Genomic DNA, 57,671 nt, shown 5'->3' on the forward strand with positions numbered 1-57,671 from the left:
CGCCCCGGGGGGGCCGGGGGCCAGGACCCGACCGGTCCGGCCCCGGGCCCGCCGGCCCCGAGGAACCGGGCGCGGGCGCCCCTGACCCGAGCCACCCGCGTACCCGGTCCCGATGGAGAAGAGAGAAGCGCCCGGAACCGATCGGTTCCGGGCGCTTCGGTGTTCTGCGGGTGCGTGGCTACGAGGCCGCGCCCACGACGTCGCGCTCCTCGGCGAAGTGGCAGGCCGACTCGTGCGCCGCGGGGGTGTCGGAGCCCTTGAAGCGCTCGGGAACGGCCAGCAGCGGCAGTTCCGTGGAGCACTTGTCCTGGGCCTTCCAGCACCGGGTGCGGAAGCGGCAGCCGGACGGCGGGTTCGCCGGCGAGGGGACGTCACCGGTGAGGATGATCCGCTCGCCGCGCTCACGGGCCTCGGGGTCCGGGACCGGGACCGCCGACAGCAGCGCCTGGGTGTAGGGGTGCGTCGGGTGGTCGTAGATCTCGGTGTCCGTGCCGATCTCGGCCATCTTGCCGAGGTACATCACGCCGACCCGGTCGGAGATGTGCCGGACGATCGACAGGTCGTGCGCGATGAAGACGTAGGACAGGTTGAACTCGTCCTGGAGCTTCTCCATCAGGTTGATGACCTGCGCCTGCACCGATACGTCGAGCGCGGAGACCGGCTCGTCGCAGATGATGATCTCCGGGTTGAGCGCGAGGCCGCGGGCGATGCCGATGCGCTGGCGCTGGCCGCCGGAGAACTGGTGCGGATAGCGGTTGATGTACTCCGGGTTGAGGCCGACGACGTCCAGCAGCTCCTGGACCCTGGCCCGCCGGTCGCCCTTGGGGGCCACCTCGGGGTGGATGTCGAAGGGCTCGCCGATGATGTCGCCGACCGTCATGCGCGGGTTCAGCGAGGTGTACGGGTCCTGGAACACCATCTGGATGTTCCGGCGGACCGCCTTCAGGGCGCGGCCGGACAGCTTGGTGATGTCCTGGCCCTTGTAGAAGACCTCGCCCGCGGTGGCGGTCTCCAGCGTCATCAGCAGCTTGGCGACGGTGGACTTGCCACAGCCGGACTCGCCGACGATGCCGAGGGTCTCGCCCTGGTAGAGGTCGAAGGAGACCCCGTCCACGGCCTTGACCGCACCGACCTGGCGCTTGAACAGGATGCCCTGGCTCAGCGGGAAGTGCTTGACCAGATTGCGCACCTGGAGGATCGGCTCGCCGCGCTCCACCGGGGCCTCGATGGCGGCGACCGCCGCCGTGTCGTCGGCGGCGTCCACCGCGACGACCTCGGTGACGTTCGGGGTGGCGTCCATGGAACCGTCCGTCTTGTCGTTCTCAGCCATGGATCGTCTCCTTCCAGAAGTGGCACGCGCTGCCGCGGCCGGGCAGCTCGGAGCCGTCCTGCTCGGTCACCGTGACCAGCTTGGGGATCTCCGTGCGGCAGATGTCCTCCGCCTTGGGGCAGCGCGGGTTGAAGGCGCAGCCCGAGGGGATCTTGAGCAGGTTGGGCGGCAGGCCCTTGATCGCGTAGAGCTCCTGGCCCTTCTGGTCCAGCCGCGGGATCGAGTCGAGCAGGCCGCGGGTGTACGGGTGCGCGGGGCGCTTGTACAGCTCGTGCACCGGCGCGGTCTCGACGATCCGGCCCGCGTACATGACCGCGATCTTGTCCGCGACGTCGGCGACGACGCCGAGGTCGTGGGTGATCAGGATCAGGCCCATGTTGAACTCCGTCTGGAGCTCCTTGAGCAGGTCCATGACCTGGGCCTGGACCGTCACGTCGAGCGCGGTGGTCGGCTCGTCCGCGATGATCAGGTCCGGCTCCAGCGCCAGGGCCATGGCGATCATGATGCGCTGGCGCATACCGCCGGAGAACTGGTGCGGGTAGTCGTTCACCCGCTGCTTGGCGGCGGGGATCTTGACCCGGTCCATCAGCTCGATGGCCTTGGCCTTGGCCTCCTTGCGGGAGAGCCCCTGGTGGACCCGGAACATCTCGCCGAGCTGGTAGCCGACCGAGAGCACGGGGTTCAGCGAGGAGAGCGCGTCCTGGAAGATCATGGCGATCTTCCGGCCGCGGATCTTCCGCCGCTCCTCGTTGCTCATGGTCAGCATGTCCTGACCGCGGTAGAGGATCTGGCCCTGCGGGATCTTCCCGGGCGGCATGTCGAGGATGCCCATGATCGCCTGGGCGGTCACGGACTTGCCGGAGCCGGACTCGCCGAGCACGGCGAGGGTCTCACCCGAGTCCACGCTGTAGTTCACACCGTTGACGGCCTTGGCGACGCCGTCACGGGTGTGGAACTCCACGTGGAGGTCACGCACTTCGAGGAGCGGTGCGCTCTCCGACGCCCCGGAGCGGGGCGCCGGGCTGTCTGCTGTCTTGTCCATGGTGGTCACGTCGTACGCCCTCCTCAGCGCAGCTTCGGGTCGAGGGCGTCGCGGACCGCGTCGCCGAGCATGATGAACGCGAAGACCGTGAGGCTGAGCATTCCGGCGGGGAACAGCAGCGCGTGCGGGTTGTCGCGGATGGCCTGGCTGCCCTCGGCGATGTCGATGCCCCACGAGATCGTCGGGTCGGCGAGGCCGAGCCCGAGGAACGAGAGCGTCGCCTCGGCCGAGATGTAGCCGCCGAGCGCGATGGTGGCCACGACGATGGTCGGGGCGAGCGCGTTCGGCAGGACGTGGCGGAAGAGGATGCGCGGGGTGCCGGCGCCGAGTGCCCGGGCCGCCGTCACGTAGTCCGCCTGCTTGGCGGTGATGACGGAGGAGCGCATCACTCGGCAGATCGAGGTCCAGCCCAGGAAGGCGAGGGCCAGGATCACCACGTAGACCTTGCGCTCGGTGAAGGCGTTCAGGACGACCATCGCGCCGAGCAGGAACGGGATGCCGAAGAAGATGTCGGTGACCCGGGAGATGATCGAGTCGAGCCAGCCGCCGAAGTAGCCGGCGAGCATGCCGAGCAGACCGCCGACCAGGGTGACGGCGGCGGTGACGCCGACGCCGACCAGGATCGAGGCGCGGGTGCCGTAGATGACGCGCGCGTAGATCGAGCGGCCCTGGCCGTCGTAGCCGAACCAGTCGGGCTTGAAGAAGTGCCCGAGCTCCGGCTTGGTCAGGAAGTGGTTGGTCAGGTCGCCGTCGCGCGGGTCCGCACCGGTGAACAGACCGGGGAACGCCGCGATGACCAGCAGCACGACCAGCAGGATCGAGGATATCCAGAACATCGGGCGGTGACGCAGGTCGAACCAGGCGTCACCCCAGAGACTGCGCGGCTTGTCCTGCTTCTTGGCGTCGGCCGCGGGCGCCGCGGTGGCCTCGGCCACCGCTTCGGTCTGGGTCTTGGTCGCGTCAGGCATACCGGATCCTCGGGTCCAGGACCGCGTACAGCAGGTCGACAAGCAGGTTGATCACAAGGATGACGAGGACGAAGACCGTGACGACACCGACGATCGTGGAGCCCTCGCGCTGCTGCAGCGCCTTGAAGAGCAGGTTTCCGACACCCTGGACGTTGAAGATGCCCTCGGTGACGACCGCGCCGCCGATGAAGCCGCCGACGTCGGTACCCAGGAAGGTGACGACGGGGATCAGCGAGTTGCGCAGCAGGTGGACACCGACGATGCGGCGCCGCGGCAGGCCCTTGGCCATGGCGGTGCGCATGTAGTCGGCGCGCAGGTTCTCCGCGAAGGTGGTGCGGGTCAGCCGTGCCACGTACGCCATGGAGAGCATGGCGAGCACGAAGCCCGGCAGGAACAACTGCGCGTAGTCCGTCGAGTCCTGGACGTTCGGTGCCACCCAGCCGAGCTGGTCCGCGAGGACGAAGCGGGCGAGGAAGCCGAGCACGAACACCGGGATCGAGATGACGATCAGGGTGAAGATCAGCACGCCGGTGTCGGCGGCCTTGCCGGCCCGCAGACCGGCCCAGGCACCGAGCCCGATGCCGACGATGATCTCGATGATCATGGCTACGGCGGTCAGCCGCAGGGTCACCGGGAAGGACTCGGACATCTCGTCGATGACCTGGCGACCACCGAAGGTCTTGCCGAAGTCGCCCTGGAAGAGATTGCCCATGTAGTCGACGTACTGCTTCCACAGGGGCTGGTCGAGTCCGAACTCATGGCGGAGCGACGCGACCTGTGCGGGGTCTGCCGCCTTGTCTCCCCACATCGCCCGGATGGGGTCACCGGGAAGGATGTGGACCATGAGGAAAATAATCAGAGTGGTCCCGATGAAAACCGGGATCATCTGGAGCAGTCGCCTTGCGACGTAACGCCCCATCATGCCTCCATGCCGTGAGGGGTCGGCGATGGCCTACTCAGAGTTGTCTCCGCCGCGGGGGTGTGGGGGAGAAGCCCCGGGGCCGACGCCTACGGGCCGGCCCGTCGCTCCTCCGATGAGGAGCGACGGAACCGGCCGTCGGATCCCGATAGTTACTTCTTGGCCTTCACCTGGACGTCGGTGAAGATGGGGTCGCCGTCCTGGCCGTAAACGATCTTGCCGAAGACGTTGGTCGACTGGCCCGAGTTGACCTTGTAGAACCACAGCGGGATGGCCGGCATGTCGTTCTTCAGGAGCTGCTCGGCCTCCTGGTACATCTTCACGGTCTCGTCGAGCGTCTTGGCCTTGTCGGCGTCCGAGGCGAGCTTGTCGAACTCCTTGTTGGAGTAGCCCGACGTGTTGCCCGCGGCGGTGGTGCCGTACAGGTCACGCATGAAGTTCGAGTTGACCGGGTAGTCGAGCACCCAGCCACCGCGGTACATGGACTTGACCTGCTTGTTGTCACGCGCGTTCAGGTCGGCCTGGAAGTCCGGCTTGGAGTCGCCGACGCACTCGACACCGGTGGCCTTGCGGATGCTGTTGCAGACCGCGTCGACCCACGGCTTGTGGGACTGGTCGGCGTTGAACTGGATCGAGATCTTGTTGCCCGGGACGCCGCCGCCCTCTTCGATCATCTTCTTGGCCTTGGCCGGGTCGTACTTCACGACGTCGCCGAGGGCGCCGGCCTTGTAGCCGAGCACGCCGCGGGCGACGAAGGAGTCGGCCGGGGTGCGGGTGCCGTGGAGGACGGTCTTGGTGATCGTGTCACGGTCGATCGCCATCGACAGACCCTGGATGACCTTGGGGTCGATGTTCTTGAACTGCTTGGTGTAGAACGCCGGGACGATCGACTGCACCGCGGAGTACTCGGCGTCGATGGCACGGTCGCCGAGGTCCTGCTTGTAGCTGGTCAGCGCGGTCGTCGGGACCTGCTCGATCCAGTCGAGGTTGTTCGACCGGAGGTCCGAGTAGGCGGCGTCGGCCGTGGTGTAGTTCTTGAAGTCGATGCCACCGTTCTTGGCCTTGTTCGGGCCCTGGTAGTCGTCGAACTTGCGAACCTTGATCAGCTTCTTGTGGTCCCACGAGACGAACTTGTAGGGGCCGTTGCCGATCGGGTGCTGGCCGGCGGCGGCCGGGTCCTTGAAGAAGGACTCGGGCAGCGGGGCCCACACGTCGTAACCGAGCTTGTACGCGAAGTACGAGACCGGGCCGGTCAGCGTGATGGTGAAGGTGTTGTCGTCGACGACCTTCAGACCGGACATCTTGTCCGACTTCGGGGAGCCCTTCTCCGGGTGGACATCGGCGTAGCCCTTGATGTCCTGGAACCAGCTGGAGTTGGTCTGGTTGTTCTTGACGTTGGCCGACCAGTTCCAGGAGTCCACGTAGGACTTCGAGGTCACGGTGGTGCCGTCGTGGAACTTCCAGCCCGGCTTGAGCTTCACGGTCCAGACCGACGAGTCGGCGTTGGGCGTCACGGACTCGGCGTTGACGTTCACGAGCTTGCCGGTGCCGGGCTCGTAGTCGACCAGGCCGGAGAAGATGGTGCGCAGGACACGGCTGCCCTGGCTCTCCTTGGCGTTGGCCGGCTGGAGCGGGTTCTGCGGCTCGCCGAGCTGGGCGGTCAGGATCCCGTTCGGGTCCGCCTTGCCCGAGTTCATGGCCTTGTCGCCACCGTCGTCGTTACCACCACAGGCAGTCGCGGCCAGGGCGATGATGGCCGCACCCGCGACCCACTTGGCGCTCTTGGCACCACGCATGGGTTTCCTCCTCATGAGTCCACTTTTGACTACAAGAAGGGCACTGGAGTGATACACCGACACCCCTGACGGTGATCGTTCAGTGCCCCTAGTGTGCTCGTGAGTCGGCACTCCCCACAGTGCGTGACCCATTGACCCGAGCTCAATGGAGCCAACTATTAAGTACGACCGGGCCGTAAACCACACTTAAAGGGTCTCGTTTTAACAACATCACAGAAGTGCGATTGCCCGAAATCCGGACAAAGCGATCCCAGACAGACACGCTCGAAACGGACCGTTAACGCAGCTTTCGGAGAGCGACGATCGATATGCGGACGGATCGCCGGGGAAAACAACTGGACAGGGGCCTGTTCCGCCTGGTTGACAGCGCACCGCCAAGAGTGCGCGGTTGCGGTCGCACATCCTTCTCCCCCGGTCCCCGCCCGACCATGCGCGCTACGGCATACGAAGGGGCCCGGCCTCCGTCAACCGACGGCGGGCCGGGCCCCGTTGTCCGTGCGGGCGCTCCCGGCGCCCGCGACGGATCAGCGCTTGGCGCGCGACGCGGTGCGGCCGCGCTCCTTCTGGTCCAGGACGACCTTGCGGATACGCACGGCCTCCGGGGTCACCTCGACGCACTCGTCGTCGCGGCAGAACTCCAGGGACTGCTCCAGGGAGAGCTTGCGCGGCGGCACGATCGCCTCGAAGGAGTCGGCGGAGGAGGAGCGCATGTTGGTGAGCTTCTTCTCCTTGGTGATGTTCACGTCCATGTCGTCGGCGCGCGAGTTCTCACCGACGATCATGCCCTCGTAGACCTCGGTGCCCGGGTCGGTGAAGAGCACACCGCGCTCCTGGAGGTTGGTCATCGCGAAGGCGGTGACCGCACCGGAGCGGTCGGCGACCAGCGAACCGTTGTTGCGGGTCGTCAGCGTGCCGAACCACGGCTCGTGGCCCTCGTGGATCGAGTGGGCGATGCCCGTGCCGCGGGTCTGCGTCAGGAACTCGGTACGGAAGCCGATCAGGCCGCGGGAGGGCACGACGAACTCCATGCGGACCCAGCCGGAGCCGTGGTTCGACATGTTGTCCATCCGGCCCTTGCGGACGCCCATGAGCTGCGTGACGGCGCCCATGTGCTCCTCGGGCACGTCGACGGTCATGCGCTCGACCGGCTCGTACGTCTTGCCCTCGACCTCCTTGGTGACCACCTGCGGCTTGCCGATGGTCAGCTCGAAGCCCTCACGGCGCATCTGCTCGACCAGGATGGCCAGCGCCAGCTCGCCGCGGCCCTGCACCTCCCAGGCGTCGGGGCGTTCGGTGTCCAGGACGCGGAGCGAGACGTTGCCGATCAGCTCGCGGTCCAGGCGGTCCTTGACCTGGCGGGCGGTGACCTTGCGGTCCTTGACGACGGCCTTGGCGTCGGCGCCCTTGCCGGTGGCACCGCGGCCGACCAGCGGCGAGGTGTTGGTACCGATGGTCATGGAGATCGCGGGCTCGTCGACCGTGATCAGCGGCAGCGCCACCGGGTTCTCCGGGTCGGCCAGCGTCTCGCCGATCATGATGTCCGGGATACCGGCCACGGCGCAGATGTCACCGGGGCCCGCCACCTCGGCCGGCTTGCGGGTGAGCGCCTCGGTCATCATCAGCTCGGAGATGCGGACGTTGGACACCGTGCCGTCGCGCTTGATCCAGGCGACCGTCTGGCCCTTGCGCAGCTCGCCCTGCTCGACGCGGAGCAGCGCGATACGGCCGAGGAAGTTGTCGGCGTCGAGGTTGGTGACGTGGGCCTGGAGCGACGCGTCGTCCTCGTACGTCGGGGCCGGGACGTGCTCCAGGATGGTGGAGAAGAACGGCTCCAGGTTGGTGGAGTCGGCCGGGACGGTGCCGTCCTCGGGCTTGGTGAGAGAGGCGATGCCGTCACGGCCGCAGGCGTAGACGATCGGGAACTCGATCTGGTCCTCGTCGGCGTCCAGGTCGAGGAAGAGGTCGTAGGTCTCGTTGACGACCTCGTCGATCCGGGAGTCCGGGCGGTCCGTCTTGTTGATGCAGAGGATCACCGGCAGCCGCTGCTGAAGCGCCTTGCGCAGCACGAAGCGGGTCTGCGGAAGCGGGCCCTCGGAGGCGTCCACGAGCAGCACGACCGCGTCGACCATCGACAGACCGCGCTCGACCTCGCCGCCGAAGTCGGCGTGGCCCGGCGTGTCGATGATGTTGATCGTGATGGGCGCCCCGCCATCCTTGGGGTGGTACTTCACCGCCGTGTTCTTGGCGAGGATCGTGATGCCCTTCTCACGCTCCAGGTCGTTCGAGTCCATGACGCGGTCGTCGACGGACTCCAGCTGGTGGGCGGCGAACGCGCCGGCCTGCTTGAGCATGGCGTCGACGATGGTCGTCTTGCCGTGGTCGACGTGGGCGACGATGGCTACGTTACGGATGTCGTGGCGCGTGGGCATGGGTGGCTTGCGCTTCTCTCGGATCGTGGGATCAGGCGTCTAAGTCGGTCTCAAGTCCTCGTACGCCCACCGGGCGGACGCGCCACGGCTCGTCCAATGGTACGGGCCCGACGCCGCAGCGGCTTCCCGGGCAAGGGCCGGGGGCTCCCCCGGGCCCGGGAACGGCCGCCCCGACCGGCGCGGACGCGGTGGCGGAGCGCCTCGTCGGCCGCACGTTCGCGCCCCCGTGGCCGGGTCTTCCGGCGGATTTCACCGGGGACGCGGCACGGGGGCGCGATGGGGGACGTGGACCCGTCCTGCGACGGGCCCGGATTCTGCGCGGCTTCGGAGGTGGGGCTCCGGAGCGGATGTCTCCGGGAGACCGGGGTTTGGGGCCCCGGCGCGGTTCCTGGAGGTGGGGGGAGCGAGCGGCCGCCCGGGTCAACGGGCAAGGGACCCTGTCCGTCGGGTAAGGGCCCCGGGCCGACCTTGCCCGCGGGGCAAGGCGGCGGGCAAGGGATTTGAGCCTTTTCTGAGGTTGCGGACGGCCGACGTCCACCCGGCTGACCTGGTGGTTCTTCTACTTGCTCCCGGCCTTGGCGGCCTGGGGCCGTTCATAGCCGATGTCCTGGTAGCGGGGGGCGGCGAAGCCGAAGGCGCCGACGTTCACCAGCTTCCGGTCGACCGCGACCAGCTGCGGGCGCCGGTAGAGCGGGATCGACCCGGCGGCGGCCCAGATCCGGGCATCGGCCTGCTTCATCAGCTCCCGGGCGGCGGACTCGTCGAGCTCGCCGACCGCCCGGTCGAAGAGCTGGTCGATGTGGTCGGTGCCGACGCGGGTGTAGTTCTGCTCGACCTGGAGCGAGCCGTCGGCGGCGGGCACCGGCTTCGCGAAGATCGGCCGGTCGTCGGTGGCCGGGTAGGCGGTCGCCGGCCAGGAGTACAGCGCGAGGTCGTAGTCGCCGGCGGCGACGTGGTCCCGGAAGTAGCTCTCGTCGGGCACCTTGACGATCTCCGTACGGATGCCGATCTCCTCCAGCATCGCCGAGATCCGGTCGCCGACCCCGCGCAGCTGCTCCGAGCCGGGGCCGGACGGCAGGACGAAGCGCAGGCTCAGCGGCTTGCCGTCCTTGCCGAGCGGGCCGGGCCGGGGTCCCGTCGCCCGCGCCGGGGCGGCGGTGCCCGGCGGGGCGTACGCGCCGACCGCGCCGCCGGGCCGGTGGTCCTGGGCGGGGGCGCCCCCGGCGGACGCGGTGAGGGCGCCGGCCTGGCGCAGCAGGACGGCGCTGTGGAACGCGGCGGCGGGGGCGGTGGCCAGGACGTGGCCGACGCCGCCGGCCGGGTCGCCCTCGCCGGGCTTGCCGTCGTCGGCCCCGTCCGTGCCGTCGTCCTCGGCCTCGTCGCCGTCCGGTTCCGCCTCGGGGCCCTGCCGCCCGGCCTCGCTGCCCGCCTTGGTGCCGGTGTCCGGGCGGGCCGCGCCCTCCCGGGTCCAGCCCGCCTCGGCCAGCAGCGCCTGGGCCTGCCCGGTGTCCTGGCCGCCGAGCGCGGTGCTGCCGTCCTGGTAGCCGGGCTGGCCGGCCAGCGCCAGGTGGCTGCCGACCGGGCGGGCGGGCAGGCCGAGCGGGCGCAGTACGGTCTCCGCCAGCTCCTGGCGGTCCAGGGCGCGGGCGACCGCCCGGCGCACCCGGTCGTCCGCCAGCGGTCCGGACTCTCCGTTCAGCGCGAGCTGGGTGTAGGCGGGCTCCAGCGACTTGCGCACCACGTAGCCGGTCAGCGCCTTCTGCTCGGCGGCGTACGCCTCGGCGTCGGCCCGCGCCTTCTCCCGGGCGGTCCGTTCGGCGGCGGCCGCCTCGGGGTCCGAGCCGTGGGCCACCGCCCAGGAACGGAGGGCCGAGGCCGGGTCCGTCGCGGCGCCGGGGCCCATCGCGAGGGGCGGGCGGCCCTTCGCCCGGTCACGGACGGCCCGGGTGATCCGGCGGTCCGCGGCGGCGTCGATGTCGGCCACGTCGACCCGGCCCTCGGCGAGCGCGGCGGCCCGGTCCCGGGGTGCGACGGCCCGGAAGACCAGCGAGTCCAGCTTGGGCCGGCTCCCCCACCAGCGGAGGTTGCGCACGAGGGAGACCTCGCCCGCCTTCCTGTCGATGCCGCCCAGCCGGAAGGGCCCGGCGGTCTTCGGGAGCGTGGTGCGCGATCCGTCGTTGAAGGCGTCCGGGGAGCCGGTCACCTCCTTCGGGTACAGCGGGGAGAAGAGGGAGCGCCAGTCCGCGTACGGCCGGTTGAAGGTGACCCGCACCTCCAGGTCGTCGGCGCCGCGCTCGATCCTGTCGATGCGGTCGTAGCCGGCGTTGCGGGCGGTCCAGAACGCACTGTCGCGGCCGCTGAGCGCCCGCCACTGGGCGAGGAAGTCGGGGGCCCCGATCTGCCGGCCGTCGCTCCACACCGCCTGCTGGTTGAGGCGGTAGAGCACCACCTGGCGGGGCTCGCGCTCGATCACCTTCGCGGACTCCAGGTAGTCCGGGTCGAGCTGCGGCTCGCCCCGGGCGTCCAGCGGGAAGAGCGTCGGCAGCAGGGCGCCGGTGATCCGGGCGGTGGTGGCGTCGGCGTCCGCCTGGAAGGCGTTGAGGGTGGTGGGCAGCGCGTCGACCGCCCAGTCGACCGTGCCGCCGTCGGCGACCTGGTTCCGGTCCACGACGGCGATGTCGGGGCCGGCGGTGGAGCCGTCGCCGGAGCCGCAGCCGGCCAGCAGGGGGAAGGCCAGCACACCGGTGGTGAGAAGCGCGAGGGAGCGGCGCGTGCGGGCCGTCCCCCACGGGACGCCGAGGTGGGACATGGCTGGTTACCTCCGGGGCCGGCCCGGTCCGGCCCGCCCGTCAGCGGGTGGGCCGGATGGGGCGCTCTTGGTGGCATTTGCAGTTGATCACACTGATTGGTCCTTCTACTGAATGCGCCCGTGCGCGGGCGGCGGCGCAGACACGGCGCCGCCGCCCGCGAAGCTCACCCGTGCGGCGCAGCCGGGGCGGCCCCGGCCGCGGCACCGCGCGGCCCGCCGCCCGTAGGATGCGGCGATCATGGCGGGACCCCGCCGGACGACCTTGCTCGCCGAGCGGCCCTGGACCTAGGGTGAATGCGCTTTCAGAAAAGGGTCGGTTCATGCAACAACTGGTGCTTCGGTACAGCACGAACAGCGGGCGGTCGGTCGAGTGAGCGCGCCCACGGTGTACGACGTCGCCGAACGGGCGGGCGTCTCCATCGCCACGGTCTCCCGGGTCTACCGCACCCCGGACTCGGTGCGCGCGCAGACCCGGGAGCGGGTCCTGGAGGCCGCCCGCGCGCTGGGCTACGTCCCCAGCGGCAACGCCCGGGGCCTGGCCAGCCGGACCACCGGGGTGCTCGGCCTCTGCTTCCCGGACTACGCCGACCCCGAGGCGGAGGCCGAGGCGGAGGACAGCGACGCCGACGACGCGGTGATGCTCTACTCCGACCAGATCATCCGCGGCATGGAGCGCGCGGCCCGGCGGCACGGCTACGCGCTGCTGATCGCCGCCCTGCTGGACGGCGGTACGGAGGACCTCGTCGCGAAGGTCGCCGGACGGGTCGACGGCTTCGCCGTCATGGCGCGGACCGTGCCGACCGAGGACCTGGACGTGCTGTCGCGCCGGCTCCCGGTGGTGATGCTGGCCGGTCCCCGCGAGATAGACCACCTCGACCACATCGTCGTGGCCAACACGGACGGCGAGCGCGAGCTGGCCCGCCACCTGATCGAGGACCACGGGCTGAGCCGGCTCGCCTTCGTCGGCGGCGAGACGGACTCCCCGGACGCCGAGGCACGGTTCCTGGGCTTCCGGCAGGCGTGCGCCGACGCCGGGCTGCCGGTGCCGGAGGCACCCGATCTGCGGATCGCGATGATGACGCAGGCGGAGGGCGCGCGGGCCGCGGAGGCGCTGCTCGACCGGCCCGGCGAGCGGCCGCAGGGCATGCTCTTCGCCAACGACCAGATGGCGGTGGGCGCGCTGCGCGCGCTGGCCCGGCGCGGGGTGCGGGTGCCCGAGGACGTCGCGGTCACCGGCTTCGACGGGATTCCGCTGAGCCGGATCGTGACGCCGTCGCTGACGACGGTGCGCCAGCCGATCCGCCGGCTCGGCGAGCAGGCGGTGGAGCTGCTGGTGCAGCGGCTGGCCGAACGGGACCGGGAGCCGGTCTCGCTGATGCTCCCGGTCTCCCAGGTCCGCCGCGCCAGCTGCGGCTGCGCCTGACGAAGGGCCCCGCACCGCCCCGCGCGGGGCGGTGCGGCCGACGACCGGACGGGCAGGGCCAGCAAGGGCCCTGCCCGCTGCGAGCGCGCCCCTAAGCGGTCAGCCACCTCCCGAAGAACCGCCCGCGGGCGGCCTGGAGCTCCGCCACGTCGGCGGCCGTGCCCTCGTACTCGAAGTGGCCCGCGTCCATCACCTGGAGCTCGCGCTCCCCGGCCAGCGCGTTGTACACGGCGAACTGCCCCGGCGGCGGCACCGAGGGGTCGAAGAGCGCCGCGGCCACCAGCACGGGCAGCTCCAGCCGGGTCGCGGCGGTGGCGGCGTCGAAGTACGGCAGCACCTCGGTGACCTCGGGGTGCTCGACGCGGTGGCCGCGCACCGCCTCGCCGCTGCCGATGCAGGGCAGGGTGAGCCGGAGCGGGTGGTTGCCGAAGGTCGGCACCGTGAGCTGTCCGGCCCGGAACCGGTCGTCCCAGGGCAGCGCCAGCGCGCCGAGGCCGCCGCCGAAGCTCTCCCCGTAGTAGCCGAGGCCGGGGCCGCCCTCCTGCGGGGTGAGGCCCGGCACCAGCTCGGCCAGCGCCGAGGCCGCGCACCAGAGGTCCGCGACGCAGTCGCCGATGACGTAGGTGTCGCGGGAGGCTATCCCGTGCAGCACGTGCCCGCTGGAGACGTCCGGGATGCCCGGCACCAGGCCGCGGTCCTTCATGCCCCGTACGCACGGCAGGATCGCCGCGGACCGGGGCAGCGGCAGCGGCACCTCGGGGCCGGCCGCCTCACGGCCGCCGTAGCCGTGCCCGATGACGAAGCCGTGCCCGGCGGGCCCGTCGACGGGCAGCGCCAGCCATCCGCCGATCCGCACGCCGCCGACCGAGGTGAAGGTCACACCGTGGATGCGCACCCCGTCGCGCTCCTCCTCCAGCGGGCCGATCTCCGGCTCCGTGGCGACCTCGCGGGCCTCGGCGTGACGATCCCGCCAAAAGGCGTCGAAATCGTCCGGACCTGCGGGAGCGGGCACCTCCAGCAGCTCCTGGAGCGTGTGGTCGTACCGCGGATCGAAGGGGAAGTCATGCACGAAATCAGCCATGGTCACGACCGTATAGCTCCCTCCGGGGCGCCCCGACCGGCGCCCGCCGCCGCACAGCGAGCGAAATAGGTCACACCGCTCCCAAGCACACAAATGACACACTTGCCGCGTCCCGGTCGGCACCGATGAGACGTCCAGGTGTCCGGCACGTTGCACGAGTGTGACCCAGCACCCTCTTGCGGATTCCCGAATCTCTGTCGCAGAGTGATGTATGCGCTTACAGGCAGCGCATACATTCGGATTGCTCAAGGAGGAGCCCTCCATGTCCCGCACCGCCAGAAACGCCACGATCGGCATCGCAGCCACGGCCGCGCTCGCTCTCGGTCTCACCGCGTGCGGCAGCTCCGGCGGCGACGACGTCGCGGCGGACAAGAAGCAGACGATCACCGTCTGGGCCATGGGGGCCGAGGGCGAGAAGCTCGCGGATGTGGCCAAGGAGTACACGAAGGCCAACCCGAACATCACCGTGAAGGTGACCCCGGTCGGCTGGGACGTCGCCCACCAGAAGCTGGTCTCCGCGGCCGCCGCCGGCACCCTGCCGGACGTGGCGCAGATGGGCGGCAGCTACATGGGCGAGTTCGCCGAGCTGGGTGTTCTGGAGCCGGTCGACACCAAGACCTTCCACGAGAAGGACTACTTCGCCTCCGGCTGGAAGCAGGGCGAGGTGGACGGCCAGGCGTACGGCGTGCCGTGGTACGTCGACACCCGCGTCCTCTACTACCGCACCGACCTGGCCGAGAAGGCCGGGATCACCAAGGCTCCGAGCAACTGGAAGGAGATGCAGGACCTCGCCACGGCCTACCAGAAGAAGGCCGGGACCAAGTGGGGCCTGTCCATCCAGCCCAGCGGCCTGGACACGGTGCAGAACTTCTACTCCTTCCTGTACTCGGCCGGCGGCGAGATCCTCGACGACCAGGGCAAGGCCGTCATCGACAGCCCCGAGGCCGTCAAGGCGCTCAAGGAGTACGGCTCGTACTTCGACAAGGGCCTGTCCAACAAGTCCGTGCAGCCCGGCTACGACGTGGTCAAGGACTTCGGCAACGGCCGCGTCCCGATGTTCTTCGGCGGCCCCTGGCACGTCACCCTGCTGAACGAGGGCCAGCCGCAGCTCAAGGGCAAGTGGGCGGTGGCCAACGTGCCCGCCGACAAGTCCTCGGTCTCCATGGCCGGCGGTTCCTCCCTGGTGATCTCCAAGGACAGCGGTCACAAGGCCGCCGCCAAGGAGTTCATCAAGTACCTGACCGACACCAAGGGCCAGGCCGACTGGTACAAGCGCACCAAGGACCTTCCGGCCAACACCGCCGCCTGGACCTCCGGCGACCTCGCCGGTGACGCCGCCCTCCAGGTCTTCAAGAAGCAGATGGACACCGCCAAGTCCTCCCCGTCGCTCCCCAACTGGACGGAGATCACGGACAAGGTCGACCTGGCCATCGCCAAGGTCACCCAGGGCAAGGCGTCCGCCGAGGACGCGCTGAAGACCGCCCAGTCCGAGATCGAAGGCCTCGTGAAGTAGGAGTCATGCGCACCATGACCGCAAAGGCCGCACGGGCGGCCGAGGCGCAGGCCGGGCCGGGGGCACCCACCACGCCCCCGGCCGCCGGGCCCAAGGGCCGCCGACGCAAGTCGATGGGCGTGCAGAACCTGGCCGGATGGCTGTTCTCCACCCCGTTCCTCGTGCTCTTCCTCGTCTTCATGGCGTTCCCGATCATCGCCACGCTGGTGATGAGCTTCACCGACTTCGGGCTGCGCAACGTAACGCACCCGATGGACGCGAACTTCATCGGCCTCGACAACTACACCAAGCTGTTCGGCGACGAGAGGTTCCTCAAGTCGCTGTTCAACACGGCGTACTTCGTGGTGATCGGCGTTCCGCTGACGATCTTCCTCGGGCTGGTCGTCGCCGTGCTGCTGAACAACGGCATCGACCGGGCGCGGACCTTCTTCCGCGTCGGGTTCTACACCCCGGTGGTCACGACCATCGTCGCGGTCGCCGTGGTCTGGCGGTTCGTGCTCGACCCGAGCGACGGGCTGGTCGCGGGGCTCTTCTCGGAGATGGGGCTCACCGCGCCCGACTTCCTGGGCTCCGAGACGCTCGCCATGCCGTCGATGATCGCGATGGCGGTCTGGCGGAACCTCGGCACGGTCATGGTGCTCTTCATCGCCGGCCTCCAGGCCATCCCCACCGAGGTGCGGGAGGCCGCCCGGCTGGACGGGGCCGGCGCCTGGCAGGAGTTCAAGGGGATCACGGTGCCGCTGCTGCGGCCCACCCTGCTCTACGCCACGGTGATCACGACCATCGGCTACCTCAACGTCTTCGAGGAGCCGTTCGTGATGACCCAGGGCGGTCCCTCGGACTCCACCCTCACCGTCTCGCTGAACATGTACCGCGAGGGCTTCAACTTCTTCCACATGGGCTACGCGAGCGCCATGGCGTACGTCCTCTTCGTGGTGATCATGGGCATCACGGTGCTCCAGCTCCGACTGCTGAAGGACAACACGAAATGAGCGCCACCAGTGCACCGGGCGCCGCCCCCGCTCCGCCCGTGAAGAAGTCCGAAGGCCGTACGGGGCGGGTCCGCCCCAAGCGCGTCCTGGTCTACGTCCTGCTCTCGGCCGGCCTGCTGGCCATGGCGGCACCCTTCCTGTGGATGGCGCTGTCCGCGTTCAAGACGCAGACGGAGCTGACCGCCAGCCCGCCGGTGTGGATCCCGACCGAATGGACCCTGGAGAACTTCCGGGAGCTGTTCGACAAGCTGGACCTGCCGCTGTACTTCATGAACTCGGTGATCGTGGCGGTGCTGGTCACCGTCTCGAACCTGGTGTTCTGCTCGATGCTCGGCTACGCCCTGGCCAAGCTGAACTTCGCCGGACGGAACAAGATCTTCGGCCTGGTGCTCGGTGCCCTGATGGTGCCCGGCAACCTGATGCTGCTGCCGCTGTTCGTGCTGATGAGCAAGTTGCATCTGATCGACTCGTACGCCGGTCTGGTGCTGCCGTTCGCCGCCGGGGCCTTCGGGGTCTTCCTGATGCGCCAGTTCATGCAGTCGATCCCGGACGAGCTGCTGGAAGCGGCCCGGATGGACGGCGCCGGTGAGTGGTACATCTTCTGGCGCATCGTGATGCCGCTGGTGAAGCCCGCGCTGGCGACGCTCTCGATCTTCACCTTCCTCGGCTCCTGGAACAACTTCGTCTGGCCGCTCATCGCGACCAACGACCCCGACAAGTACACCCTGCCGGTCGCCCTGGCCACCTTCGCCACCGACCCCAACAAGGCGGGCGGCTCCAACGGCATGCTGATGGCCGGCTCCCTGCTGGTCGTCCTGCCCGTGGTGGTCCTGTTCATCGCGCTCCAGCGGCACTTCACCCAGGGCATCGCCACCGCGGGCATGAAGTAGCCCGGCCGCCGACGAGCACGGCGCCCCACCGAAACGTACGAGGCCGCGGCCCGCACCCGCGGTCACACCCCTTCCTCACCAGAAAGACAGTCCGCGATGACGCACACCCAGGTCCCGTTCCCCGACCACTTCCTGTGGGGCGCCTCCACGGCCGCCCACCAGATCGAGGGCAACAACACCAACTGCGACTGGTGGGTCAAGGAGCACGCCGAGGGCACCCACATCGCCGAGCCCAGCCTGGACGCCGCCGACAGCTACCACCGCTGGGACGAGGACATGGACATCCTCGCCTCGCTGGGCTTCACGGACTACCGGTTCTCCATCGAGTGGGCCCGCATCGAGCCGGTCGAGGGCACCTTCTCCCGCGCCGAGCTCGCCCACTACCGCCGCATGGTGGACGGCGCGATCGCGCGCGGCCTGCGCCCCATGGTCACCCTGCACCACTTCACCGTGCCGCAGTGGTTCGAGGCGCGCGGCGGCTGGACCGCCGAGGGCGCCGTCGAGCTCTTCGCCCGGTACGTGGCGGCCTGCGCGCCGGTGATCGCCGAGGGCGTCGAATACGTCTGCACCATCAACGAGCCGAACATGATCGCCGTCATGGCCGGACAGGCCAAGCGCGGTGACAACAGCTTCCCGCCCGCCGGTCTGCCCACCCCGGACGACGAGACCACCGGGGCCGTCATCGCCGCGCACGTCGCCGCCGTCGCCGCCGTCCGGGCGATCAACCCGGACATCAAGGCCGGCTGGACCATCGCCAACCAGGTCTACCAGGCCCTGCCCGGCGCCGAGGAGGTCACCGCCGCCTACCGCCACCCGCGCGAGGACGTCTTCATCGAGGCCGCGCGCGGCGACGACTGGATCGGCGTGCAGTCCTACACCCGGACCAAGATCGGCCCCGAGGGCCCGATACCGGCCCCCGCCGACGCCGAGCGCACCCTCACCACGTGGGAGTACTACCCCACCGCGGTCGGCCACGCGCTGCGCCACACCGCCGAGGTCCTCGGCAACGACGTACCGCTGATCGTCACCGAGAACGGCATCGCCACCGACGACGACCAGCGCCGGATCGACTACTACACCGGCGCCCTGAACGAGGTCGCCTCGGCGATCGAGGACGGTCTGAACGTGCAGGGCTACCTCGCCTGGAGCGCCCTGGACAACTACGAGTGGGGCACCTACAAGGCCACCTTCGGCCTGGTCGGCTGGGACCCGGAGACCTTCGAGCGGCTGCCCAAGCCGTCCGCCTCCTGGCTGGGCGGGATGGGCCGCACCCGCACCCTGCCGCGCACCACCGCCTGACGCCCCGAACGACCCCCGGACCGGGAGCGACCTGACCGCTCCCACCCGTACGGGAACCGGCTGCACCTGACGGACACCGGTTCCCGTACGCCCGCGCGGCCGCCGTCCGTGTCCGGCCCTGCTCACGGACGGCGGCCCGCCCGGGTGCCGCACCCGGCACCGCGCCCCGGCGCCCGCACCTCACGACCGACGCACGAAATCCGCCCACCGCCCACAGTCGGTGGGTCCTCCCAGTTGCCTTCCCGAGGGGATCTGATGGACCGTCGTACGTTTCTCACCGCAGCGGGAACGGGGGCCGCGGCCCTCTCCCTGGGCACGCTCGCCGCCGCCCCGGCGGGCGCCGCCCAGCCCGCGCGCGGCCCGCACGCCCCGCTGCTGCTGCGCTGGTTCCGCGACACGTACCGCTCGATCGAGGCCATGACCACCGACTTCGGTCTGGCCGTCGACAAGATCGACGTCAGCGGGCCCGGCGCCCCCGTCCAGTCCCGCCAGACCTCCCCCACCAACATCGGCTGCGGCCTCTGGTCGACCGTGGCCGCCGCCGGTCTCGGGGTGATCGGCCAGGACACCATGCGGCGGCGCCTGGAGAGGACCGTGCGGGCCGTCGAGAAGCTGGAGCGCCACCACGGCTTCTGGCTCAACTGGTACGACGCACACGACGGTTCGGTCCTCACCGAGTGGCCCGGCGCCGGCGACCCGGTCCGCCCCTTCCTGTCCTCCGTGGACAACGCCTGGCTGATCACCGGACTGCGCATCGCCGCCGACGCGGCCCCCGCCCTCGGCCCCCGCATCGCCCGCATCCTGGCCACCGCCGACTGGTCGTACTACTACACGCCGTACGACCCGGCCGACCCGGTCGCCGGCCCCGGCCAGCTGCGCGGCGGCTTCTGGCCCGACACCGAGGAGCCCACCGGCCACCACTACGGAGCCCTCAACACCGAGCCCCGCATGGCCAGTTACCTCGGCATCGCCGACGGCTCGCTCCCCGCCGACCACTACTGGCATCTGCTGCGCACCATGCTCCCCGAGCACGAGCAGGAGCAGCACCCGGACGGCTCCTACGTCGCGATGAACGGCGTACGCGTCTGGCAGGGGCACTACACCCACCGGGGCCGGAAGCTGGTGCCGTCCTGGGGCGGGTCGATGTTCGAGGCCCTGATGGTGCCGCTCTTCGTGCCGGAGGCCGAGTGGTCGCCGCACTCCTGGGGCCTGACGCACCAGCGCTACGTCCGCAGCCACATCGAGCACGGCCTGGCGGAGGCCGGGTACGGCTACTGGGGCTTCTCCCCCGCCAACATCCCCGAGGGCGGCTACCAGGAGTACGGCGTCGACGCGATCGGCATGCAGGTCGACGGCTACGCCTCCAACACCGACCGCACGTACACCACCGACGGCGCGCCGCTGCCGCCCGCCTCGGCGTTCACCAACGGGGTGGTCACCCCGCACGCCTCCTTCCTCGCGCTGCCCCACGCGCCCGCGGAGGCGGTCGCCAACCTCCGCGCCCTCGACCGCGACTTCGGCGCGTACCACCCCGGGTACGGGTTCCGGGACTCGGTCAACGTCTCCACCGGCCGGGTCAGCGACTACCTGCTCGCCCTCGACCAGGGCATGATCGCCGCGGCCCTCGCCCAGGCGCTCCGCCCCGGTCTGCTCCAGCGGCCGTTCCGGACCGGCGGCTTCCGTTCGAAGGTGCGGCCGCTGCTGGCCATGGAGCGGTTCTCCATCTGAGCCGCCCGGCCGGAGTCCGCCGTCCGTACCGGTCCGGTGCGGGCGCCGGACTCCGGTCGCGGGTCACGGAGGGTGGACATAGCCTCACAAACGTGACGCCGCTCGTGAGCCGTACCCGGATATCCCTGCCGGGCCGGGCGCTGCTCGCCGTGTTGCTGGCGGTGGGCTGGCCGGCCCTCTCCACCGTGCGTCCGGCCCACGCCGACGGTCCCGTCACCCTGTCCCGGGACGGGCAGGTCACCGACCGGGTGGACGCGCTGGGCGACCGCGCGGGCCAGGTCCGGGCCGCGCTCGACCGGCTCTACGCCGACCGCCGCCTCCAGCTCTTCGTGGTGTACGTACGGGACTTCTCCGGCCGGCCGGCGCAGGACTGGGCCGATGCGACGGCCGACCTCAACGGGCTCGGCCAGGACGACGTACTGCTCGCCGTCGCCACCCACGACCGGCGGTACGCCTACACCGTCGACCAGGGCTCCCGGCTCACCGACGCCCAGCTGCGGGACGTGGCGTCCACCGCGATCGAGCCCGCGCTGCGGGTGCACGACTGGGCGGGGGCCGCGATCGGCGCGGCGAAGGGCTACTCGGCGGTGCTGGCGGGGAAGCCGGTGCCCGTCCCGTCCCTCACCCCCGGCCCCGCCGACCCCGGCGCGGCCGGCACCGGCTCGGGCGGTTCGGACACCGCCGGCCTGGTCCTCCCGGTGGTGGTCGTGGGCGGGGCGGCGGCGCTGGCCGGTTTCGCGTACGTCCGGCGCAGGAAGCGCGGCACGACCCGCACCACGCCCGCCGCGAAGGGCTGGGGACCGGCCGCCGGGCCGGGCGGGCCGCCCGTGCCGCTGCCGGAGCTGGACGCCCGGGCGAAGGAGGCACTGGTGGCGGCCGACGACGCGGTCCGCACCAGCGAGGAGGAACTCGGCTTCGCCACCGCCCAGTTCGGCGAGGAGGCGGCGGCCCCGTTCACCTCGGCCGTCGACTTCGCGAAGGGCGAGCTGACCACCGCGTTCCGGGTGCGCCAGCGGCTGGACGACGCCGTCCCCGAGAGCGACGAGGACCGGCGCCTGATGCTGGACGAGATCCTCGCCCGGTGCGCGGAGGCCAGTGCCCGCCTCGACGCCGTGGCCGGGGACTTCGACCGGCTGCGCGCCCTGGAGCGCGAGGCCCCGCAGGCCCTGGCCGCGGCCGAGACCGCGTTCCGGACCCTGGCCGGCCGGGTCGCCGGCGCCGAGACGGCGCTGATCGCGATGCGCGAGCGGTACGCGCCCGCCGCCTCGGCGGCCGCCGCCGAGGACCTGGAACTGGCCAAGGACCGGCTGCTGTTCGCCACCTCCAACCTGAACCGGGCCCGGCAGTCGCTGGACGCGGCCGACCGGTCGGCGGCCGCGGTGTACCTCCGGGCCGGTGAGGGCGGGGTGGACCAGGCGGCCACGCTGGTCGACGCGGTGGACCGGCGGGCGCGGGAGCTGGCGGAGGCGGCGGAGCGGCTGCCCGGGGCGCTGGCCGAGACCGAGACCGATCTGGCCGACGCGGGCGGGCTGCTCGAAGGCACCGCGGCCGGGGTGCCGACCGCCGACCTGCGGGGCCGGATCGCCCGCGCACGGGCGGTGGTGGAGGCGGTGCGCGAGGAGCTGCGCACCGGCCCGTACGACCCGATCGACGCGCTGCGCCGGGTCGAGGAGGCGGACACGGCGCTGGACACCGCGCTGGCCGGGGTCCGGGAGCGGGAGGAGGGTGACCGGCGGGCCCTCGCCCTGCTGGACGGGGCGACGCTCACCGCCCGTTCCTCGATCGCCGCCGCGGCCGACCTGATCACCACCAGCCGGGGCGCGGTGGGCAGCCAGGCCCGTACCCGGCTGGCGGAGGCCCAGCGGCGGCTGGAGCGGTCCCGGGAGCTGGCCGGTGCGGGAGCCGACCCGCAGACGGCGCTGGCCGAGGCGCAGCAGGCGGACGCGCTGGCCGGGCAGGCCCGGCGGCTGGCGGAGCACGACGTGCGGTCGTACGGCGGTCCGGGCGGTTCGGGCGGTGGCCCGTCGAGCGGCGGCGGGGTCGGGGGCGCGGTGCTCGGCGGGATCATCCTGGGCGGTCTGCCGGGCGGGGGCGGCGGCCGCGGGGGGTTCGGCGGCGGGGGCCACGGCGGCTCCGGCGGGGGCGGCGGGCCGGGCAGTTTCGGCGGCGGGGGCACCCGGGGCCGGCGCGGGGGCGGCGGCCGGTTCTGAACAACCCGTACGCACCACCCACTCCCCTTCACGACCAGGAGACGTCGATGTCCAAGCAGACCGTTCTCGGCCGGGTCACCCAGTTGGCGAAGGCCAACATCAACGCCCTGCTCGACCAGGCCGAGGATCCGCAGAAGATGCTGGACCAGCTGATCCGCGACTACACCGCCAACATCGCGGAGGCGGAGCAGGCGGTCGCCGCGACCATCGGGAACCTGCGCCTCATGGAGCAGGACCACCGGGAGGACGTGGCGGCGGCCGGGGAGTGGGGCGGCAAGGCGCTGGCCGCGAGCCGGAAGGCCGACGAGCTGCGGGCGGCGGGCTCGGCGGCGGAGGCCGACCGGTTCGACACCCTGGCCAAGGTGGCGCTCGGCCGCCAGCTCCGCTCGGAGCGGGAGGCGAAGGCCGCGGAGCCGGTCATCGCCGCGCAGACCGAGGTGGTGGACCGGCTGAAGTCCGGGCTGGACCGGATGAAGGAGAAGCTGGCGGAGCTGCGGGCCAAGCGGGACGAGCTGGTGGCCCGCGCCAAGTCCGCCGAGGCGCAGAACCGCATGATGGACGCGGTGAAGAGCGTCGACGTCCTCGACCCGACCAGTGAGATCGGCCGGTTCGAGGACAAGGTGCGGCGCGAGGAGGCGCGGGCGATGGGCAAGCAGGAGCTGGCCGCCTCGTCGTTGGACGCCCAGTTCGAGCAGTTGGACAGCCTGGGCGACAGCGCGGAGGTCGAGGCCCGGCTGGCCGCGCTGAAGACCTCCTCGTGACCCGGGCCGCCCCGTCCCCCGCGCGGGCCGCTCAGTACATGCTCAGCAGCTGGTCGACCGAGAGCTCGACGGCCGGTTCCCCGTCGGGCAGGGCCAGTTCGAACCAGACGGTCTTGCCGCGCGGGGTCCGCCGAGATCCCCAGGCCACGCTGAGCAGTCCGACCAGCTGGAGCCCGCGCCCGCCCTCGTCGGTGTCGCGGGCCCGGCGGCGCCGGGGCTGGACGAGCCCGGCGTCCCACACCTCGCAGACCAGGGTGCGGTCGCGCAGCAGCCGGAGCCTGGTCTCGCCCTCCCCGTACCGCAGGGCGTTGGTGACCAACTCACTGACCAGCAGTTCGGTGGTGTCCACCAGGTCGTCCAGGCCCCAGGCGAGCAGCCGGTCGCGGGCCAGTTCGCGGGCCCGGCCCACCGAGCGGGGCTCACGGGGCAGCCGCCAGTCGCCGACCGCCTCTGCGGGCAGGCCCTGGATACGGGCCATCAGCAGGGCGATGTCGTCCTCGCCGTGCCGGGTGTCGAGCGTGGTCAGTACGTGGTCGCAGAGCTCCTCGACCGGCCGTTCCGCCTCGACCAGCGCGCCGCGCAGGGCGTCGAGCCCCTCGTCGAGCGGGTGGTCGCGGGATTCGACGAGCCCGTCCGTGTAGAGGGCGAGCAGCGAGCCCTCCTTCAGGTCGACCTCGACCTCCTCGAAGGGTTCGCCGCCGACGCCGAGCGGCATCCCGGGCGGTACGTCGAGCAGCCGGGCCCGGCTGCCGGGTTCGACCACGGCGGGCGGCAGGTGGCCCGCGTTGGCGAAGGTGCACCGCCGGGTGACCGGGTCGTAGACCGCGTAGACGCAGGTCGCCAGGTAGACCTCGGAGAGGTCGGCCTCGCGGGACTTGTGGGCGGCCCGGGAGGGCCACTGGGAGCCGCCGCCGGACGCGGTCCCGCCGGGGGTGCCGAGCCCCCGGGCCACCTCGTCGAGCGCGGCGAGCACTTCGGCGGGCTCCAGGTCCAGCAGGGCCAGGGTCCGTACGGCGGTGCGCAGTTCGCCCATGGCGACGGCGGCGCGCAGCCCGCGGCCCATCACGTCGCCGACGACGAGCGCGGTGCGGTGGCCGGGCAGCTCGATCACGTCGAACCAGTCGCCGCCCACCTCGGTGGCGGTGTTGCCGGGGAGGTAGCGGCAGGCGATGTCGAGGCCCGCGGCGACCGGGTCGCCGGGCGGCAGCAGGCTGCGCTGGAGGATCAGGGCCCGCTCGTGCTCGCGCCGGTAGAGGCGGGCGTTGTCGATACAGACGGCGGCGCGGGCCGCCAGCTCGGTGGCGAGCCCCCGGTCCCGCTCGCCGAAGGGCTCGCTCCCCTTCGTCCGGGAGAACTGGACGAGGCCGACGACGGTGTCGTGGGCGACCATCGGGACGGCGAGGGTGGACTGGACGAAGCCCCGGTCGTCGCCGGGCACGTCCTCGACCCGGCCGGTCCGCAGGGCCACGGCGCACGGCGAGTTGAACGCGAAGCGGTGCACCGATCCCAGCTCGGGGCTTCCGGTGTCCGCGTCGTCCTCGGGCAGCACGTCCGCGACCGCGCTGGCCAGGGCGACCCGGCGCAGTTCGGCGGAGCCGCCGACGGACTCCTGGCGGAGCGAGTCCCAGCTGCCCGGCGGGGCGTCGTCACCGGTCAGCAGCCCCTGGTAGAGGTCGACCGAGGCGAGGTCGCAGAAGCCGGGCACGGCCACGTCGAGGAGTTCGCGGGCGGTGGTCTCCAGATCGAGGGAGTTGCCGATGCGGGCGCTGGCCTCGTTGAGCAGGGCGAGGTTGCGGCGGGCGCTGGCGGCCTCGCGGGCGGCGATGTGGCGGCGGGTCACGTCGGTGGCGAGCCCGGCGACGCCGGTGGGGCGGCCCGAGCCGGAGTGCACCCGGTACAGGTTCATGGACCAGTGGCGGCTGCCCGGTTCGCCGGGCGCGGTGCCGACGATCTGGAGGTCGGTGACGGAGACCCCGGTCTCCAGGACGCGCCGGATGGTGGCGGTGAGCCGGTCGGCCTCGGGCCCGGAGAGGTAGTCCTCGACGGTGCGGCCGCGGTGGTCCTCGGCCCGGCCGCCGAAGACGGTGGCGAACCGCTGGTTGGCGCGGAGGACCGCCAGGTCCGTGCCGAACAGCACGAACCCGAAGGGCGATTGGCCGAAGATGGCCTGCGAGGCCGCGAGGTCCGTCTCGATGTGGCGCAGCGCCCGGACGTCCACGACGATGCAGAGCGCCCCCCGCTCCCCGCTCGCCGTCTCGCTGGGCATCACATAGATCTCGGCGAGCCCGTGCGCGGCCCGCTCGCCCGGCATCCGGAACGGGACGAGGCCCGTCCACTCCTTGCCGTCGAGGATCTCCGCGACCCGGCGCCGCCCGTCGGCGTGCATCGAGGCGGGCATGAAGACGTCGACCGGGTCCATGCCGACCGCCTTGTCGGCACCCATGCCGAAGAGGCCGGCTGCCCGGCGGCTCCACTGCTCGATCCGGCCATCGGGGCCGATCGAGAAGGAGGCGACCCTGATGTAGTCGTAGATCGAGCCAGGCGGGCTGCTCTGCCACATGATGTCGCCCGCTGTCCCAGGTATTTCGCTCACGCGACCGTCCCCTCCAGCTCACACACCGGACCGGTCCTGCCCGCAGTATTCAGCACTCCGGCCCCAACCGACACGGCGTTCACGATCACAGCACGGTCTCAGTCCCTTTCCGCCCGCTTCGGGCCGAGCCGTGATCGCAGTCCGTCCCACCCCACTCCTAACCAGGCAGAGCCAGCTCGAACCACACGGTTTTGCCGCTCTTTCCCCGGCGGGTCCCCCAGCGCCGGGCGGAACACGCCACCAGCTGGAGCCCCCTGCCCCCTTCGTCCTCCGGCCCAGCCATGCGTTCGGTGGGGGGATCCGGAAGCGGATCGGAGACCTCCACCAGCAGGCCGGGACGGGCGGCGGCGGTTTCGCCGTCGGACCGGGGGCGGACCAACCGTACGCCAATGGGGCCGGATGTATACCGCATCGAGTTGGTGACCAACTCGCTGACCAGCAGAACCGTCATGTCCCCGACCGAGCCGTCGATCCCCCAGTCCCGCAGCGCCCCGTGGACGGCGTGCCGTGCGGATCGCGCGGCGCCCGGCTCGGCCGGGAAGGTCCACTCGGCGGTGTCGCCTTCGGTGTCGATCACGCCGATCACTTCCCAGGGCCAGCGGCGGGGACGTCCCGTGTGCGAGGACTACCCCTCACATACCCGATAATCGTGACAAATTACCGCCAGGATCGACACGTGGGGCGTACGGGTGTATGCCCGCGCACACGGACAGGTGAGCAGGGCGGGGAGGGCGCACGGCCCTCCGGCACGCGCCGCCGCCGTGGTTCCGGGCACGGACCCGACCGCCGGGCGGCCGCGTCCGCGGCCGGAACCCGGGCCGGATCAGCTCAGCTCGCCCGCGGCCTTGAGGTCGTCGAAGAGCAGTTGGTCGACGGGCGGGACGAGCGGCCGGTCGGCGTAGGAGAACCAGGCCATCTCCTCGATCTCGTTGCTGACCGCCAGCGTTCCCTCGTAGTCGGCGGTGTAACAGGCCATGCGGACGAGAACGCCGTCGGCGTGGCCGTGCGCCTGCGCCTCGTACGTGCCCTTCGGGGCGACGGTGGCGGGGAGGACGGCCACGCTCAGCTCCTCCTCGACCTCGCGCAGCAGGGTCTGGAGGTCGGTCTCCCGGCCCTCGCGCTTGCCGCCGGGGATGTAGAACACGTCCTTCCCCCGCGATCGGGCGCAGAGGATCCTGCCGTTCTCCACCCGCACCCATGCCACCGTGTCGATCAGGCCCGACATCGCTCCGCCTTCGTTCGTACCGCCCGGTCGCAAGGACCCTAACGAGGCGGCGCGCCTCCGGCGGACGCCGGGGTCGCGGGCGGCGGAACGGGAACGGGAGCCCGGACGCGGGCGCGGGTGGAGACGGCGGGCCGGGTCAGGCGCGGGGGCCTCGTTCGACGCGCTCCACCCAGTAGAGCTGCTTGTGCCCGCGGCCGTCGAGCTTGTCGGCGATCGCCTGGGCCTCCCCCTGCGTGGCGAAGTGGCCGACGCGGTAGCGATTGCCGTTGTCGTCCTGCCGTATGACCAGCCAGGGCAGAGTGGCGCGGTTGTCGCTCATCGCGCGCCTCCCCCGGATCGTGCCCCTCCCACGAACATCGTGCACCTCACTAAGGATCCCCAGGAAACCGCAGTACGCATATGCGCGAGCGTACGCCTGACCTTTACGCAACGGATACGTAATTACACAAAGAGGCACCGATCAGTCCGAGAAGAGCAGGCAGAAGGGGCGCATCCGGCTGGATGCGCCCCTTCGAGGTGCGCGCGAGGAGGCCCCGAGAGGTCTTCGGGACGCCTTGCGTCCGGGCCATGACAAGCGATCGGTCACGGCGGCCGGCGGCTCACCGGACCGGGAGGTGGTACGCGACCCGGAAGCGGTCGGCGGGCACCACCACGTCCGCCGTCTCGACCGCGCGGCCCGAGGCGTAGTACGTCCGCTCGATCACCATCACCACATGGCCCGGCACGCCGCCGAGCGCCAGGAGCTCCTCCGCCAGTCCCGGGCGCGCGCCGACCTGCTCGGACACGTTGTCCACGACGACGTCGATCGCGGCCATCCGGTCGACCACCCCGCAGCCGCCCAGCGGGCCCTCCTCCGGCAGCATCACCGGCGTGCGCCCGGTCACGGCGAGCGGCTCCCAGGAGGTGGAGAGCATCATCGGCTCCCCCGCCTCGCGGAAGACGTACGCCGTCCGCATCACCCGGTCGCCCGGCTCGATGCCCAGGCGCCCGGCGACCTCGGCGCTCGCCGCCTCCTGCTCGCTGCGGGACTCCCACGTCCCGTGCACCCCCTCCGCCGTCTGCTCCTGGCGGAACGGGCTGGCCCCGGCCGCCGGGCGGTAGCCGGAGCGGGCGATCCGCCGCGGAACGGGGCGCTCGCGCACATACGTGCCGGAACCGGAACGGCCCTCGACGAGCCCCTCGGCCATCAGCACCTTGCGCGCCTCCAGCGCGACCGTGTCCGAGACGCCGTACTCCTGACGGATGCGGGCCTGCGAAGGCAGGCGCGTGTGCGGCGCCAGCGAACCGTTGACGATCTTCTCCCGCAGGTCGCTTGCGACGCGCAGATACGCGGGCTGCTCACCGAAAGCCACAGGCCACTCCCAACAGGTTGACGGACTGCAACAGATTGACAACCGTCGGTTGTGAACCGCAAGCATGGGCCAGAGATTCACCCGAAGTGATGATTCCCTGCCCGTCCGCGCATGCCCGTACACCCCCGGCCGTGCCCCGGCCGTGCCCCGCCCGCGTCCGGCGCGCGCCCCGCGGGTGCGCGTTCGGCGGCCGCGGAGGATTCCCGTCCTCTGCACGGGCGGCGCCCGCCCCCGGTTCAACGCGGCCGTGACCGGTTCGGGCCGTACGCCCCCGATGTCCCTCCGCACGGCTGTGGGGCGGCCGCCGAAGCAGCCGCCCCACGCGTTCCGCGCATCATGGGCGCCCCGTCACGAGGGGCGCTCCGTCACCGGTGCCCGTACGGCCGGTGGTCCGGCACCCCCGCGGTCAGAACTGCAGACCCCAGGAGTTGATCCGTCCGGTGTCCCCGCCCGCGTTGTCGCTGACCCGGAGCTTCCAGGTGCCGTCGGCCGCCGCGGAGGACGCGTTCACCGTGTAGGTGGTCTTCACGTCGTCGGCGCTGCCGCCGGTCCCGTACGCCTTCAGGTTGTAGACCGAGCCGTTGGGCGCGACCAGGTCGATCTTCAGGTCACCGCTGTAGGTGTGGGTGATGTCCACCGGCACGCTCAGCGTGGCGGGGGCGTTGCCGCCGACGCCGCTGACGGTGACCGGCGACTCGACGGTGGTGTAGTCACCGATGGCGTAGCTCGTGGTGCTCTCGAACTTCTTGCCGGTCGGCGGGGTGGTGGAGCCGGTGCCGACGTTGAGCAGGCGGTTCGGCGAGCCGGTGCCCGGGCTGGTGACCACTCCGGTGCTGGCGGCGGCGACCAGTCCGGCGGAGACCTGCGCCGGGGTGTCGCCCGGGTGGTCGGCCAGGTAGAGCGCGGCGGCGCCGGCCACGTGCGGGCTCGCCATCGAGGTGCCCGAGATGGTGTTGGTGGCGCTGTCGCCGGTGTTCCAGGTCGACGTGATCGACGAGCCCGGGGCGAAGATGTCCACCACGCTGCCGTAGTTGGAGAAGCTGGAGCGGGCGTCGGTGCTGGTGGTGGAGCCGACCGTGATGGCCTCGCCGACGCGGGCCGGGGACTTGGTGGAGGCGTCGGTGGACTCGTTGCCCGCCGCGACGGCGTAGGTCACGCCGGACGCGATGGACTTGCGCACGGCGGCGTCGAGCACCGCGTCCGCCCCGCCGCCCAGGCTCATGTTGGCCACCGCGGGCTTGACCGCGTTGGCGGTCACCCAGTCGATGCCCGCGACGACCTGGTCGGTGGTGCCGGAGCCGCTGTTGTCGAGGACCCGGACGGCGACGATCTTCGCCTTCTTCGCCACGCCGTACGACGTACCGGCGACGGTGCCCGCCACGTGGGTGCCGTGGCCGTGGCCGTCCTGCGCGGTGTTGTCGTTGTCGATGGCGTCGTAGCCGTAGGAGGCCCGGCCGCCGAAGTCGCTGTGGCTGATCCGTACACCGGTGTCGATGATGTACGCGGTGACGCCCGCTCCGGCGTGGTCCGGGTAGGTGTAGCTCTGGTTCAGCGGAAGGGACTTCTGGTCGATCCGGTCGAGACCCCAGGAGGGCGGCGAGGTCTGGGTGCCGGTGACGTGGAAGGTCCGGTTCTGCGCCACGGACTCGACGGCCGGGTCGGCGGCGAACTTCTTCGCCTGGGCCTCGGAGAGCTCCACCGAGTAGCCGTTGAGCGCGGCGCGGTAGGTCTTCCTGATCTTGGCGCCGTACTCCTTGGCGAGTGCCCGCCCCTCGGCGGAGCCCGCCCTGGCCGCCGACGCGTCGAGCGTGACGATGTAGCTGCCGCGGATGGTGTCCGGGGCGCCGGCGTTCAGGATCCGGCCCTCGGCGGCCGGGCCGGACGCCGTGGCGGGGAAGACGGCCGCGCCGGACAGCGCGAGGGCCGCACCCGCCACCACGCTCACCGCGGCGACTCTTCGGCGGGACAGGGGGGTGTGACGCGTCACTGACATGTGGGGGCCTCCTCGATTGCGGTGCTCAGGTGGGGGATCACGTGCGTCGAGACAGAGCTGCGCCGAAGGGAGATAGGCATGCGCATGACAACCGATGGACCGGATCGCCGCGCCGCCCAAGTCCCCGTCGACAGCGAAAGGTTGGCCGATTCTTGGGAATCGCACAAGAGTGCGTTGGCCTGCGCAATACCTTCGCCACGGGACGGTCATACGGCTGACATGCTGACCGCATGCCCGCATACATCTGCCCGCAGGACGGCACCCGCGCCGACACCACCGCTCTCACCTGGTGCTGTCCGGTCTGCCGCGGCCCCTGGGACCTCGCGTTCGAGCCCACCGGCACGCTCTCGCCCGACTCCCTCGCGGGGCGCGTCAATTCACTGTGGCGTTACGAGGAGGTGCTGCCGCTCTCGGCGCCCGCGACGAGCCTCGGCGAGGGGCGCACCCCGCTCGTCCCGCTCACGGGGACGGTCTCGGCCAAGCTCGACTTCCTGATGCCGACGCTCTCGTTCAAGGACCGGGGCGCGGTGATGCTCGCCGAGCTGGCCCGCCGTCTGGCGCCGGAGCGCGTCGTCGCGGACAGCAGCGGCAACGCGGGCACGGCCGTCGCCGCGTACTGCGCGCGCGCCTCGCTGCCCTGCACGGTGTACGTCCCCGAGGGCACCTCCGCGAAGAAGACCGAGCAGATCCGGGCCCACGGCGCCCGCCTGGAGATCGTCCCCGGCGACCGCGAGGCGACCGCGGCCGCCGCCCGCGCCGCCGCCGACGTCCCCGGCACCTTCTACGCCTCGCACGTCTTCAACCCCTTCTTCCTGCACGGGACGAAGACCTATGTGTACGAGCTGTGGGAGGACCTCGGCGGACGGCTGCCGGACGCCCTCGCCGTACCGGTCGGCAACGGAACCCTGCTGCTGGGCGCGGCCCTGGCCGTCGCCGAGCTGCACGCCCTGGGGCTGATCGACCGGCGGCCCGCGCTGATCGCCGTCCAGGCCGAGGCCGTCTCCCCGCTGGCCGCCGCCTTCCGGGCGGGCGCCGACGGGCTGCCCGACGCCCCGGCCGGGCCGGCCGCCGCCACCCTCGCCGAGGGCATCGCGATCCCCCGTCCGCCGCGCGCCCGGGCGGTGCTGGCCGCGGTCCGGGAGTCGGGCGGCACCTTCCTCACGGTGACCGAGGACGAGATCCGCGCCGCCCAGCTGGATCTGGCCGCACGCGGCTTCTACGTCGAGACGACGGGCGTCGCCTGCTGGGCGGCGGTCGGCGGCTGGACCGACCGGAGCGTCGTCGTCCCGCTGTGCGGCGCGGGTCTGAAGACCGGCCTCGCCGCCGCCTGACCCACCGCCGGGAACGGACAGCACCCGCGCCCGGCGGGAGGACACCGCCGCCCGGGGCGCACCGTCGCCCGATCACCCCGCGCGCCGCGCGCCACCGGGCGGCGGCGGCTTCCTACGGTCGTACGGTGAGCCTCCCGCGCATCCGCCGCCGTACCGCCCTCGCCTGCTGCGTGCCGCTGCTCGCGGGCGCCCTGCTCGCCGCCGCCCCGGCCCCCGCGCCCCGGGCGGCGTCGCCGGGCGCCCCGGCGCCCACCGCCTGCGGCCGGGACACCGACCCCGCCTGGGCGCCGACGTCCACCCGGTACGGCGGGGCGGCCGGTCACGACCCGTACACCGGCAACGGCTACCTGGGCCACCGGGTGCCCGCCGCCGGGGCCGGGTACGCCGTCCCGGGCGGGAAGTCCGGCTGGCCGCTGTACACCCCGCGCTACGACGGCGCCCTCGTCTCCGGCCTGTACGGGCGCGAACCGGGGCTCGTGGCGGGCCGCGAGGTGGCCGCGGCGCTCCCCACCTGGACCGATCTGGAGCTGCGCGTCGGCGGGGAGGTCTACGGCGCCGCCACCCCGGCCGGCCGGATCTCGCGCTACCGCCAGACCCTCTTCCTGCGCTGCGGGCTGGTGCGTACCGCGCTGCGCTGGACCACGGCCGACGGGCAGGCGACCGACCTGGTGTACGAGGTGCTCGCCGACCGGTCCGCGGTGCACACCGGCGCCGTACGGCTGAGCCTCACCCCGCGCTGGAGCGGCACCGCGACCGTCACCGCCCGGCTCGACCCGCGCGGCGCACGCCGGATCGACCTCGCCTCCGACGGCACCTTCCGCACCCGGGGCACCGGGGTCCGGGGCGCCATCGCCCAGGAAGTGCGCTCCGGCGGAACCGGGACGGCGCTCGCGCCCCGGAGCACGCACCGGGTGCGCGCCGGGCGCACGTACACCGTCGAGAAGTACGTCGGCGTCGACACCACGCTGACCTCGCGCGACCCGCGTGCCGCGGCGCGGGAGGCCGCCCGCCGGGCCGCCCGGCGCGGCTGGTCCGGGGTCCTCGCGGCGAACGCGGCGGCCTGGCGGCGGGACCTCTCCGCCGGCATCGCCGTCCCCGGCGACCCCGAGCTCCAGAAGTGGCTGCGGGCGGCCCAGTACGGACTGCTGGCGTCCACCCGGGCCGGGTCCCGGGACAGCGTCGCCCCGGCCGGTCTGACCAGCGACGACTACGCGGGCATGATCTTCTGGGACGCCGAGATCTGGATGTACCCGGGGCTGCTGGCCACCCGGCCCGAGCTGGCCCGCTCCGTCGTCGAGTACCGCTACCGCACCCGGGACGCCGCCCGCGGGAACGCCCGGAAGCTGGGGCTCCAGGGCCTGTTCCACCCGTGGACCGGGGCAGGCCGGGGCGATCTGTGGTCCGAGTGCCAGAGCTGGAACCCGCCGCACTGCGTCACCCAGATCCATCTCCAGGGCGACGTGGCACTGGCCGTCTGGCAGTACTACCTGGCGACCGGCGACCGCGGCTGGCTGGCCCGGCGCGGCTGGCCGCTGCTGGCGGGGGCCGCCGACTTCTGGGTCTCCCGGGCCACCGCCGACGACGGCGGCGGCTACTCGCTGAAGGAGGTCGCGGGCCCCGACGAGTACAGCAACGGCGTCACCGACGGGGTCTACACCAACGCGGTCGCCGCCACCGCCCTGCGCGACGCCACCCGCGCGGCCCGGCTGCTCGGCCGCCCCGCCCCGGCCGCCTGGCAACGGGTCGCGGACGGGCTGCGCATCCCGTACGACCCGGCCCGCAAGCTCTTCCTCCAGTACGCCGGGTACGACGGCTCGACGATCAAGCAGGCCGACACGGTGCTGCTGATCTACCCGCTGGAGTGGCCGATGGAGCCGGGCGCCGCCGCCGCCACCCTCGACTACTACGCCGGGCGCACCGACCCGGACGGCCCGGCGATGACCGATTCGGTGCACGCGATCGACGCGGCCGCGATCGGGGAGCCGGGCTGTGCGACGTACACCTACCTCCAGCGCGCGGTACGCCCGTTCGTCCGGGAGCCGTACGCGCTGTTCAGCGAGGCCAGGGGCGCCAAGGCGGGCGCCCAGGACGCCCTGTCGGGGTCGCCCGCCGAGGACTTCCTGACCGGGAAGGGCGGCTTCCTCCAGGTCTTCACGCACGGGCTGACCGGGCTGCGGCTGCGGGAGGACGGGGTGCGGCTCGATCCGCTGCTGCCGCCGCAGCTGGCGCCCGGCGTCACCCTGACCGGCCTGCGTTACCAGGGGCGCACGTACGACGTGGCGATCGGCCCGCGCACGACGACGGTCCGGCTCACCTCCGGCGCCCCCTTCACCGTCCACTCCCCCGCCGGCCCCCGCCTGCTGAACGGCACCCTGACGCTGCCGACCCGGCGGCCCGACCTGGCGGCGACGGACGACACGGCCCGCTGCCGCCCCGCGACGGCCGACTCCCAGGCCCCCGGGCTGTACGCGGCCGCCGCGGTGGACGGCAGCCGCGCCACCGCCTGGTCCCCGGCGGGCCGGACGGGCACGCTGACGGTGGACCTGGGACGGGTGGCCGCGGTGACCTCGGCCGTACCGGAGTGGGCGGAGCCGCGCCCGGCCGCGTACCGCCTGGAGGTCTCGGCCGACCAGCGGCGCTGGCGGCCCTACCGGGCGGGGGAACCGGCCCGCTGGATCCGGCTGACGGTCACCTCGAAGGACGAGCACCACCCCACCGGAGTATGGGAGTTGCGCGCGACTCAACCCTGACGCACCGTCACTTCTTGTTCTTGTGCGGGCCGTTCGGGCTGCCCAGGCCGACGGGACGGAGGGCGGCGGGCCCGGCCGCCGCCGCCTGGAGTTCGGCGGCGAGCCTGCGGATCGCGGGGAGCCGGGCGAAGAGCGCCTCGCCGGGGCAGTTGGTGGCGAAGCCGTCGCGGTGGCCGGATATCGCGTCGAAGGTGGCAGACGTCCCCTTCGGATAGCGGCTGCTGCTGTTGGTGGAGGTGAGCCGCGTCTTGCCCAGCGGGTCGACACCGCCCAGGCCGAGCTTCCAGGCGGCGAGCCCGGCTATCGCGCGCTCCATGGCGGCCGGGACGGGGACGCCGGGGCCGAAGGTGCCGATGGCGGCGATCCCGGTGGTGCCCTGGTTGAAGCCGAGGGTGTGGGAGCCGATGACGGCCCGGTCGACCCCGCCCGCACGGCCCTCGTAGACGGTGCCGCACCGGTCGACCAGGAAGTTGTACCCCATGTCGCCCCAGTGCAGGTCGCCGGTCTGGCCGTCGTAGAGGTTGCGCAGGGTGCGCGGGACGTCCGCGCAGTCGTAGTCGTTGGGGGTGTCGGTGTGGTGGACGAAGACCGCGCCGACGCCGCCCGCGTACCGGGCGGTGCGGTCGCGCTTGGTCTCGTCGGGCCGCCATCCGGCGCGCGGCACGATGGCGGGCCGGGGTGCCGCACGGGGCGGGGCCATCGGCCGCGCCCCCAGCGCGGGGGACGACCGGTCGCCGCGGGTCGGGCGGGTGGCCGATTCGAACCGCCCTGCGGAGAGCGGTGGTCGGTGGGCCCGCTCGCGGGCGTGGCGGGCCGTCGGCATCGAGGCGGGCGCGGCCAGCAGGGGTAGCGTCACGGGCACGACGGCCCAGAGCGCTATTCGGTACAGACGCACAGGAAGAACCTTCTTCGTCGTCGCCGGATCACCGGCGTGAGCGCATATGCCCACAGCCTCTCGGCCCCCCGCCCCGGGCGCGCGCGGGGTTAGTGCAGACAGGCGAGGACGACGCGGCACCCGGCTCAGCGGTACGGGGACCGCCGCACGGACAGGATCGCCACGTCGTCGTGCTGGTCCTCGCCCCCGGCGAACGCGCGTGCGTCGCCGTGGAGGGCGGAGGGCAGCTCGGTGGCGGGGAGCGACACATGCCGGGCGAGGCTCTCCGTGACGGGAAAGAACGTGCCGTCGGACGCGCGGGTCTCGGTGAGCCCGTCGGTGGTGAGCAGGAGCGTCGCGCCGCGCGGGAAGGCGAACCAGTCGACGGTCGCGGGGTCGGCGGACAGCTCGGCGAGGCCGAGGGGGACGCCCGAGGTGAGGTCCGGTGTGGTGACGGTGGTGTCGTGCAGCACGTGCGGAAGGACGTGTCCGCAGTTGATGGCCTGCACCTCCTCGTGCGCGTCGATGTTGACGATCAGGGCCGTGACGAACCGTTCGTCGTCGCCGGTCCGGGCCGCGTACGAGTTGTGCAGGACGACGGAGGCGTCCAGGGCGTCGACGAGCGCGGTCAGGGTGGGTTCCCGGTGGGCACTCGCGCGGAAGGCGCCGATCACGGCGAAGGCGGCACCCACCGCGGGCAGGCCCTTGCCCTGGACGTCACCGATCAGCACCCGGGTCCCCCACGGCGAGGCCACGACGTCGTAGATGTCGCCGCCGACGAGCCGGTCCTCCTGCACCGGCTCGTACACGCCGTCGACCAGGACGTCGTCGGTGAGCATGGGCAGCGGGCGCAGGATGTGACGCTGCATCGCGACCGCCGTGGAGCGCAGTCGCAGTGTCTCCCGCTCGCGGCCGATGCGGCGGTGGCACGCGTAGACGGAGGCCGCGCCCAGGACGAGGGTGAGCAGCATCATGAGGATTCTGTCGAGCCACGGCCGCCCGTCGCCGTGCCGGAGGAACATGGTGCCGATGACGACGAGCACGGTCCAGGCGAACACGAACGCCGTCTGACGCACGGTGCACAGCGCCGACGCCGCCCCGGGCAGGAACACGAGGAGGCCGAGCAGCCACACCGGGGAGCCGGACAGGAATCCGAGGACCCCCACCAGGACCGTCACGACCGCGACGGCGATCACCACCTGGGCCGTGCCGGGTGGTTCGACCGTCTCGACCGGTCGAACGGGCTTCTTCCGATGGGTGCGGGGCACGGGACCTCCGGGGCAAATGGAGCATTTCCCGTACCGTAGGCACGCGCGGCCACGGGTCGGCCGCGCCCCGCCGGAGACCGTCCACGGCCCGCGCGGAACGGGTGAGCCCCGGGCGGGGCCACCGGTGGGCGCGGCCCGGCGGAAGGATAGGGTTCGGCCCCGGGAAGGTCCGTGCGGCCGGCAGGGCCGCACCGGGGGCGGACGCGGCGGCTGCCCGAGGGAGCGCTGGATGCTGCAGGCACTGGGGCTGAGCCCGGACGAGGAGACCGTCTACACGGCGCTGCTGACCCGGCCGACCGCCTCCGCGCGGGATCTCGCCGGGCAGACCGGGCTCGGCAGGGACGGGATCGCCCGCATCCTGCACGACCTGGCGGCACGCGGCCTGGTCGCGGTCGAAGCCGGGGCGGGCGGTACGGCGGACTCCCCGGCCCGTCCCGGGCCCGGCGACGGACACGCCACCCCCTACCGGCTCACGCCGCCCTCCGTGGCCCTGGCCCCGCTCCTGGTCGAGCAGCGCAACGCCCTGCACCGGGCCGAGACCGCCTTCTCGATGCTGACCGAGCAGTACCGCAGCACCGCCGCCCACCCGGCGGGCAACGTCGTGGAGGTGGTGGTCGGCGTGGAGCAGGTCGCGCACCGGTTCCACCAGTTGCAGCGCGGCGCGCAGCGGGAGCTGCTCGTCTTCCTCGTCGGCACGCCGATCGCGGTGCCGCGCGAGGACACCGACCTGTCGGAGAGCGCCGCCCTGGACCGGGGGGTGGATTTCCGGGTCGTGGCCACGAAGGACTATCTCGACGGCCCCGAGGTGGCGCGGGACATGCGTACGGCCGTCACGGCGGGGCTGGAGCTGCGTCTGGTCGAGGCGTTGCCGCTGAAGATGGTCGTGTCGGACCGTCAGAGTGCCATGGTTCCGCTGGACATGGCCGACTCCGGGGGCGAGCCGAGCGCCATCGTGGTGCACCGCAGCGGTCTGCTCACCGCCCTGGTCCAGCTCTTCGAGAAGGAATGGGCCCAGGCCCGGCCGCTGTATCCCACCCCCACGGGGGTGCGGGTGCGGACGGCGGAGCGGGGGCCGACCGTGGGGGAACTGGAGGTCCTCGCGCTCCTGCTGGCCGGGGTGTCGGACCGGCGGGCGGCGTCCCAGCTCGGGGTCTCCATCCGCACCGTGGAGCGGCGGACCCGGCGGCTGATGGACCTCGCCGGGGTGGATTCGCGCCTCCAGCTCGGCTGGCACGCCGCACGCGCGGGCTGGTTGTGAGCCTCCGGGCCCGCTGAGCGTCCACCGCCCCGGCGCCGGTCCGCCTCCCCCGTATCCGCAGTGGACGCGGCGCCGGGCGGGCGGGGGCGCGGCGGTGCCGGGGCCGTGGGCGCGGCGCCGAAAGCAGTGACCGCGGCGCGATGTCGGAAATCCGACATGCGGCCAACCCGTCACCCGCAGGCGTCCCTACAGCCTCGGCCCGTCTGCCAGGCTGCAGCCGCACCACGGCATTCCACCGCGTCGAAGTAGGGAGATCCATGCGCCCCCTCACCCGAATATCCCTGGCCGCGGCATGCGCCGCCGCCCTGGCCCTCACGGCGGTCGCACCGTCCGGGGCAGCGGGCGCACCACCCGGCGGCGGCCCGGGGAAGAGACCCGTCGTCGGCAGCGGACCGGCGTCGTCCGGAGGCCGGCAGACGGCCGTCACACTCATCACCGGCGACAAGGTCCTCGTGACCACCGACGCGTCGGGCCGCAGCTCCGCGGCGGTACTGCCGCGCGAGGACGGCACCCGGCCGGTGGTCCAGACGTACCAGTCGGGCAAGGACCTCTACGTCTACCCCGAGGGCGCCACCCGGGCCGTCGCCGAGGGCCGGGTCGACGAGCGGCTGTTCAACGTCACCGGCCTCATCCGCCAGGGGTACGACGACGCGCACACCGACGCGCTGCCGCTCATCGCCACCTACGGGGACGGCGTGGACGTCGCCAGGAGCACGCCCCCGGCCCCCCGCGGCTCCGAACGGGGACTGCCCCTCCCCGCGGTGGGCGGCGTCGCCCTCACCGCGGACAAGGACACCGCCGCCACCTTCTGGCGCGACGTCACCGCCCCGCGTTCCCGTTCCGCCTCCGCGCCGCGGAAGCTGTGGCTGGACGGACGGGTCGAGGGCACCCTGGACCGGTCCACCAAGCAGGTCCACGCTCCGGAGGCCTGGGCCGCCGGTCACGACGGCAGCGGCACCAAGGTCGCCGTGCTCGACACGGGAGTGGACGCCGGGCACCCGGATCTCGTGGACCGGGTCACCACCTCCGAGAATTTCACGGACTCCGCGACCACCGACGACCGGGTGGGCCACGGTACTCATACCGCCTCCACCGTCGGCGGCTCCGGAGCGGCGAGCGGAGGCCGGAAGAAGGGCGTGGCCCCCGGCACCTCCCTGCTCATCGGGAAGGTCCTCAACGACGCCGGGTACGGCCAGGACTCCTGGGTCATCGCGGGGATGCAGTGGGCCGTCGACCAGCGCGCCGACGTCGTCTCCATGAGCCTGGGCAGCCAGGCGATCGGGGACTGCACCGACCCGGTGGCGCAGGCCACGCAGCGGCTCGCGCAGAGCACCCGCACCCTGTTCGTCGTCGCCGCGGGCAACGCCGGACCGGGCACCGAGACCGTCTCCTCCCCCGGGTGCGTTCCCGAGGTGCTGACGGTCGGCGCGGTGGACCGTGACGACAGCACCGCCCCGTTCTCCAGCCGCGGCCCGGTGGCCGTCACGCACACCCTCAAGCCCGAGATCGCCGCCCCCGGCGTCGGTATCTCGGCGGCGAGCGCGGGCGGCCGCGGCGTGTACGCCTACCGGTCGATGTCCGGCACGTCGATGGCGACCCCGCACGTCGCGGGCGCCGCGGCCGTCGTGCGCGGCGCCCACCCGGACTGGACCGCGCAGCAGGTCAAGTCCGCGCTCGTCTCCTCGGCCCGCACCGGCGGCGGGGTGGAGGGAGCGGACCGGACCGGCGCCGGTGTCCTCGACGTGTTCGCCGCGGTGAACCAGAAGGTGCTGGCCGCGCCCGCCGTCCAGGGCGGCAGCTACGCCTGGCCGCAGGACGCGTCGGACCGCACCACCGTGACGGTGCCCTTCACCAACACCGGCGGCAGCGACGTGGCCCTGGGCCTGAAGGCCGACGGTGTACACGGCAACGACGGCAGCGAGGTCCGCTCCGGCGTCGTCGAGCCGGTGCGGCACAGGGTGACGGTCCCGGCGGGGGCCACGGTCCAGGTACCGGTGCGGATCGACCCCACCGCGCGCCTGAAGGACTCCCAGTACGGCGCGGTCACCGGCCGCCTCCTGGCCACCGGCCACGGTGTGCACGTCTCCGTACCGGTGACGCTCTACGTCGAGCCCGAGACGGTCACCCTCCGGGTCAAGGCCGTGGACCGCGACGGCGGGCCCGCGGCCGGCACCTCCTCCCTGGACCTGGTCAGCCTGGACACCGACAAGGGAGAGCGCCGCGCCAACGCCGGGGCGCCCGACCAGACGTACCGCGTCCGCCCGGGCAGCTTCTCCCTCAGCGCCTTCGTGACCACGTACGGCGCGAACGGGGCGCCCGGGTCGGTCAGTTACCTCGCGAAGCCGCAGCTCCGGATCACCAAGGACACCACGGTCGTCCTCGACGCCCGGCGGGCCCACCGGTTGAGCCTGGACACCGACCGGCCGGCGGCGGTGGACACGACCACGATCGGCTACGCCCGGATCTGGGACGACACCTGGCTGGTCGCCGGCTCGGTCTCGACGGACAGCACCGTCCAGGAGTTCTACGCGGACGTCGACGGACGCGCCACGGACGGCACCTTCGAGTTCCGGCCCACCTGGCGGGCCAGCGGCTCCCAGGGCGGCTCGCCGTACGTCTACAACCTGACGTTCCCGACCTCCGGACCCATCCGGTCCGACCAGGTCTACCGGCCCAAGGACTCCCGGATGGCGCGGGTGACCGAGACCTGGAACGCCGTGGGCAAGGAGGCGGACTACCTCGACGCCCTGTTCGTCCGCCGCCCCGAGAGCGGCAGCGACTACATCCCGGTGAGCCCGTACGGCGCGGTGCACGTGCCCGCGACCCGCACCGCCTACTACACGACCGGCGACGACCTCTGGTACCACGGCGCGATGAGCAGCTTCCCGTTCGCCGCGTTCATGGGTGACCAGGAGCGCGCCTACCGGCCGGGGCAGCGACGGTCCGAGGAGTGGTACCGCGGCGTGCTGCGGCCCGCCGCCGCCCGGGACACCGACGGGAAGCCCATGCTGGCCGCCGAGCGACAGGGCGACCAGATCGGCGTCCAGACCGCGTTCTGGCTCGACGGCTCCGGTGACCACTGGTCCCCCGGCGGCTCGTTCGGCGACATCGGCAACCTGCGGCTGAAGCGGAACGGCGAGGAGATCGGCCGCCGTGCCGACCCGTTCGGCGTGTTCCAGGTGCCGGACGAGGACTCCGTCTACGAGCTCACCCAGAATCTGCAGAAGATCGCGACCTCGGACAAGAACTGGCTCCGCTCCAGCGCGGTCACCACTTCCTGGACCTTCCGCTCCCACCGGGAGCCGGACGTCTACTCGCGCGGCCTGCCGCTCCTCTTCCCGGCGTACGACGTGCCGGTGGACGGCCTGAACACCGTGGCCGCTCGGAAGGGCACGGAGATCGGGCTGTCGGTCGAGGGCCACGCCGGATACACCCCCGGAGCGGTCACCCGTGCCGCGCTGTCCTACTCCTACGACGGCGGCACCACCTGGATCCAGGCGCCGACCGAGCACCGCGACGGCCGCTGGACGGCCGTCCTCGACCACACCGGCGCCTCCGGCGAACAGGTCACGCTGAAGGCATCCGTCACCGACGCCAACGGCAACGCGGTCACCCAGACGATCACCCGCGCCTACGACGTGCGGTGACCCGGGCGATCACCCGCGGCTACGACACACGGTGACACCGGTTGCGGCCGGGCGGACCCTCCTCACGGGGGCCGCCCGGCCGCGACACGAGGTGGCGACGGCTACGCGGCTACGGCTCGTACAGGGGCAGGAAGTGGATGACCGCCTCCTCGTAAGGATGCGCGGCGCGCACGGCCCGCTGGACGGCGGCGGCCTGCTCCACGTCACAGACCGACTCGATCCGGCACTCCTCGCCGTGCTGCGTGACACCCACCTCCCCGTCGTACGGTTGCGAACCGGGCAGCGCCTGCCAACTGCCGGTCACCTTCCACACGCTTGAACACCGCGCGTACGCCCCGACCCGCCCCGCACCGGCCCCGTGGAGCGCCTCGATCACGGCCTCCGCGTGGCTCTCGGGAACAGATATCTCGATCTTCAGCCGCGTCATCCCCGGACCCTAACAACCCGCACCACCCGCGCCCGCTGTCAGTGGCGGCTGCTTCCATGACGCCATGAACACCGTGCACGAGATCGCCGCCCGCCTCCCCGGCCCCGCAGAACTCCGCACCCACCTCCGCGCGCTGGCCGTCCTGGACGCCGTGATCGGCGACGACCCCCAGTACTGCTGCTACACCTTCGACGCGGACTGGGGCCCCGGCGAGGAGGCGGCCCTGATGTCGAACGGCTCGGGGGACGACTTCTCCGTCCTCTTCACCCCGGCCGGGGTGCTCATACGCGGCTTCGACCACGAATCGGCGATGAGCCCGTACGGGACGGACGAGGGCCGGGTCTGGCCGGGCGTCCTCGACGACGTCCCCGCCCCGCTGCGCCCGCTCCTGGACGAGCCGGCCTTCTACGACGAGGGCATCGATGCCCCACACGTCACCGCCTGCATCTGGCGGGAGACCGCCGACACCACCTGGCACACCGGCTCGGCCATCGCCTTCCCCCCGGACAACGAGTCCCCGGACGGCGCCGGTTACCTCTTCCACCTCCTGGCGGACCGCTCCCCCGAAGCCGTCCGGTCCCACTTCGAGGACTACTACGAACGCCCCGTCCCCCTCGACGCCGTCCGCCACGTCCTCACCGGACTCCCCCTCACCCCCGAGACCACCGCGGCCCTCGCCCCGCCCGCCCTCTGATCCAGCACCGAATCCGGCGGAGGGGCCGGAGTCCGCGACCCCGGCCCCTCGCAACCCGTATGTTCACCGCACCGACGCGTCACACGTTGAAGCGGAATGCCTGAGGGCTGATCCTGGCCTGCGGCGGAGCCCTGATCAGGGCGCTGACCTGGGATTCCTCGTTGACGTGCGTTGGCTCCCGACGACCGTTTACGGGTGTCCTGCGGACTGGCTGCGGACTTGCCGGGGGATCCGAGGCAGCGAAATCCCTGGAGCTGTAAACCGCGTCCGAAGCGGCCGAGCTCGATGAGGGTCGTCGTGCCCGGCACCACCAGCACAGAGGCCGCCTGGAGGGCGGGCAGAGCGATGACGGCAAGCGGCTGTGGCGGCCGAAGGCCGCCCCTTCGTGAAGACGCGAAGACGTACTTCAGTCTGGCGAGCGCCGCCGTAACGCATCGGGCGATGTCAGGCGATTGCCTGACAGGCGAGGGATGGGTCCGGTAGATCTGTGCCCGTGACTGACTCCATGCCCCCCGATGACGGCGAGCCCACTTCCCTCCGCGAGAAGGCCAAGGACTGGGTCGAGAAGGGCAAGGGTTGGGCCGAGAAGCACCCGAGGACGATCCGCTTCGTCAAAGTCGCGGGCGTGGCTGCGGGCATGGTCGCTGTTGTGGTCCTCGCGCCGCGCAGCATGAATGAGGACGCAGACGAGTTCCCCAGCTATGCCGAGGGTTCCGCAAACGCCGAAGACGTTGAGGATGCTGAGGGTGCTGCGGAAGTCGAGGGTGTCGCTGGCCAAGAGCAGCCCTCCGCCTCCGAAAGGACGAGCAGTCCTCGCGACTCCGTCAAGAACCACCTGCGGAATCTCCACCCCGGCTGGAACGCCAGCGAGGAGAAGAAGGCGCAGTACAAGGAGGAGACAGGGGAAGATCTGCCTCCCGGCACCACCTGGGTCTCTCCAAAGTCCGATGCGGACGATTCCCCGGAAGGCGAGGCCCCGGGTGCGGATGATTCCCCGGAGGACGAGTACCCGGGCGGAGCAGCAGCCTGAGCGCTCAGGTGCAGGTCGCCGCGACCTCCATTCTTGTGCAGTGCCAGCGCAGGCCCTTACGTTCCGTCCCATGACCGCATCAGACGATCTACTCCGCCGGATCGAGCAGGAGCCTTCCCTTGCTGCCGCGCTCGCCTGGCCTGGCGATTTCGACGTCGAACGCCGGGACCCCATTGAGGACCTTGTCCTTCCCACCGGTATCCCCCTGCACCCGATAGCCAGCTGCGGCGCCGGCGGCACGTACTTCCTGTGCGGGGGAGCCGGGGCCGAGGAGAGGCCCGTCCTGTACGCCGACTCGGAGGGCCAGGCCACACTGATCGGCGCCGACCTCGTCGAGGCCATCACACTCATCGTGGTGCTGCCCTTCTGGCGCGACCTGGCGAAGGGCTTCGCGATCAGCGAGCTCGGCTCGGACCTTCGGGCCGACCACCCGGACTTCGACGCCGAGCGCGACCGCCTTCTGCACGCCCTCGGGCTTGCCTCCATCTCCGAGGAGGAGGCTGCCGCTCGCCTGCTGGCGGTGGCTGCACGCACGGCCCCGGACTACGTGCCGCGCGTACCGGACGACGATTACCTGCCTTACAAGCTTCTGTTTCCGAGTGGCCCTGCATAACGAAGCCAGCGCTACGTCAGTATCGGGCGATGACCTGCCGCAGGTCCGTGCCCAGGAGGTCCTCCAGTGCGTGGACGCTGGCTTGCGGTAGCGGCAGCTCGCATTCTGGATCTGTGGTTACGAGGCTGTACCTGGCGAAACCCGCAGCCCAGACGTAGTCGAGGGCGTTCAAGTCCGTCTGGGCCGAGCAACAGGGCACCGTAACGGCAAGCGAGTCGAAATAGCCGTCCGGAAGGGCTGCCGTGTCCATCGCGTTGCCCCACCAGTCTTCGATGTCGGAGCCGCACACGGGGCACCGAACACCGCACCAGTTCGCCCCGGGGTCGATGAAGGCTGCGCCGGGGATGTCCCAGACGTCATAACCGCCCAGCGCTTCAGGAACCAGTTGCTGTAGCTGGGCCTGCGCAGCCTCGCTCGCGGCCGACTCAGGCGAAAAGTGCGGATCCTTGGGTATGAGGTGAAGCAGCGTGATGCTCACGCTGCCGACCAGCCGTCCAGCGAGACCTCCAAGCTGTCATTCAGGTAGTGGTGGAGGGCGCTGGCAGTGGTATCCACAAACGCCTCGGGGATGGCGTTGGCGTCGATCCAGCGGACCTGGGAGTGCTTGCGGGGTTCGCGGTTTTCGGGTTCGCCGGTCCATTCGTGGGCGGCGAAGACGACCGTGAGGAAGCCGTTGGGGGCCTCGACGCCCCAGGCACCGTGGATGATGTGGGCGACCCTGAGGGACTCGGGCTTCACCGTGAGGCCGGTCTCCTCGTAGAGCTCGCGGACCGCGGTTTCGGTGATGGGCTCGCCCGGCTCGCTCTTGCCGACGGGGAGGTCCCACATGCCCTGGGCGAACTTGGCGGTCTCGCTGCGCCGGAGCAGGACAACGCGGTTGGTGGCCTTGTCGTGGACGATGACGGCGGCGACCAGCAGGGTCATGGATTCGAGCGCCGGCTTCAGGGCCTTCGGCTGATCGCCGGTCTGCTGGGTCACGGTGTTCCCTTCGTCGGGCGGGTTGTTGGGCATGTTAGGCGAGGGCTTCGCGGGCGCGGCGGGCGAGATCGGCTGCACCGGGAACGCGGCGGCGCTGGTAGACCGCGAGGGTGGAGCGGATCGAGGTGATCGCCTTGCGCGTGCGGTCGGAGGTCATGCCCTCCATGAGGACCAGGGCCTGCGTCCAGGCGGCGACGGCCTCGTCTGCGCGGACCTGTGCAGCGAGGCTGTCGCCGAGGTCGGCGTGGGTGAGGGCGTGGACGCGCTTGTACTTCTCGGGGTCCCAGCGGGTGAGGGCGTCGCGGTGCTGCTGCTCGGTGCCGATGTGGTCGGCGAGGTCGGTCAGGGTGCGGGCGGTGTGGCTGGCCACCGTGCCGGCGGCGGGGCCGCTGACGCGGGAGTAGCTGGGCTGGGGGCCGTCGTCCCGTAGGAGGGCGTCTTCGGCGGCGAGCAGGGCGCGTGCGGCCGACGGGTTCTTGTTGACTGCGGCGTAGGCGCGGGCGTGGGTGATGTGGAGGAGCGCTTCGGTCTGGCCGTCGACGTGGCCGAGACCTGTGCGGAGGGCGCCTTCGACGAGGTCGACACAGTGGTGGGGGTGCTTGAGGCTCAGAGCCTGGTGGGCGAGGGCGCGCATCATCCAGGCTGCGTGGCCATGGGGGTCGGCTTCGCAGGCGAGCTTGTAGCCGACCTGGTAGTAGCGCTGGGCGGCGCCTTCCTGGCCGAGGTCGTGGTGCTTCCATCCGGCGAGGTAGGCGAGTTCGGCGACGGCGCCGAAGGCTGCCCGGCGTAAAGCTTCATCGGGGAAGCGTCCGCGCAGCATGGGGGCGGCGGTGTCGGCGAGGTACGCGGTGACGGTGGTCAGTCCGTGCCCGCCGCCGAGGCGCTCGTCGGCGGCGCTGAAGGCTGCGGTGATCTGGCGTACGACGTCCACGTCCTCCGCGCCGACCAGGGACGTGCCGGTGCGGGCGCGGAGCATGCGGGCGGTGGCCTCGTGGTCGTAGCCGAGCGGCATGGCGACGCCAGCAGTGGTGAAGGCCGCGATGGCGAGGAAGCGGCGGCGCTCGACGTCGGCCCGGCCCAGGTCGGTGACGGCGAGGACAGGGTCGGATTCGGCCGGCTCCTCGGCATCACCGACGGGCAGGCCGATTTCGGTCCGGGTGACCGCACGTCCTGCTCGGCGGGACAGTGCTTCGGCGAGGTACTGGCCTACTCGGCCCGACGGGGCACGGGTGCCGTTCACCCAGTGCGAGATGGCCGACTTGTTGGTCTGGAGGATCTCGCCGTTCTCGGCGGCGATGCGCCGCACGTCTCTGGCGAGAGCCTCGTAGGTGCAGTCGACCGCCTCAATGACGTCACGCAGACGGGAGTTGGGTTCTCTCTGCGCCGCCACGATCGCCTCCACTCCGGAGCTGTAAACCGCGTATACCGCTTCAACTGGCTTCCACCGTACCCACTGAGCGTGACCACCGGTTCACTTATCAGCAGCCGCCCGGAACGGCGTGACCGTGATCCAGGCTCCCCCTTGGTCCGGGCGGCACCCCGAAGTTCCGTACGCCCACACCGGGCTTGGGCATTCCTGTGCCCGGACCCGGCCGATCAGAGACGGAGACACGGTGACCACCATCGACACCACGGCCATTACGGTCGAGCTGCCCGAGGCGTTCGACCCGCGCTGGAGCCGCCTGCCCGGCATCCAGGTCGAGGGCCGGCGCATCACCATCGACCCGGCCGAGTACTTCTTCCGCTTCGAGTCGAACACTTGGCTCGTCGCCGGCTGGGAGCGGGTCAAGTCCCAGCTCCTGGACGTGGACGAGACGACCGAGAGCGCAGTCGAGCAGCTCGCGCTCGACTTCATCAAGCAGCACAGCGAGTCCACCTCCGACGCGGCCCGCGTCCTGGCCACCGCGTACGAGGTGTACGCCTACCTCTTCCGCGACGAGCACCTGGCCGACCTCGGTCTCCCGGAGATCACCGCCGACCACCTACGGATGCTCCGCGAGGCCGCCACGCTCATGGCGCTCAACAAGGTCGAGCTGGACGGGCACATCTCCAACGTCGGCCCGTGCTGGTTCTTCCCCGCCGCCACCTCCGTCGTCTTCGACCTGGACGACGAGACGGGCGGGATGCTCGACGAGGTCTACCACGGCGGCTGGTTCAACGAGCACCGCCGGATCGAGTCCATCAAGGCCCACGCCGCGCTCGGTGGCCGGCTCGTGCACGGCTGCCAGTCCGTGCCGGACCAGTCCGGCGGCGTGGTCGCGCCCTACGGTGCCTCGATGGCGAACTTCCGCGACGACCTCACCGCGTTCAAGGCGGGCTGGATCGAGCAGGTCTACGCCCACCGCGTGAACCTCGCCGCGTAACCCACCCGATCAGGCTCCGGGGCGGGCCGGTATCTCTCGCCCGCCCCGGACTCCACCATCTCCCCGGAGCCCTCCTGTGACCACGAACCCCAGCGCCGAACTCCTCGACAACCTGCTCACCACGACCGGCCAGACCACCGCCGTACGGGAGGAGGTACGCGTGTGGTCCATGTCCGGCGTCGAGCGCGTGACCTTCCCCGACGGCTCCACGGCCGTCTTCAAGTACGCCAAGAAGCCCTTCGACAGCGAGAACCAGGCCCTCCGCCTGGCCCACACCCTCGGCGTACCCGTCCCCCAGCTCCACGCCTCCGCCGTCCTGGACGGCTGGCTCGGCATGCTCATGGAAGACCTCGGACCGTCCGTCCGCGAGGCCGACGACCTCGACGGCGTCGCCGCCGCCGTGGTCCTGCACGGCACCCGTACGGCACAGTCCTTGCCCGTCCTCGACCAGGAGCGCCTGCGCGCACTTCCGGTCCGAGCGCTGGAACACCTCGAACGGCTACGCAAGGCCGACCGGTGGGAGGACGCCGACGACGTCGAGGACGCGCTCGACCGTATCGCCCAGGCCGCCGAGGCCCGCTCGGCCGGAGCGACACTGGCGCCCTTCGGCTGGGTGCACTCCGAGTTCCACCCCACCAGCCTCCACATCGGCGAGCGCGGCTGGCGGCTGCTCGACTTCGCCCGCGCCTTCACCGGCCCCGGCCTGCTCGACCTCGCCAGCTGGCACGGCACCATCGATCCCCCGCACCCCGTGCGCCTGCGCGTCTTCCTGGAGCAGTACGTCACCGCCGGCGGCACCCCCGACGCCCTCGCCCCGCGCGGCGGGCTCACCGCCGAGAACTGGGCCCTGGGCTGGCACCGCATGTGGGCCGTCGAGTGGTTCATGGAGCAGTCCATCCGCTGGATCAACGACCCGGCCACCGACCCCGCCTACATCAAGGCCGTCCGCCGCCACCTCACCGACGTCCTCCACCTCCTGGAGATCTGACGTGCTCACCCAGGCATCCCCCTGGCACGCCCACGCCCTCCAGCGCACCGCCGCCGGCCTCGCCGAACCCCTCTCCGTACCCGCCCGGATGGAATGGACCACAAGACCCGGACAAGGTCCCGGCGCCGACGTCCTTGGCCCCGACCTGCGCGGCAAGCGACTCCTGGAACTCGGCTGCGGCCCGGGCCACAACGCCGCCCACCTCGCCGCACGCCATGGTGCGCGTGTCATCGGCGTCGACCTGGTCGGCCTCCAGGTCCGCCGCGCCCGCTCCCACTACGGACGGCTGAACAACCTCGCCTTCGTCGCCGGCCACGCCCTGCACTACCTGCACGCCTTCGACGAACAGTTCGACGCGATCTACTCCGTCTTCGGAGCCATCGGCCTCGTCGCCCCCGAACTCCTGCTCCCGGCCATCGCCCAACGTCTCACGCCCGGACAGGTCCTCGCCTTCTCCGTCCCCCACCCGCAGCGCGGCGGCCGAAGCCCCTCCGGTGACCACCGGCCCCGCCGCGACCACGTCACCCTCCCCGACCGCACCCGGCTCCCCATCGCCCGTTGGGAGTTCGACACCGACCGCTGGGAGAGACACCTCGGCCAGGCCGGCTTCTGGCTCACCTCGGCCCAGGACTTCCACGACCCCCGCATGGGCCACTGGCCCACCACCCTGCTGATCCGCGCCCGCAAGCTCTGACCAGCCATCCGCCGCGGCTTCCCCCCGGAGGAACCGATGCGCCCGCCCTACCTGCTCCTGGACATCGACGGCGTCCTCGTACCCTTCCCCCACGAGGACGGATCGACCCCGGCCACCCACGCCCGCCACGACGTCGTCCCGACCGGCCGGAGCACCGACAACCCGGTCACCGTCTGGCTCAACCCCGACCACGGCCGCCTCCTCATGGACGTCATCCGCACCGGCCTGGTCACCCCCGTCTGGTGCACCAGCTGGCGCCAGGACGCTGCCACCCTCATCGGCCCCCTCATCGGCCTCCCGCCCCTGCCGCACGTCGACCTCCCGCGTCCGCAGATCACCACCAGCCACCCCAACGGCTACCTGTGGAAGCGTGACCACGTCGACGCCTGGCTGGGCGACGCCCCCGCCGTCTGGATCGACGACGACTTCACCGGCCTCGACCATGAATGGGCGGTGGAGCGCACTGCGAAGGGAACGGCGACCCTTCTCATTCAGCCCGACCCACGCCTCGGTCTACAGCCCGAGCACCTGACCGAGGTCACGAGGTGGGTCGCGCAGTTATCCGCAGCCCGCGCCGTCTGACGACTGATGCCCTCGCTGCCACGAGCAGCGAGGGCATCAGGATGTGCTGCGAGATCCGACTACCTGGGTGCCTATGAAGTCGGGACCAACTCGGGCGGTGCCGACTGCCCTGCCGGACCTATGGATCGGCTGGCCGAGAAGCGTGCCCAACACGCCGTGCTTGGCGGTCTGCTGGATCTGCTGCTCGACCGGAGACGGTCCGGCCGATGGGCCTGAGGGCTGGATCTTCACGGCGCCGCAGGGCGGGCCCGTGGTCTACACGCACTTCATGGACGGGTCCTGGCGGCCCGCCTGCGCGAAGGCCGGCATAGAGAAGGGCACCGGACCCCACGCCCTCCGGCACCACTACGCCAGCCTGCTGATCAAGCACGGCGAGTCCGTGAAGACGGTCTCCGAGCGCCTCGGCCACACCAACGCGGCCAAAACGCTGAACATCTACACCCACCTCTGGCCCGACTCCGAGGAACGGACCCGGGCCGCCGTCGACAAGGCGTACGCAGACCGGTCCGCCGATGCCCAGCCACAGGTCGACGAAGCGGCATAGCCGCTCCCCCGCGCGCTGACCGAAGTCAGCACGCTGCGGACTCTGCGCGGACCGCAAAGGCCGCCCAACCCGCTCCGTCGCAGGTCAGACGGCCTTTCGCCGAACGTATTAGACGTTGAAGCGGAACTCCACCACGTCCCCGTCCTGCATCACGTAGTCCTTGCCCTCCATGCGGGCCTTGCCCTTGGCGCGGGCCTCGGCGACGGAGCCGGTTTCGACCAGGTCCTCGAAGGAGACGATCTCCGCCTTGATGAAGCCCTTCTGGAAGTCGGTGTGGATCACACCGGCGGCCTCGGGGGCGGTGGCGCCCTTCTTGATCGTCCAGGCGCGGGCTTCCTTCGGGCCTGCCGTGAGGTAGGTCTGGAGGCCAAGGGTGTCGAAGCCGACGCGGCCGAGGGTGGCCAGGCCCGGCTCCTCCTGGCCCATGGACTGGAGGAGTTCCAGGGCCTCGTCGTCGTCGAGCTCGATCAGCTCGGACTCGATCTTGGCGTTGAGGAAGATCGCCTCGGCGGGGGCGACCAGGGCGCGCTGCTCGTCCTTGAAGTCCTCGTCGACCAGCTCGTCCTCGTCGACGTTGAAGACGTAGAGGAACGGCTTGGTGGTCAGGAGGTGCAGCTCGTGGAGGAGCCTGCCCTTCTCGGTGCCCGCGGTGATGCCTGCGGCGAAGAGGGTCTGGCCGGACTCCAGGATCTTCTGGGCCTCCTCGACCGCCGCGAGGACGGCGACCTTCTCCTTCTGGAGGCGGGACTCCTTGGTCAGGCGCGGGACGGCCTTCTCCACGGACTGGAGGTCGGCGAGGATCAGCTCGGTGTTGATCGTCTCGATGTCGTCCTTGGGCGAGACCTTGCCGTCGACGTGGACGACGTTCTCGTCCTTGAAGGCGCGGATGACCTGGCAGATCGCGTCGGACTCGCGGATGTTCGCGAGGAACTTGTTGCCCAGGCCCTCGCCCTCCGAGGCGCCGCGGACGATGCCGGCGATGTCGACGAAGTCGACCGTGGCGGGGAGCAGCCGCTGGGAGCCGAAGATCTCGGCGAGCTTGTTCAGACGCGGGTCGGGGACGCCGACGACGCCCACGTTCGGCTCGATCGTGGCGAACGGGTAGTTGGCCGCCAGCACGTCGTTCTTGGTCAGGGCGTTGAACAGGGTCGACTTGCCGACATTCGGCAGACCGACGATTCCGATCGTGAGCGACACGTTGGCGACTTCCTGAGGAGTGAGGCGGTGGGCGGAACTCGGGGCCCGGGGTGGGCCGATTCTCCAGTTTACGGGCGGGGGCAAGCGGGTACCCACGGGTCCGGTCGGGGAGGGGTCCGGGCGGCCGGTCCGGTTCCCGTTCGGCCGTGTGGCATCGAACTCATCGTCCAGCTCGCCCAAAGGGCGTGTCCCGTACCCGCTTCGCGGCGCCCGGCACCCTACGTTGTCCCGGTGGAGCAGCACAGGACACGTCCCCCGCAGCGCAGGCAGGCGCCTCAGTCACCCCAGCAGCCTCAGGCCCCGCTGTCCCCGCAGGGCACCATCGAGGAGGCCGCGACCGTCTACCGGGCGGTGCGCCCGCCGACGGGCCGGAGGCGTCCGGTACCGCCCGTGGTGCTCGCGCTGCGCAGGCTGCCCAATCCCCGGCTGACCGGTATCGGGGCCGGGCTGTTCGCCGCGGTCGCCATGTTCGTCCTGGCCTGTCTGGACCTGGTGGCCCTGGACGGGTCGCCGGCGGTGTTCGGGGTGCTGTTCCTGCCGGTCTGCGCGCTGACCGCGCTCTGGGTGCGGCCCGCGGACCTGGTGACGGCGCCGATCATCGTGCCGATCGCGTTCGCCGTCGGGATCGTCCCGATCTCCGGGGGCACCGGCGGGCTCGGCGGCCGGATCATGGCGGTCGTCACCGCGCTCGCCGTGCACGCCGGGTGGCTGTACGGCGGAACGCTCGTCGCCGGTGTCATCACGACCGTACGGAAGGTACGGCAGATGCGTCAGCGCCGGCGCCGTACGGCGGTGGCCCCGCGTACGGCGGGGGCGGCGCGCGCCCCGCAGGGGGCACCGCGCCGCCCCCGCCGGCGGGAGGACGCGTCGTAGGCCCTGTCTCAGGAAGCGCTCCGGGCCGCCATGGCCGCGCCCACGATCCCGGCGTTGTTCTGGAGCTCCGCGGGCACCATCTCGGCGCGTACGTGCTCGATCAGGGGCAGGAACTTGGCGGCCTTGCGGCTGACGCCGCCGCCGATGATGAAGAGCTCGGGCGAGAACAGCATCTCCACGTGGGACAGGTACTTCTGCAGCCGGTGCGCCCAGTGGTGCCAGCTGAGGTCCTCGTCCTCCTTGGCCTTGGTGGAGGCGTGCTTCTCCGCGTCGTGGCCGTTCAGCTCCAGGTGGCCGAGCTCGGTGTTGGGTACGAGGCGGCCGTCGACGAAGAGGGCGCTGCCGATGCCCGTACCGAGCGTCAGCATGATCACGGTGCCCTTGCGGTCGCGGCCGGCGCCGAAGGTCATCTCGGCGATGCCGGCCGCGTCCGCGTCGTTCAGCACGGTGACCGGGAGGCCGAGCCGGTCACCGATCAGGGCGCGGGCGTCCGTGTCGATCCAGCCCTTGTCGACGTTGGCGGCGGTACGGGTGACCCCGCCGGTGACGACGCCCGGGAAGGTGACGCCGACCGGGCCCGACCAGTCGAAGTGGCCGACGACCTCGGCCACGCACTCGACCACGTCCTTGGGCGTGGCCGGCTGCGGTGTCAGTACCTTGTGGCGCTCCTGCGCCAGGTCTCCGCGGTCCAGGTCCACGGGTGCGCCCTTGATCCCGGATCCGCCGATGTCCACGCCGAAGATCTGCATACGGTCCACGGTACGGGCAGGCGGCCCCGCCCACTCCCCGGAACGGGATGCCGCCCTTCCGGCGGGCGGCGTCCCCGGGCTACTTCTCCGTGAGGGCCGCGGCCTCGGCGCGCAGGTCGCGGCGGAGCTCCTTGGGCAGCGAGAAGGTGATGGACTCCTCGGCCGCCTTCACGATCTCCACGTCCTCGAAACCGCGCTCGGCCAGCCAGGCCAGGACCCCGTCGACCAGCACCTCGGGCACGGAGGCGCCGGAGGTGACGCCGACCGTGGAGACGCCGTCCAGCCAGGCCTCGTCGATCTCCTCGGCGAAGTCGACCAGATGGGCGTCGTTCGCCCCGGCGCCGAGGGCGACCTCGACCAGGCGGACCGAGTTGGAGGAGTTCTTGGAGCCGACGACGATCACCAGATCGGCGTCCTCGCCCATCTGCTTCACCGCGATCTGGCGGTTCTGGGTGGCGTAGCAGATGTCGTCGCTGGGCGGCGAGACCAGGAGCGGGAACTTCTCCTTGAGGGCGCCGACCGTCTCCATCGTCTCGTCGACGGAGAGCGTGGTCTGGGAGAGCCAGACGACCTTGGAGGGGTCGCGGACCTCGACACCGGCGACGTCCTCGGGGCCGTCGACCAGCGTGATGTGGTCGGGGGCCTCGCCGGAGGTGCCGATGACCTCCTCGTGGCCCTCGTGGCCGATCAGCAGGATGTCGAAGTCCTCCTGGGCGAAGCGGACCGCTTCCTTGTGGACCTTGGTGACCAGCGGGCAGGTCGCGTCGATCGTGGCGAGCTTCCGCTCGGCGGCCTCCTGGTGCACGGTCGGCGCGACGCCGTGCGCGGAGAACATCACGATCGAGCCCTCGGGGACCTCCGCCGTCTCCTCGACGAAGATCGCGCCCTTCTTCTCCAGGGTCTGCACGACGTACTTGTTGTGGACGATCTCGTGGCGTACGTACACCGGGGCGCCGTACTGCTCCAGGGCCTTCTCCACGGCGATCACGGCGCGGTCCACGCCCGCGCAGTAGCCACGGGGGGCGGCGAGCAGGACGCGGCGGGAGGTCGTAGCAGTCATGCGGCCCATCGTACGGCCCGGTCGGCCGCGCCGGGATCGCGGAGGAGCGGGCCGGTGGTGAGACTGGACCTTGATCCGTACCTGATCTGGGAGGTCCCATGCCGGACGCCGCCACCGGGGTCGACGACGGGGGCCCGGGGGCACGTCAGGAGGCCGGCCGGCTGCGGCGGACGCTCGGTTTCCGGGACCTGGTGGTCTACGGGCTGCTGTTCATCGCGCCGATGGCGCCGGTCGGGGTGTTCGGGACGCTGGACGCGAAGTCGGACGGCGCGGTCGCGCTGGTGTACGTCGTGGCGACGTTGGTGATGGCGTTCACGGCGTTCAGCTACGCGCAGATGGTGCGGGTGGCGCCGCTGGCCGGTTCGGTCTTCGCGTACGCGCGCAAGGGGCTCGGCGAGGGGCCGGGGTTCGTGGCGGGGTGGATGGCAATGCTCGACTACCTGCTGATCCCGGCGGTCGCGTACCTGTTCTCCGGGATCGCGCTGAACGCTCTGGTGCCGTCGGTGTCGCGGTGGGTGTGGACGGCGCTGGCCGTCGTCGTCACCACGCTGCTCAACCTGTGGGGGGTGCGGGCCGCCGCCCGGGTGGGGTTCGCGGTGCTCGCCATGGAGATCGTGGTGCTGGCGGTGTTCCTGGTGTCGGCGGTGGTGGTGCTCGTCCGGGACGGGGCGCAGCGGGGCTGGCTGTCGCCGTTCACCGGTGACTCCGGGTTCTCCGTGGCGGCGGTGCTGGGGGCGGTGTCGGTGGCGGTCCTGTCGTACCTGGGGTTCGACGCCATCGCGACGTTCGCGGAGGAGGTGTCCGGGGGGTCGGCGAAGGTGGCGCGGGCGCTGCTGTTCTGCCTGGTGCTGACGGGGGTGCTGTTCGTGGCGCAGGCGTATCTGGCGGCGCTGCTGGAGCCGATGACCTCGGCGGAGCTGGCCGCCGATCCGGCCGCGCAGGGGTCGGCGTTCTACGACACGGTGGATGTGTCGGTCGGCGGCTGGCTGCACGATCTGGTGGCGGTGAGCAAGGCAATCGGGGCGGCGTTCGCGGCGCTGGCCGGGCAGGCGGCCGCGGGGCGGCTGCTGTTCGCTATGGCCCGGGAGCGGCGGCTGCCCCGGGTGCTGGCGAAGGTGGACGCGGGGTCCGGGGTGCCGCGGCTCGCGATCCTGCTGGCGGCGGTGGTGACGCTGGTGGCCGCGGTGTGGGCGGCCCGGCGGGCCGACGGGCTGGACCATCTGGTGTCGGTCGTCGACATCGGTGCGCTGACGGCGTTCGTGCTGCTGCACGCGTCGGTGGTCGGCTGGTTCGTCGTACGCCGGATGGCGGGGCCGCCGAGCTGGTGGCGGCATGTGCTGGTGCCGGTGGTGGGGGCGGGGGTGCTGATCGCGGTGATCGTGGCGGCGACCGGGAGCGCCCAGGTGGTGGGGGTGTGCTGGTTGGCGGTGGGGCTGGTGGTGCTGGCCGCGCAGCGGGGCCGGCGGGCGGGGCCGTAGGGCGCGTCCGGCGGCGCGGTGGTGCGGGGGGCCGGTTGTCGGTGGGGGCGGTTACGCTCGCCCGCATGGCTCTCCACACGTCGGCGGAAGCTCCGCTGCCCGTAGGTGATGTGTCGCGGCTCATCGGCGGCTGGATCGACCGGCTCGGCGCGGTCTGGGTCGAGGGGCAGATCACGCAGCTCTCGCGGCGGCCGGGCGCCGGGGTGGTCTTCCTGACGCTGCGCGACCCCTCGCAGGACATCTCGGTGAGCGTGACGTGCTTCCGTCAGGTCTTCGACAGGATCGCGGACGTGGTGTCGGAGGGGGCGCGGGTCGTCGTCCTGGCCAAGCCGGAGTGGTACGCGCCGCGCGGTCAGCTGTCGCTGCGGGCCACGGAGATACGGCCGGTCGGCATCGGCGAGCTGCTGGTCCGTCTGGAGGCGCTGCGGAAGTCGCTGGCCGCCGAGGGGATCTTCGCGGCCGACCGGAAGAAGCCGCTGCCGTTCCTGCCGCAGCTGATCGGCCTGGTCTGCGGGCGGGCGTCGGCGGCCGAGCGGGACGTGCTGGAGAACGCCCGGCGGCGGTGGCCCGCGGTCCGCTTCGAGGTCCGCAACACGGCGGTGCAGGGGGTGCACGCGGTGAGCCAGGTGGTCCGGGCGGTGCGCGAGCTGGACGGGCTGGACGAGGTCGATGTGATCGTGGTGGCGCGCGGCGGCGGCAGCGTGGAGGACCTGCTGCCGTTCTCGGACGAGGAGCTGGTCCGGGCGGTGGCCGAGTGCCGTACGCCGGTGGTCTCGGCGATCGGCCACGAGCCCGACTCTCCGCTGCTCGACCTGGTCGCGGACGTGCGCGCCTCCACGCCGACGGACGCGGCGAAGAAGGTCGTCCCGGACGTGGGCGAGGAGCTGGACCGGGTGCGGCAGCTGCGCGAGCGGGCGCTGCGCTCGGTGCGCGGGCTGCTGGACCGCGAGGAGCGGGGGCTGGCGCACGCGCTGGCCCGGCCGTCGATGGAGCGTCCGCAGCGGATGGTGGACGAGCGGGCGGCGGAGATCGACGCGCTGACCGGGCGGAGCCGCCGGGTGCTGGGCCATCTGCTGGACCGGGCGGATTCGGAGCTGGCCCACACCCGGGCGCGGGTGGTCGCCCTGTCCCCGGCGGCGACGCTGGAGCGCGGTTACGCGGTGCTCCAGCGGGCGGACGGCCATGTGGTGCGGGATCCCGAGGAGGCCGGGGAGCCCGGTGAGGTGCTCCGGGCGCGGGTCTCGGGCGGCGAGTTCGCCGTACGGGTGGGCGAGTGACGAGGGGCCGGCGCGCCGGTACCCGGCGGGTGGAACGTGCCGGACAGACGGCAGAGGACCGAGACACAAGGTGGAGAAGATGACGGACGAGACGGCCGCGGAGGCCGGTGCCACCGGCACGCTCGGCTACGAGCAGGCCCGTGACGAGCTGATCGAGGTGGTGCGCCGCCTGGAGACGGGTGGTACGACGCTGGAGGAGTCGCTGGCGCTCTGGGAGCGCGGCGAGGAGCTGGCCCAGGTGTGCCGGCACTGGCTGGAGGGCGCCCGGGCCAGGCTGGACGCGGCCCTCGCGGGCCCGGAGGCCGGCAGCCGGGAGGACGGGGAGCGGAGCGGCGGCAACGACTGAATCCGCGCGGCCCCCTGTGGAGCGGATCACCCCGCCCCCGGTTTAGTTGAAAATTAACCTACCTCTCCGTTACGGTGGCCGAGTCGCTCGATCCCCGTGTACGTCCGGAAGGTAATACGCACGATGTCCCTCGCTCTTGACCCCACCGCCCAGGACCTCCTCTTCCGCGAGGCCCGCACCGCCAACACCTTCTCCGACGAGCCGGTGACGGACGAGCAGATCCAGGCGATCTACGACCTGGTCAAGTTCGGGCCCACCGCGTTCAACCAGTCGCCGCTGCGCGTCGTCCTGGTCCGC

Annotated in this window: 48 protein-coding genes (1 of these 48 only partly in view); 25 read left to right on the forward strand and 23 right to left on the reverse strand. The window is 71.8% G+C overall.

What is annotated here, in order from left to right; all coding sequences use genetic code 11:
• Positions 1-178: 178 nt before the first annotated feature.
• From ACIQGQ_RS00655 to ACIQGQ_RS00685, 7 genes are all read right to left on the reverse strand, one after another.
• Positions 179-1,330, reverse strand: a complete 1,152-nt coding sequence (locus ACIQGQ_RS00655; protein WP_402388895.1) for an ABC transporter ATP-binding protein — start codon at positions 1,328-1,330, stop codon at positions 179-181.
• Entirely contained in the window at positions 1,323-2,381 is a 1,059-nt protein-coding gene (locus ACIQGQ_RS00660; RefSeq protein ID WP_402388898.1) for an ABC transporter ATP-binding protein, read from the reverse strand. Before ACIQGQ_RS00660 ends, ACIQGQ_RS00655 begins: the two co-directional genes overlap by 8 nt.
• Before the next feature lie 14 nt (positions 2,382-2,395).
• On the reverse strand, positions 2,396-3,340 hold the full coding sequence (locus tag ACIQGQ_RS00665) for an ABC transporter permease (RefSeq protein WP_402388900.1): 945 nt from the start codon (positions 3,338-3,340) through the stop codon (positions 2,396-2,398).
• Positions 3,333-4,259, reverse strand: a complete 927-nt coding sequence (locus ACIQGQ_RS00670; RefSeq protein WP_352273310.1) for an ABC transporter permease — start codon at positions 4,257-4,259, stop codon at positions 3,333-3,335. The genes ACIQGQ_RS00665 and ACIQGQ_RS00670 overlap by 8 nt, the downstream gene beginning before the upstream one ends.
• Positions 4,260-4,411: 152 nt before the next feature.
• The gene (locus tag ACIQGQ_RS00675; protein WP_402388903.1) at positions 4,412-6,055 is read right to left on the reverse strand and encodes an ABC transporter substrate-binding protein; all 1,644 of its coding nucleotides are present in this window, start codon (positions 6,053-6,055) and stop codon (positions 4,412-4,414) included.
• A 524-nt stretch (positions 6,056-6,579) separates the two neighbouring features.
• A complete protein-coding gene (gene typA / locus ACIQGQ_RS00680; RefSeq protein ID WP_402388905.1) occupies positions 6,580-8,484 on the reverse strand; it encodes a translational GTPase TypA in 1,905 nt (634 codons plus the stop codon).
• 559 nt (positions 8,485-9,043) lie between these two features.
• Positions 9,044-11,293, reverse strand: coding sequence for an ABC transporter substrate-binding protein (locus ACIQGQ_RS00685; RefSeq protein ID WP_402388907.1), 2,250 nt, complete (start codon positions 11,291-11,293; stop codon positions 9,044-9,046).
• 370 nt (positions 11,294-11,663) lie between these two features.
• On the opposite strand from ACIQGQ_RS00685, the gene ACIQGQ_RS00690 reads away from it, so the two are divergent.
• The gene (locus ACIQGQ_RS00690) at positions 11,664-12,716 is read left to right on the forward strand and encodes a LacI family DNA-binding transcriptional regulator (protein ID WP_402388910.1); all 1,053 of its coding nucleotides are present in this window, start codon (positions 11,664-11,666) and stop codon (positions 12,714-12,716) included.
• Positions 12,717-12,807: 91 nt separating this feature from the next.
• Here ACIQGQ_RS00690 and ACIQGQ_RS00695 read toward each other — a convergent pair whose 3' ends face one another.
• Positions 12,808-13,797 (reverse strand): acetylxylan esterase, encoded by a 990-nt coding sequence (locus tag ACIQGQ_RS00695; RefSeq protein WP_402388912.1) that lies wholly within the window; start codon positions 13,795-13,797, stop codon positions 12,808-12,810.
• Between the two features lie 262 nt (positions 13,798-14,059).
• On the opposite strand from ACIQGQ_RS00695, the gene ACIQGQ_RS00700 reads away from it, so the two are divergent.
• From ACIQGQ_RS00700 to ACIQGQ_RS00730, 7 genes are all read left to right on the forward strand, one after another.
• Entirely contained in the window at positions 14,060-15,310 is a 1,251-nt protein-coding gene (locus ACIQGQ_RS00700; protein ID WP_402388915.1) for a sugar ABC transporter substrate-binding protein, read from the forward strand.
• Positions 15,311-15,315: 5 nt separating this feature from the next.
• Positions 15,316-16,302: a carbohydrate ABC transporter permease gene (locus ACIQGQ_RS00705; protein WP_402388918.1), complete on the forward strand. Its 987-nt coding sequence runs from the start codon at positions 15,316-15,318 to the stop codon at positions 16,300-16,302.
• Positions 16,299-17,192 carry a carbohydrate ABC transporter permease gene (locus ACIQGQ_RS00710; RefSeq protein WP_402388920.1) on the forward strand — a complete coding sequence of 298 codons (894 nt, stop codon included), beginning with the start codon at positions 16,299-16,301 and terminating at the stop codon, positions 17,190-17,192. The genes ACIQGQ_RS00705 and ACIQGQ_RS00710 overlap by 4 nt, the downstream gene beginning before the upstream one ends.
• A gap of 96 nt (positions 17,193-17,288) precedes the next feature.
• A complete protein-coding gene (locus ACIQGQ_RS00715) occupies positions 17,289-18,491 on the forward strand; it encodes a glycoside hydrolase family 1 protein (protein ID WP_402388923.1) in 1,203 nt (400 codons plus the stop codon).
• Positions 18,492-18,746: 255 nt separating this feature from the next.
• Positions 18,747-20,219 (forward strand): glucoamylase family protein, encoded by a 1,473-nt coding sequence (locus ACIQGQ_RS00720; protein WP_402388925.1) that lies wholly within the window; start codon positions 18,747-18,749, stop codon positions 20,217-20,219.
• A gap of 104 nt (positions 20,220-20,323) precedes the next feature.
• Entirely contained in the window at positions 20,324-22,429 is a 2,106-nt protein-coding gene (locus ACIQGQ_RS00725; protein ID WP_402390260.1) for a TPM domain-containing protein, read from the forward strand.
• A gap of 47 nt (positions 22,430-22,476) precedes the next feature.
• A complete protein-coding gene (locus ACIQGQ_RS00730; RefSeq protein WP_402388927.1) occupies positions 22,477-23,190 on the forward strand; it encodes a PspA/IM30 family protein in 714 nt (237 codons plus the stop codon).
• A 31-nt stretch (positions 23,191-23,221) separates the two neighbouring features.
• Here ACIQGQ_RS00730 and ACIQGQ_RS00735 read toward each other — a convergent pair whose 3' ends face one another.
• The 6 genes from ACIQGQ_RS00735 to ACIQGQ_RS00760 all read right to left on the reverse strand — a co-directional run bounded on the left by ACIQGQ_RS00735 (position 23,222) and on the right by ACIQGQ_RS00760 (position 30,353).
• On the reverse strand, positions 23,222-25,750 hold the full coding sequence (locus ACIQGQ_RS00735; protein WP_402390262.1) for a SpoIIE family protein phosphatase: 2,529 nt from the start codon (positions 25,748-25,750) through the stop codon (positions 23,222-23,224).
• 190 nt (positions 25,751-25,940) lie between these two features.
• Complete coding sequence (locus ACIQGQ_RS00740) at positions 25,941-26,369, reverse strand: ATP-binding protein (RefSeq protein ID WP_366295507.1); 429 nt, start codon at positions 26,367-26,369, stop codon at positions 25,941-25,943.
• 237 nt (positions 26,370-26,606) lie between these two features.
• Positions 26,607-27,008 carry an NUDIX domain-containing protein gene (locus ACIQGQ_RS00745; RefSeq protein ID WP_402388930.1) on the reverse strand — a complete coding sequence of 134 codons (402 nt, stop codon included), beginning with the start codon at positions 27,006-27,008 and terminating at the stop codon, positions 26,607-26,609.
• A 136-nt stretch (positions 27,009-27,144) separates the two neighbouring features.
• Positions 27,145-27,327, reverse strand: a complete 183-nt coding sequence (locus ACIQGQ_RS00750) for an SPOR domain-containing protein (protein ID WP_352273323.1) — start codon at positions 27,325-27,327, stop codon at positions 27,145-27,147.
• Positions 27,328-27,607: 280 nt separating this feature from the next.
• Positions 27,608-28,360, reverse strand: a complete 753-nt coding sequence (locus tag ACIQGQ_RS00755) for a GntR family transcriptional regulator (RefSeq protein ID WP_352273324.1) — start codon at positions 28,358-28,360, stop codon at positions 27,608-27,610.
• A gap of 406 nt (positions 28,361-28,766) precedes the next feature.
• Positions 28,767-30,353 (reverse strand): S8 family peptidase, encoded by a 1,587-nt coding sequence (locus tag ACIQGQ_RS00760; RefSeq protein ID WP_402388934.1) that lies wholly within the window; start codon positions 30,351-30,353, stop codon positions 28,767-28,769.
• A gap of 230 nt (positions 30,354-30,583) precedes the next feature.
• Here ACIQGQ_RS00760 and ACIQGQ_RS00765 point away from each other — a divergent pair, with 230 nt between their 5' ends.
• Together ACIQGQ_RS00765 and ACIQGQ_RS00770 are read left to right on the forward strand one after the other, a co-directional pair.
• Entirely contained in the window at positions 30,584-31,684 is a 1,101-nt protein-coding gene (locus tag ACIQGQ_RS00765; RefSeq protein WP_402388936.1) for a threonine synthase, read from the forward strand.
• Between the two features lie 125 nt (positions 31,685-31,809).
• Positions 31,810-34,434 carry a discoidin domain-containing protein gene (locus ACIQGQ_RS00770; protein ID WP_402388939.1) on the forward strand — a complete coding sequence of 875 codons (2,625 nt, stop codon included), beginning with the start codon at positions 31,810-31,812 and terminating at the stop codon, positions 34,432-34,434.
• A 7-nt stretch (positions 34,435-34,441) separates the two neighbouring features.
• Here the strand turns inward: ACIQGQ_RS00770 and ACIQGQ_RS00775 are convergent, their stop codons facing one another.
• Both ACIQGQ_RS00775 and ACIQGQ_RS00780 read right to left on the reverse strand, forming a co-directional pair.
• Positions 34,442-35,329, reverse strand: a complete 888-nt coding sequence (locus tag ACIQGQ_RS00775; RefSeq protein ID WP_402388942.1) for a peptidoglycan recognition protein — start codon at positions 35,327-35,329, stop codon at positions 34,442-34,444.
• A gap of 125 nt (positions 35,330-35,454) precedes the next feature.
• Positions 35,455-36,576, reverse strand: coding sequence for a PP2C family protein-serine/threonine phosphatase (locus tag ACIQGQ_RS00780; RefSeq protein WP_402388945.1), 1,122 nt, complete (start codon positions 36,574-36,576; stop codon positions 35,455-35,457).
• Positions 36,577-36,805: 229 nt separating this feature from the next.
• Between ACIQGQ_RS00780 and ACIQGQ_RS00785 the strand changes: the two genes are divergently transcribed.
• Together ACIQGQ_RS00785 and ACIQGQ_RS00790 are read left to right on the forward strand one after the other, a co-directional pair.
• Positions 36,806-37,834 carry a helix-turn-helix domain-containing protein gene (locus tag ACIQGQ_RS00785; protein WP_402388948.1) on the forward strand — a complete coding sequence of 343 codons (1,029 nt, stop codon included), beginning with the start codon at positions 36,806-36,808 and terminating at the stop codon, positions 37,832-37,834.
• A 257-nt stretch (positions 37,835-38,091) separates the two neighbouring features.
• Complete coding sequence (locus tag ACIQGQ_RS00790) at positions 38,092-41,481, forward strand: S8 family serine peptidase (RefSeq protein ID WP_402388950.1); 3,390 nt, start codon at positions 38,092-38,094, stop codon at positions 41,479-41,481.
• A 109-nt stretch (positions 41,482-41,590) separates the two neighbouring features.
• Here ACIQGQ_RS00790 and ACIQGQ_RS00795 read toward each other — a convergent pair whose 3' ends face one another.
• Complete coding sequence (locus tag ACIQGQ_RS00795; protein WP_402388953.1) at positions 41,591-41,908, reverse strand: hypothetical protein; 318 nt, start codon at positions 41,906-41,908, stop codon at positions 41,591-41,593.
• A gap of 64 nt (positions 41,909-41,972) precedes the next feature.
• Between ACIQGQ_RS00795 and ACIQGQ_RS00800 the strand changes: the two genes are divergently transcribed.
• From ACIQGQ_RS00800 to ACIQGQ_RS00810, 3 genes are all read left to right on the forward strand, one after another.
• Complete coding sequence (locus tag ACIQGQ_RS00800; protein ID WP_402388954.1) at positions 41,973-42,602, forward strand: hypothetical protein; 630 nt, start codon at positions 41,973-41,975, stop codon at positions 42,600-42,602.
• A gap of 493 nt (positions 42,603-43,095) precedes the next feature.
• On the forward strand, positions 43,096-43,632 hold the full coding sequence (locus tag ACIQGQ_RS00805) for a hypothetical protein (protein WP_402388957.1): 537 nt from the start codon (positions 43,096-43,098) through the stop codon (positions 43,630-43,632).
• 70 nt (positions 43,633-43,702) lie between these two features.
• Complete coding sequence (locus tag ACIQGQ_RS00810) at positions 43,703-44,245, forward strand: hypothetical protein (RefSeq protein ID WP_402388959.1); 543 nt, start codon at positions 43,703-43,705, stop codon at positions 44,243-44,245.
• Positions 44,246-44,261: 16 nt separating this feature from the next.
• Here the strand turns inward: ACIQGQ_RS00810 and ACIQGQ_RS00815 are convergent, their stop codons facing one another.
• The 3 genes from ACIQGQ_RS00815 to ACIQGQ_RS00825 are packed head-to-tail and all read right to left on the reverse strand — an operon-like array spanning position 44,262 to position 46,613.
• Entirely contained in the window at positions 44,262-44,723 is a 462-nt protein-coding gene (locus ACIQGQ_RS00815) for a hypothetical protein (RefSeq protein ID WP_402388962.1), read from the reverse strand.
• Positions 44,720-45,256, reverse strand: coding sequence for an NUDIX domain-containing protein (locus ACIQGQ_RS00820; protein ID WP_402388965.1), 537 nt, complete (start codon positions 45,254-45,256; stop codon positions 44,720-44,722). Before ACIQGQ_RS00820 ends, ACIQGQ_RS00815 begins: the two co-directional genes overlap by 4 nt.
• A 1-nt stretch (position 45,257) precedes the next feature.
• A complete protein-coding gene (locus tag ACIQGQ_RS00825; protein ID WP_402388968.1) occupies positions 45,258-46,613 on the reverse strand; it encodes a tetratricopeptide repeat protein in 1,356 nt (451 codons plus the stop codon).
• A 223-nt stretch (positions 46,614-46,836) separates the two neighbouring features.
• Between ACIQGQ_RS00825 and ACIQGQ_RS00830 the strand changes: the two genes are divergently transcribed.
• From ACIQGQ_RS00830 to ACIQGQ_RS00850, 5 genes are all read left to right on the forward strand, one after another.
• Positions 46,837-47,586: a hypothetical protein gene (locus ACIQGQ_RS00830; protein ID WP_402388970.1), complete on the forward strand. Its 750-nt coding sequence runs from the start codon at positions 46,837-46,839 to the stop codon at positions 47,584-47,586.
• A 76-nt stretch (positions 47,587-47,662) separates the two neighbouring features.
• Positions 47,663-48,574, forward strand: coding sequence for a phosphotransferase family protein (locus ACIQGQ_RS00835; RefSeq protein WP_402388973.1), 912 nt, complete (start codon positions 47,663-47,665; stop codon positions 48,572-48,574).
• A 1-nt stretch (position 48,575) separates the two neighbouring features.
• Positions 48,576-49,268, forward strand: coding sequence for a class I SAM-dependent methyltransferase (locus tag ACIQGQ_RS00840; protein ID WP_402388976.1), 693 nt, complete (start codon positions 48,576-48,578; stop codon positions 49,266-49,268).
• Positions 49,269-49,304: 36 nt separating this feature from the next.
• Positions 49,305-49,850, forward strand: coding sequence for an HAD domain-containing protein (locus tag ACIQGQ_RS00845; protein WP_402388979.1), 546 nt, complete (start codon positions 49,305-49,307; stop codon positions 49,848-49,850).
• A gap of 73 nt (positions 49,851-49,923) precedes the next feature.
• Complete coding sequence (locus ACIQGQ_RS00850) at positions 49,924-50,394, forward strand: tyrosine-type recombinase/integrase (RefSeq protein ID WP_402388982.1); 471 nt, start codon at positions 49,924-49,926, stop codon at positions 50,392-50,394.
• Positions 50,395-50,502: 108 nt separating this feature from the next.
• Here the strand turns inward: ACIQGQ_RS00850 and ychF are convergent, their stop codons facing one another.
• Positions 50,503-51,591: a redox-regulated ATPase YchF gene (ychF, locus tag ACIQGQ_RS00855; protein WP_402388984.1), complete on the reverse strand. Its 1,089-nt coding sequence runs from the start codon at positions 51,589-51,591 to the stop codon at positions 50,503-50,505.
• A gap of 231 nt (positions 51,592-51,822) precedes the next feature.
• On the opposite strand from ychF, the gene ACIQGQ_RS00860 reads away from it, so the two are divergent.
• Positions 51,823-52,464: a DUF6542 domain-containing protein gene (locus tag ACIQGQ_RS00860; RefSeq protein WP_402388987.1), complete on the forward strand. Its 642-nt coding sequence runs from the start codon at positions 51,823-51,825 to the stop codon at positions 52,462-52,464.
• A gap of 8 nt (positions 52,465-52,472) precedes the next feature.
• Here the strand turns inward: ACIQGQ_RS00860 and ppgK are convergent, their stop codons facing one another.
• Positions 52,473-53,213 (reverse strand): polyphosphate--glucose phosphotransferase, encoded by a 741-nt coding sequence (gene ppgK, locus ACIQGQ_RS00865; RefSeq protein WP_402388990.1) that lies wholly within the window; start codon positions 53,211-53,213, stop codon positions 52,473-52,475.
• Positions 53,214-53,292: 79 nt separating this feature from the next.
• Positions 53,293-54,282 carry a 4-hydroxy-3-methylbut-2-enyl diphosphate reductase gene (locus ACIQGQ_RS00870; RefSeq protein WP_402388992.1) on the reverse strand — a complete coding sequence of 330 codons (990 nt, stop codon included), beginning with the start codon at positions 54,280-54,282 and terminating at the stop codon, positions 53,293-53,295.
• 89 nt (positions 54,283-54,371) lie between these two features.
• On the opposite strand from ACIQGQ_RS00870, the gene ACIQGQ_RS00875 reads away from it, so the two are divergent.
• The 4 genes from ACIQGQ_RS00875 to ACIQGQ_RS00890 all read left to right on the forward strand — a co-directional run.
• Positions 54,372-55,751 (forward strand): APC family permease, encoded by a 1,380-nt coding sequence (locus ACIQGQ_RS00875; protein WP_402388995.1) that lies wholly within the window; start codon positions 54,372-54,374, stop codon positions 55,749-55,751.
• 65 nt (positions 55,752-55,816) lie between these two features.
• Positions 55,817-57,028, forward strand: a complete 1,212-nt coding sequence (gene xseA / locus ACIQGQ_RS00880) for an exodeoxyribonuclease VII large subunit (protein ID WP_402388997.1) — start codon at positions 55,817-55,819, stop codon at positions 57,026-57,028.
• A 79-nt stretch (positions 57,029-57,107) separates the two neighbouring features.
• Positions 57,108-57,374: an exodeoxyribonuclease VII small subunit gene (locus ACIQGQ_RS00885; protein ID WP_402389000.1), complete on the forward strand. Its 267-nt coding sequence runs from the start codon at positions 57,108-57,110 to the stop codon at positions 57,372-57,374.
• A 123-nt stretch (positions 57,375-57,497) separates the two neighbouring features.
• Positions 57,498-57,671, forward strand: the 5' end (the start) of a protein-coding gene (locus tag ACIQGQ_RS00890; protein ID WP_402389002.1) for a malonic semialdehyde reductase. The gene runs 417 nt beyond the window's last position; the window shows 174 of its 591 coding nt (coding positions 1-174); its start codon is at positions 57,498-57,500; its stop codon lies off the right edge, out of view.

The organism is Streptomyces sp. NPDC092952, from assembly GCF_044754785.1.
Lineage (GTDB): Bacteria > Actinomycetota > Actinomycetes > Streptomycetales > Streptomycetaceae > Streptomyces.

Excerpts from the sequence above, each read along its gene's own strand:
- ACIQGQ_RS00750 (WP_352273323.1), bottom strand. The coding sequence starts at position 27,327 with ATGAGCGACAACCGCGCCACTCTGCCCTGGCTGGTCATACGGCAGGAC.
- ACIQGQ_RS00665 (WP_402388900.1), bottom strand. The coding sequence starts at position 3,340 with ATGCCTGACGCGACCAAGACCCAGACCGAAGCGGTGGCCGAGGCCACC.
- ACIQGQ_RS00700 (WP_402388915.1), top strand. The coding sequence starts at position 14,060 with ATGTCCCGCACCGCCAGAAACGCCACGATCGGCATCGCAGCCACGGCC.
- ACIQGQ_RS00885 (WP_402389000.1), top strand. The coding sequence starts at position 57,108 with ATGACGGACGAGACGGCCGCGGAGGCCGGTGCCACCGGCACGCTCGGC.
- ACIQGQ_RS00765 (WP_402388936.1), top strand. The coding sequence starts at position 30,584 with ATGCCCGCATACATCTGCCCGCAGGACGGCACCCGCGCCGACACCACC.
- ACIQGQ_RS00810 (WP_402388959.1), top strand. The coding sequence starts at position 43,703 with ATGACCGCATCAGACGATCTACTCCGCCGGATCGAGCAGGAGCCTTCC.
- ACIQGQ_RS00695 (WP_402388912.1), bottom strand. The coding sequence starts at position 13,797 with ATGGCTGATTTCGTGCATGACTTCCCCTTCGATCCGCGGTACGACCAC.
- ACIQGQ_RS00685 (WP_402388907.1), bottom strand. The coding sequence starts at position 11,293 with ATGTCCCACCTCGGCGTCCCGTGGGGGACGGCCCGCACGCGCCGCTCC.
- ACIQGQ_RS00785 (WP_402388948.1), top strand. The coding sequence starts at position 36,806 with ATGCTGCAGGCACTGGGGCTGAGCCCGGACGAGGAGACCGTCTACACG.
- ACIQGQ_RS00715 (WP_402388923.1), top strand. The coding sequence starts at position 17,289 with ATGACGCACACCCAGGTCCCGTTCCCCGACCACTTCCTGTGGGGCGCC.
- ACIQGQ_RS00790 (WP_402388950.1), top strand. The coding sequence starts at position 38,092 with ATGCGCCCCCTCACCCGAATATCCCTGGCCGCGGCATGCGCCGCCGCC.
- ACIQGQ_RS00870 (WP_402388992.1), bottom strand. The coding sequence starts at position 54,282 with ATGGGCCGCATGACTGCTACGACCTCCCGCCGCGTCCTGCTCGCCGCC.
- ACIQGQ_RS00745 (WP_402388930.1), bottom strand. The coding sequence starts at position 27,008 with ATGTCGGGCCTGATCGACACGGTGGCATGGGTGCGGGTGGAGAACGGC.
- ACIQGQ_RS00845 (WP_402388979.1), top strand. The coding sequence starts at position 49,305 with ATGCGCCCGCCCTACCTGCTCCTGGACATCGACGGCGTCCTCGTACCC.
- ACIQGQ_RS00675 (WP_402388903.1), bottom strand. The coding sequence starts at position 6,055 with ATGCGTGGTGCCAAGAGCGCCAAGTGGGTCGCGGGTGCGGCCATCATC.
- ACIQGQ_RS00735 (WP_402390262.1), bottom strand. The coding sequence starts at position 25,750 with ATGTGGCAGAGCAGCCCGCCTGGCTCGATCTACGACTACATCAGGGTC.
- typA (WP_402388905.1), bottom strand. The coding sequence starts at position 8,484 with ATGCCCACGCGCCACGACATCCGTAACGTAGCCATCGTCGCCCACGTC.
- ACIQGQ_RS00760 (WP_402388934.1), bottom strand. The coding sequence starts at position 30,353 with ATGTCAGTGACGCGTCACACCCCCCTGTCCCGCCGAAGAGTCGCCGCG.
- ACIQGQ_RS00850 (WP_402388982.1), top strand. The coding sequence starts at position 49,924 with ATGAAGTCGGGACCAACTCGGGCGGTGCCGACTGCCCTGCCGGACCTA.
- ACIQGQ_RS00670 (WP_352273310.1), bottom strand. The coding sequence starts at position 4,259 with ATGGGGCGTTACGTCGCAAGGCGACTGCTCCAGATGATCCCGGTTTTC.
- ACIQGQ_RS00720 (WP_402388925.1), top strand. The coding sequence starts at position 18,747 with ATGGACCGTCGTACGTTTCTCACCGCAGCGGGAACGGGGGCCGCGGCC.
- ACIQGQ_RS00710 (WP_402388920.1), top strand. The coding sequence starts at position 16,299 with ATGAGCGCCACCAGTGCACCGGGCGCCGCCCCCGCTCCGCCCGTGAAG.
- ACIQGQ_RS00730 (WP_402388927.1), top strand. The coding sequence starts at position 22,477 with ATGTCCAAGCAGACCGTTCTCGGCCGGGTCACCCAGTTGGCGAAGGCC.
- ppgK (WP_402388990.1), bottom strand. The coding sequence starts at position 53,213 with ATGCAGATCTTCGGCGTGGACATCGGCGGATCCGGGATCAAGGGCGCA.
- ACIQGQ_RS00655 (WP_402388895.1), bottom strand. The coding sequence starts at position 1,330 with ATGGCTGAGAACGACAAGACGGACGGTTCCATGGACGCCACCCCGAAC.
- ACIQGQ_RS00800 (WP_402388954.1), top strand. The coding sequence starts at position 41,973 with ATGAACACCGTGCACGAGATCGCCGCCCGCCTCCCCGGCCCCGCAGAA.
- ACIQGQ_RS00795 (WP_402388953.1), bottom strand. The coding sequence starts at position 41,908 with ATGACGCGGCTGAAGATCGAGATATCTGTTCCCGAGAGCCACGCGGAG.
- ACIQGQ_RS00875 (WP_402388995.1), top strand. The coding sequence starts at position 54,372 with ATGCCGGACGCCGCCACCGGGGTCGACGACGGGGGCCCGGGGGCACGT.
- xseA (WP_402388997.1), top strand. The coding sequence starts at position 55,817 with ATGGCTCTCCACACGTCGGCGGAAGCTCCGCTGCCCGTAGGTGATGTG.
- ACIQGQ_RS00705 (WP_402388918.1), top strand. The coding sequence starts at position 15,316 with ATGCGCACCATGACCGCAAAGGCCGCACGGGCGGCCGAGGCGCAGGCC.
- ACIQGQ_RS00820 (WP_402388965.1), bottom strand. The coding sequence starts at position 45,256 with ATGCCCAACAACCCGCCCGACGAAGGGAACACCGTGACCCAGCAGACC.